57 protein-coding genes and 2 pseudogenes are annotated in these 55,948 nt (G+C 62.2%); 20 read left to right on the top strand and 39 right to left on the bottom strand.

What is annotated here, in order from left to right:
* The 3 genes from ATE71_RS15300 to ATE71_RS15310 form a co-directional block, all read right to left on the bottom strand.
* Positions 1–336 (bottom strand): hypothetical protein (locus tag ATE71_RS15300; RefSeq protein WP_414892989.1); only part of this gene is annotated, 336 nt, incomplete at its 3' end.
* Between the two features lie 10 nt (positions 337–346).
* Positions 347–676 carry a hypothetical protein gene (locus ATE71_RS15305; RefSeq protein WP_058804215.1) on the bottom strand — a complete coding sequence of 110 codons (330 nt, stop codon included), beginning with the start codon at positions 674–676 and terminating at the stop codon, positions 347–349.
* Position 677: 1 nt separating this feature from the next.
* Positions 678–869, bottom strand: coding sequence for a DUF6771 family protein (locus ATE71_RS15310; RefSeq protein WP_058804216.1), 192 nt, complete (start codon positions 867–869; stop codon positions 678–680).
* Between the two features lie 1,031 nt (positions 870–1,900).
* Here ATE71_RS15310 and ATE71_RS15315 point away from each other — a divergent pair.
* The 3 genes from ATE71_RS15315 to ATE71_RS15325 all read left to right on the top strand — a co-directional run bounded on the left by ATE71_RS15315 (position 1,901) and on the right by ATE71_RS15325 (position 4,937).
* Positions 1,901–2,368, top strand: coding sequence for a DUF736 domain-containing protein (locus tag ATE71_RS15315; RefSeq protein WP_058804217.1), 468 nt, complete (start codon positions 1,901–1,903; stop codon positions 2,366–2,368).
* A 77-nt stretch (positions 2,369–2,445) separates the two neighbouring features.
* Positions 2,446–3,498 carry a DUF2493 domain-containing protein gene (locus ATE71_RS15320; RefSeq protein ID WP_058804218.1) on the top strand — a complete coding sequence of 351 codons (1,053 nt, stop codon included), beginning with the start codon at positions 2,446–2,448 and terminating at the stop codon, positions 3,496–3,498.
* Between the two features lie 452 nt (positions 3,499–3,950).
* Complete coding sequence (locus ATE71_RS15325; protein WP_058804219.1) at positions 3,951–4,937, top strand: SLOG family protein; 987 nt, start codon at positions 3,951–3,953, stop codon at positions 4,935–4,937.
* 193 nt (positions 4,938–5,130) lie between these two features.
* Here ATE71_RS15325 and ATE71_RS15330 read toward each other — a convergent pair whose 3' ends face one another.
* The 3 genes from ATE71_RS15330 to ATE71_RS15340 form a co-directional block, all read right to left on the bottom strand.
* Complete coding sequence (locus ATE71_RS15330; RefSeq protein WP_058804246.1) at positions 5,131–5,376, bottom strand: hypothetical protein; 246 nt, start codon at positions 5,374–5,376, stop codon at positions 5,131–5,133.
* 253 nt (positions 5,377–5,629) lie between these two features.
* Complete coding sequence (locus ATE71_RS15335; RefSeq protein WP_232014687.1) at positions 5,630–6,580, bottom strand: nucleotidyl transferase AbiEii/AbiGii toxin family protein; 951 nt, start codon at positions 6,578–6,580, stop codon at positions 5,630–5,632.
* Positions 6,581–6,703: 123 nt separating this feature from the next.
* Positions 6,704–7,294 carry a hypothetical protein gene (locus tag ATE71_RS15340; RefSeq protein ID WP_058804221.1) on the bottom strand — a complete coding sequence of 197 codons (591 nt, stop codon included), beginning with the start codon at positions 7,292–7,294 and terminating at the stop codon, positions 6,704–6,706.
* Between the two features lie 202 nt (positions 7,295–7,496).
* Between ATE71_RS15340 and ATE71_RS15345 the strand changes: the two genes are divergently transcribed.
* The 4 genes from ATE71_RS15345 to ATE71_RS15360 all read left to right on the top strand — a co-directional run bounded on the left by ATE71_RS15345 (position 7,497) and on the right by ATE71_RS15360 (position 13,382).
* The gene (locus tag ATE71_RS15345; RefSeq protein ID WP_058804222.1) at positions 7,497–7,820 is read left to right on the top strand and encodes a ribbon-helix-helix protein, CopG family; all 324 of its coding nucleotides are present in this window, start codon (positions 7,497–7,499) and stop codon (positions 7,818–7,820) included.
* A complete protein-coding gene (locus tag ATE71_RS15350) occupies positions 7,817–9,880 on the top strand; it encodes a type IV secretion system DNA-binding domain-containing protein (RefSeq protein ID WP_058804223.1) in 2,064 nt (687 codons plus the stop codon). The genes ATE71_RS15345 and ATE71_RS15350 overlap by 4 nt, the downstream gene beginning before the upstream one ends.
* Positions 9,877–12,822, top strand: a complete 2,946-nt coding sequence (gene mobF / locus ATE71_RS15355) for a MobF family relaxase (RefSeq protein WP_058804224.1) — start codon at positions 9,877–9,879, stop codon at positions 12,820–12,822. The genes ATE71_RS15350 and mobF overlap by 4 nt, the downstream gene beginning before the upstream one ends.
* A 128-nt stretch (positions 12,823–12,950) precedes the next feature.
* Positions 12,951–13,382 carry a lytic transglycosylase domain-containing protein gene (locus ATE71_RS15360; protein ID WP_058804247.1) on the top strand — a complete coding sequence of 144 codons (432 nt, stop codon included), beginning with the start codon at positions 12,951–12,953 and terminating at the stop codon, positions 13,380–13,382.
* 69 nt (positions 13,383–13,451) lie between these two features.
* On the opposite strand, the gene ATE71_RS22560 is transcribed toward ATE71_RS15360, so the two are convergent.
* Both ATE71_RS22560 and ATE71_RS23185 read right to left on the bottom strand, forming a co-directional pair.
* Positions 13,452–13,952: a DNA -binding domain-containing protein gene (locus ATE71_RS22560; RefSeq protein ID WP_160328047.1), complete on the bottom strand. Its 501-nt coding sequence runs from the start codon at positions 13,950–13,952 to the stop codon at positions 13,452–13,454.
* Positions 13,953–14,096: 144 nt separating this feature from the next.
* Positions 14,097–14,282: pseudogene (locus ATE71_RS23185) on the bottom strand (transcriptional regulator domain-containing protein); the annotation flags it as partial.
* 396 nt (positions 14,283–14,678) lie between these two features.
* On the opposite strand from ATE71_RS23185, the gene ATE71_RS15365 reads away from it, so the two are divergent.
* The 6 genes from ATE71_RS15365 (at position 14,679) to ATE71_RS15390 (ending at position 22,840) form a co-directional block, all read left to right on the top strand.
* Positions 14,679–15,248, top strand: coding sequence for a sigma factor-like helix-turn-helix DNA-binding protein (locus tag ATE71_RS15365; RefSeq protein ID WP_160328048.1), 570 nt, complete (start codon positions 14,679–14,681; stop codon positions 15,246–15,248).
* Between the two features lie 29 nt (positions 15,249–15,277).
* Complete coding sequence (locus ATE71_RS15370; protein ID WP_058804226.1) at positions 15,278–16,210, top strand: HEPN domain-containing protein; 933 nt, start codon at positions 15,278–15,280, stop codon at positions 16,208–16,210.
* 190 nt (positions 16,211–16,400) lie between these two features.
* The gene (locus tag ATE71_RS15375) at positions 16,401–17,048 is read left to right on the top strand and encodes an RNA polymerase sigma factor (RefSeq protein WP_058804227.1); all 648 of its coding nucleotides are present in this window, start codon (positions 16,401–16,403) and stop codon (positions 17,046–17,048) included.
* Positions 17,041–18,051 carry a FecR family protein gene (locus tag ATE71_RS15380; protein WP_058804228.1) on the top strand — a complete coding sequence of 337 codons (1,011 nt, stop codon included), beginning with the start codon at positions 17,041–17,043 and terminating at the stop codon, positions 18,049–18,051. Before ATE71_RS15375 ends, ATE71_RS15380 begins: the two co-directional genes overlap by 8 nt.
* A 92-nt stretch (positions 18,052–18,143) precedes the next feature.
* Entirely contained in the window at positions 18,144–20,714 is a 2,571-nt protein-coding gene (locus ATE71_RS15385) for a TonB-dependent receptor (protein ID WP_082665244.1), read from the top strand.
* Positions 20,715–20,725: 11 nt separating this feature from the next.
* A complete protein-coding gene (locus ATE71_RS15390) occupies positions 20,726–22,840 on the top strand; it encodes an Atxe2 family lasso peptide isopeptidase (protein ID WP_160328049.1) in 2,115 nt (704 codons plus the stop codon).
* On the opposite strand, the gene ATE71_RS21815 is transcribed toward ATE71_RS15390, so the two are convergent.
* From ATE71_RS21815 to ATE71_RS15420, 7 genes are all read right to left on the bottom strand, one after another.
* Entirely contained in the window at positions 22,818–24,500 is a 1,683-nt protein-coding gene (locus tag ATE71_RS21815; RefSeq protein ID WP_160328050.1) for an asparagine synthase C-terminal domain-containing protein, read from the bottom strand. The two genes, ATE71_RS15390 and ATE71_RS21815, sit on opposite strands and share 23 nt — an antisense overlap.
* Positions 24,501–24,592: 92 nt before the next feature.
* A complete protein-coding gene (locus ATE71_RS21820) occupies positions 24,593–25,240 on the bottom strand; it encodes a lasso peptide biosynthesis B2 protein (protein ID WP_160328051.1) in 648 nt (215 codons plus the stop codon).
* A gap of 60 nt (positions 25,241–25,300) precedes the next feature.
* The gene (locus tag ATE71_RS22565) at positions 25,301–25,438 is read right to left on the bottom strand and encodes a hypothetical protein (protein WP_160328052.1); all 138 of its coding nucleotides are present in this window, start codon (positions 25,436–25,438) and stop codon (positions 25,301–25,303) included.
* 138 nt (positions 25,439–25,576) lie between these two features.
* Positions 25,577–26,173, bottom strand: coding sequence for a GntR family transcriptional regulator (locus ATE71_RS15405; RefSeq protein ID WP_160328053.1), 597 nt, complete (start codon positions 26,171–26,173; stop codon positions 25,577–25,579).
* A 157-nt stretch (positions 26,174–26,330) separates the two neighbouring features.
* Positions 26,331–26,825, bottom strand: a complete 495-nt coding sequence (locus ATE71_RS15410; RefSeq protein ID WP_136173716.1) for a hypothetical protein — start codon at positions 26,823–26,825, stop codon at positions 26,331–26,333.
* A gap of 18 nt (positions 26,826–26,843) precedes the next feature.
* A complete protein-coding gene (locus tag ATE71_RS15415; RefSeq protein WP_058804234.1) occupies positions 26,844–27,242 on the bottom strand; it encodes a hypothetical protein in 399 nt (132 codons plus the stop codon).
* Positions 27,181–27,618, bottom strand: a complete 438-nt coding sequence (locus ATE71_RS15420) for a helix-turn-helix domain-containing protein (protein ID WP_160328054.1) — start codon at positions 27,616–27,618, stop codon at positions 27,181–27,183. The genes ATE71_RS15415 and ATE71_RS15420 overlap by 62 nt, the downstream gene beginning before the upstream one ends.
* Before the next feature lie 321 nt (positions 27,619–27,939).
* On the opposite strand from ATE71_RS15420, the gene ATE71_RS22570 reads away from it, so the two are divergent.
* Positions 27,940–28,128 carry a hypothetical protein gene (locus ATE71_RS22570; protein ID WP_160328055.1) on the top strand — a complete coding sequence of 63 codons (189 nt, stop codon included), beginning with the start codon at positions 27,940–27,942 and terminating at the stop codon, positions 28,126–28,128.
* A 143-nt stretch (positions 28,129–28,271) separates the two neighbouring features.
* On the opposite strand, the pseudogene ATE71_RS21830 reads toward ATE71_RS22570, so the two are convergent.
* The 3 genes and pseudogenes from ATE71_RS21830 to ATE71_RS15440 all read right to left on the bottom strand — a co-directional run bounded on the left by ATE71_RS21830 (position 28,272) and on the right by ATE71_RS15440 (position 29,442).
* Positions 28,272–28,652: pseudogene (locus tag ATE71_RS21830) on the bottom strand (PRC-barrel domain-containing protein).
* A 118-nt stretch (positions 28,653–28,770) separates the two neighbouring features.
* Positions 28,771–29,199, bottom strand: a complete 429-nt coding sequence (locus ATE71_RS15435; protein WP_058804238.1) for a putative toxin-antitoxin system toxin component, PIN family — start codon at positions 29,197–29,199, stop codon at positions 28,771–28,773.
* A 3-nt stretch (positions 29,200–29,202) separates the two neighbouring features.
* Positions 29,203–29,442, bottom strand: a complete 240-nt coding sequence (locus tag ATE71_RS15440; protein ID WP_058804239.1) for a ribbon-helix-helix domain-containing protein — start codon at positions 29,440–29,442, stop codon at positions 29,203–29,205.
* Between the two features lie 225 nt (positions 29,443–29,667).
* Between ATE71_RS15440 and ATE71_RS21835 the strand changes: the two genes are divergently transcribed.
* The gene (locus tag ATE71_RS21835; protein ID WP_082665249.1) at positions 29,668–30,066 is read left to right on the top strand and encodes a MarR family winged helix-turn-helix transcriptional regulator; all 399 of its coding nucleotides are present in this window, start codon (positions 29,668–29,670) and stop codon (positions 30,064–30,066) included.
* Between the two features lie 173 nt (positions 30,067–30,239).
* The gene (locus ATE71_RS15445) at positions 30,240–30,761 is read left to right on the top strand and encodes a hypothetical protein (protein ID WP_232014686.1); all 522 of its coding nucleotides are present in this window, start codon (positions 30,240–30,242) and stop codon (positions 30,759–30,761) included.
* On the opposite strand, the gene ATE71_RS15450 is transcribed toward ATE71_RS15445, so the two are convergent.
* Both ATE71_RS15450 and ATE71_RS15455 read right to left on the bottom strand, forming a co-directional pair.
* Complete coding sequence (locus ATE71_RS15450) at positions 30,758–34,498, bottom strand: conjugal transfer protein TraG N-terminal domain-containing protein (protein WP_058804241.1); 3,741 nt, start codon at positions 34,496–34,498, stop codon at positions 30,758–30,760. The two genes, ATE71_RS15445 and ATE71_RS15450, sit on opposite strands and share 4 nt — an antisense overlap.
* A 5-nt stretch (positions 34,499–34,503) precedes the next feature.
* Positions 34,504–35,901, bottom strand: a complete 1,398-nt coding sequence (locus tag ATE71_RS15455) for a conjugal transfer protein TraH (protein WP_234178595.1) — start codon at positions 35,899–35,901, stop codon at positions 34,504–34,506.
* Positions 35,902–36,190: 289 nt separating this feature from the next.
* Here ATE71_RS15455 and ATE71_RS15460 point away from each other — a divergent pair, with 289 nt between their 5' ends.
* Entirely contained in the window at positions 36,191–36,385 is a 195-nt protein-coding gene (locus tag ATE71_RS15460) for a type II toxin-antitoxin system VapB family antitoxin (protein WP_058804243.1), read from the top strand.
* Positions 36,382–36,789 (top strand): PIN domain nuclease, encoded by a 408-nt coding sequence (locus ATE71_RS15465; RefSeq protein WP_058804244.1) that lies wholly within the window; start codon positions 36,382–36,384, stop codon positions 36,787–36,789. The genes ATE71_RS15460 and ATE71_RS15465 overlap by 4 nt, the downstream gene beginning before the upstream one ends.
* 300 nt (positions 36,790–37,089) lie before the next feature.
* Here ATE71_RS15465 and ATE71_RS15470 read toward each other — a convergent pair whose 3' ends face one another.
* From ATE71_RS15470 to ATE71_RS15480, 3 genes are all read right to left on the bottom strand, one after another.
* Positions 37,090–37,806 carry a nucleotidyl transferase AbiEii/AbiGii toxin family protein gene (locus ATE71_RS15470; RefSeq protein WP_052208291.1) on the bottom strand — a complete coding sequence of 239 codons (717 nt, stop codon included), beginning with the start codon at positions 37,804–37,806 and terminating at the stop codon, positions 37,090–37,092.
* Positions 37,807–37,810: 4 nt separating this feature from the next.
* Positions 37,811–38,086, bottom strand: coding sequence for a hypothetical protein (locus ATE71_RS15475; protein WP_223181289.1), 276 nt, complete (start codon positions 38,084–38,086; stop codon positions 37,811–37,813).
* 192 nt (positions 38,087–38,278) lie between these two features.
* The gene (locus tag ATE71_RS15480; protein WP_052208289.1) at positions 38,279–38,809 is read right to left on the bottom strand and encodes a hypothetical protein; all 531 of its coding nucleotides are present in this window, start codon (positions 38,807–38,809) and stop codon (positions 38,279–38,281) included.
* Positions 38,810–38,903: 94 nt separating this feature from the next.
* On the opposite strand from ATE71_RS15480, the gene ATE71_RS15485 reads away from it, so the two are divergent.
* Together ATE71_RS15485 and ATE71_RS15490 are read left to right on the top strand one after the other, a co-directional pair.
* Positions 38,904–39,155 carry an AbrB/MazE/SpoVT family DNA-binding domain-containing protein gene (locus ATE71_RS15485; protein ID WP_039575504.1) on the top strand — a complete coding sequence of 84 codons (252 nt, stop codon included), beginning with the start codon at positions 38,904–38,906 and terminating at the stop codon, positions 39,153–39,155.
* The gene (locus ATE71_RS15490; protein WP_054588716.1) at positions 39,152–39,562 is read left to right on the top strand and encodes a type II toxin-antitoxin system VapC family toxin; all 411 of its coding nucleotides are present in this window, start codon (positions 39,152–39,154) and stop codon (positions 39,560–39,562) included. The genes ATE71_RS15485 and ATE71_RS15490 overlap by 4 nt, the downstream gene beginning before the upstream one ends.
* 35 nt (positions 39,563–39,597) lie before the next feature.
* Here the strand turns inward: ATE71_RS15490 and ATE71_RS15495 are convergent, their stop codons facing one another.
* The 16 genes from ATE71_RS15495 to ATE71_RS15570 form a co-directional block, all read right to left on the bottom strand.
* Positions 39,598–40,476: a conjugal transfer protein TraF gene (locus ATE71_RS15495; protein WP_082665250.1), complete on the bottom strand. Its 879-nt coding sequence runs from the start codon at positions 40,474–40,476 to the stop codon at positions 39,598–39,600.
* On the bottom strand, positions 40,473–41,072 hold the full coding sequence (locus ATE71_RS15500) for a S26 family signal peptidase (protein ID WP_054588715.1): 600 nt from the start codon (positions 41,070–41,072) through the stop codon (positions 40,473–40,475). The genes ATE71_RS15495 and ATE71_RS15500 overlap by 4 nt, the downstream gene beginning before the upstream one ends.
* A complete protein-coding gene (locus tag ATE71_RS15505; RefSeq protein WP_054588714.1) occupies positions 41,044–41,937 on the bottom strand; it encodes a type-F conjugative transfer system pilin assembly protein TrbC in 894 nt (297 codons plus the stop codon). The genes ATE71_RS15500 and ATE71_RS15505 overlap by 29 nt, the downstream gene beginning before the upstream one ends.
* Positions 41,909–43,018, bottom strand: a complete 1,110-nt coding sequence (gene traN / locus ATE71_RS15510) for a conjugal transfer protein TraN (protein ID WP_039575491.1) — start codon at positions 43,016–43,018, stop codon at positions 41,909–41,911. Before traN ends, ATE71_RS15505 begins: the two co-directional genes overlap by 29 nt.
* Entirely contained in the window at positions 43,015–44,961 is a 1,947-nt protein-coding gene (locus ATE71_RS15515; RefSeq protein ID WP_321164285.1) for a hypothetical protein, read from the bottom strand. The genes traN and ATE71_RS15515 overlap by 4 nt, the downstream gene beginning before the upstream one ends.
* 327 nt (positions 44,962–45,288) lie before the next feature.
* The gene (locus ATE71_RS15520) at positions 45,289–46,242 is read right to left on the bottom strand and encodes a TraU family protein (RefSeq protein WP_039581037.1); all 954 of its coding nucleotides are present in this window, start codon (positions 46,240–46,242) and stop codon (positions 45,289–45,291) included.
* A 660-nt stretch (positions 46,243–46,902) separates the two neighbouring features.
* Positions 46,903–47,529 carry a hypothetical protein gene (locus ATE71_RS15525; RefSeq protein WP_054590308.1) on the bottom strand — a complete coding sequence of 209 codons (627 nt, stop codon included), beginning with the start codon at positions 47,527–47,529 and terminating at the stop codon, positions 46,903–46,905.
* Between the two features lie 285 nt (positions 47,530–47,814).
* Positions 47,815–48,147 carry a hypothetical protein gene (locus ATE71_RS15530; protein WP_054588712.1) on the bottom strand — a complete coding sequence of 111 codons (333 nt, stop codon included), beginning with the start codon at positions 48,145–48,147 and terminating at the stop codon, positions 47,815–47,817.
* The gene (locus ATE71_RS15535; RefSeq protein WP_054588711.1) at positions 48,144–50,672 is read right to left on the bottom strand and encodes a TraC family protein; all 2,529 of its coding nucleotides are present in this window, start codon (positions 50,670–50,672) and stop codon (positions 48,144–48,146) included. The genes ATE71_RS15530 and ATE71_RS15535 overlap by 4 nt, the downstream gene beginning before the upstream one ends.
* On the bottom strand, positions 50,669–51,277 hold the full coding sequence (locus tag ATE71_RS15540) for a TraV family lipoprotein (RefSeq protein ID WP_058804245.1): 609 nt from the start codon (positions 51,275–51,277) through the stop codon (positions 50,669–50,671). The genes ATE71_RS15535 and ATE71_RS15540 overlap by 4 nt, the downstream gene beginning before the upstream one ends.
* A gap of 29 nt (positions 51,278–51,306) precedes the next feature.
* Positions 51,307–52,599: a TraB/VirB10 family protein gene (locus tag ATE71_RS15545; protein ID WP_054588709.1), complete on the bottom strand. Its 1,293-nt coding sequence runs from the start codon at positions 52,597–52,599 to the stop codon at positions 51,307–51,309.
* The gene (locus ATE71_RS15550) at positions 52,596–53,360 is read right to left on the bottom strand and encodes a type-F conjugative transfer system secretin TraK (RefSeq protein ID WP_054588708.1); all 765 of its coding nucleotides are present in this window, start codon (positions 53,358–53,360) and stop codon (positions 52,596–52,598) included. Before ATE71_RS15550 ends, ATE71_RS15545 begins: the two co-directional genes overlap by 4 nt.
* On the bottom strand, positions 53,344–53,985 hold the full coding sequence (locus ATE71_RS15555; RefSeq protein ID WP_054588707.1) for a TraE/TraK family type IV conjugative transfer system protein: 642 nt from the start codon (positions 53,983–53,985) through the stop codon (positions 53,344–53,346). Before ATE71_RS15555 ends, ATE71_RS15550 begins: the two co-directional genes overlap by 17 nt.
* An 8-nt stretch (positions 53,986–53,993) precedes the next feature.
* The gene (locus tag ATE71_RS15560; RefSeq protein WP_054588706.1) at positions 53,994–54,260 is read right to left on the bottom strand and encodes a type IV conjugative transfer system protein TraL; all 267 of its coding nucleotides are present in this window, start codon (positions 54,258–54,260) and stop codon (positions 53,994–53,996) included.
* Between the two features lie 137 nt (positions 54,261–54,397).
* Positions 54,398–54,712, bottom strand: coding sequence for a hypothetical protein (locus tag ATE71_RS15565; RefSeq protein WP_054588705.1), 315 nt, complete (start codon positions 54,710–54,712; stop codon positions 54,398–54,400).
* A gap of 184 nt (positions 54,713–54,896) precedes the next feature.
* The gene (locus ATE71_RS15570) at positions 54,897–55,733 is read right to left on the bottom strand and encodes a DsbC family protein (protein ID WP_082665251.1); all 837 of its coding nucleotides are present in this window, start codon (positions 55,731–55,733) and stop codon (positions 54,897–54,899) included.
* Positions 55,734–55,948: the final 215 nt, after the last annotated feature.

Below are 55,948 nucleotides of genomic sequence, written 5' to 3' on the forward strand. Positions count from 1 at the left end.
GGCGGGGACGGTCAACGCCGCGAAGGCATCGAGATAGTCGCGCGTCCCTCGCTGCCAGACCCCGGCAATGCAGAAGAAGGGGATGTCGGTGACGAGGCTTGCCGCATAGAGCGTCTTGCCGTCGCGCTTGATGCCGAACTCGTTGGCGAGGATGAGGCAGGGGCTTTCGATCCGCGCGGTTTCGGACTTGAGCAGCGGGATCTGTCCGATCTCGGGGTCGCGCGACCGGAGGCCCCAATGCGCCTCGATCTGGCGTTCTTCCTGGCCATCCCAGATCATGATCCGGTGCCCGCCTTTGCCGACACCCTGCAGGACGTCGTCGAAATCTCTCTCCATCGTCTAGCTCCTAGCTCCGGTAGCGGCGGATCGCGCGCTTCCATTCGCGTTCGTCGACCCGCTCCTTGATGCAGATCGCGTCCTTGTCCCAATTGACCACTTCGAGGCGGAGCGGTTCGACGCGGCGGCCGGAACTCCAGGCGCATTGCCGGCACCAGAAATGGCGGCACGCCTTGCGAAGATTATCGTCCCAGCCTTTGCGGTGAAAGCGGTACCAAAGCAGTCCCGCATCGAACTTGGCGTGATGACCGCAGCGGCAAACGGGCTGCACCGCATAATGCCAGATGGCCGCCTCGAAAATGTGCGTGGCCCGCGGAATGCCCGATTTCGTATGCTGCACGTCACAGCGCCAGCACCAGCTGATCGGCGTCGGCGGCGGCCGTGGTCTCACCGTGGATGCGCGCGATCGTCAGCGCCAGTTCCTGCGCGGCCGCTTCGCGTATGATTTCCGTTGGCGCGGTGAGGCCGACGCGCGCCCATCCTGGGGCGTCCAGGAGTGCGCGTGCGACTCGGTCAGGGTCGATTCTCATCATGGATCAATGAGAACATAAAAAGAACAAATGAGCAAGCTGCGGTACGCGCGCGTGGGCCCGTCTTCGCGATGCCGCCGCCACGCAAGCGGCCCCGGCGCAAGCCGAACGGACGGGCTCGGCCGTCCGGGCGTCCGCCCATTTCGGCATTTTCCAAGAAGCCGCCCAATAGCAATCGGCCCGAAACGCCAAAGCGGGTATCTTTGGAGCCCAGGGATACCCTGTGTTAAGCTTGGCTGTGCGGGGCGCACGCTGGTCGATCGTGCTTTGCGCCGGGTCAGTGACGCCGAATTATAGAGAGGAAAGATTACTCCAGATTGGCAAACCTTGTACGGAAAAGACAAACTATCCCGGCTGCAGGAAAGTTTTGTTTTTGAGAATGGCGAGGTTTCCCTAACGGCGGCCGCGTCGGTGGAGGGGCCTCTGGTGCCGATAAAGGGACCGGTCTCATCATTCCGATAACAGTCGGCCGGGCACGCGACCCGCCCGGCCGTATCTGGGCGGCGCTCCGCGTCCAGACCCCGGTTTTCCGGGCGCGGGGTGCCGTCATTTTCAGGGGCTAAGGCCACCCGGGGCTGCGCTCGGAATATTCGCTTCGGCGAGTGCGCGCCTACAAACTACCTGACCGCCATATCCAACGGTCAGAAGCCACGCATTAACCCGACGTGGCAGCGCGGAGAGCCCGCGAGCCGCATTGGTCACGCGAGGCGGGTGACGGGGTGAGGGCGCCGCGCATCCATGCGGCGTGGTGCACGCAGAGCTGACGTCGCCACTGCTATCTCATGACATTGCTGCCCGTCAGTTCGGGAGGCCACCTCCCCTATATCGCTCCCCTTCTTTCCGCTGACCCAGCCAGTCCTCTCAGTGACGCAGTGATCGGCTTTCGGCCTCCGCACGCCACGGCGCGGGCGGCGAGGTGAGCGCGCGCATGCGGGCAGCGGCGTGGGCCGAGGGCGCGGCGCCACAGAGGAGAGAAGGATCGGGAAGAGTGTCGCCGGGAAATGGTTCGCGCGCGACATTCGAAAGTAAGTGTCATGAATATCGGTGAAATCAGGAATGTGAATGATCGTCTGACTGGCTCGATCGCGACCCGCACGATCGACCTCCCGCGCATCGGTCTGCGCAAGGTCGAGAGCATGAACCCGCGGGCACCCGTTTACGAGGTGCTGGCGCTCAACGTCGCCCGGCGCTGGGTGCAGGTCGGGGCGCTGTGGGAAGCGGCGTCGAAGAAGACCGGCGAGGTTTTCCTCGCGGGCAATATCGACGACCCGAGCCTCCCCGAACCGCTGCCGGTGGCTCTGTTTCCGTCCGAAGACGGCGGCTACACCATCGCGTGGCGCCGCGAGACCGTCCGTGCCGAGTTCGGCGGCGGTTTCGGCGCGAGCACGCGCAGCTATGACGAGCAGCCGCAGGACCGCGGCTTCGGCGAGAGCACGGCGGGCTCGAACGGCGCGCTGATGGGCGCCGGCGCCGACCTCGACGACGAGGTGCCCTTCGGCTGACGAAGGCGCCGCAACCGGGCCGGGAGGCGCAGCTGCGCTTCCCGGCTCTTTTCTTGCCCGATCCAAGGAGACCGAACATGGTCGCTCATTCTTCCGCGCAAAGTGTTGACAGCTTTGCAGACCTTCGTGCCCTCTACGCCGAACAGATCGCCACGCCCGAATTCCAGGCATCGTTCGGCGATCCCATCCCGCTTTCGATCATCGAACCCGGTGACGAGCCGGGCGAGCATGACATGCCCGAACCCTTCGCGGCGCAGGCCGAATGCGGCGGGATCATCGCGACGATCTTCGACCTTTTCAACGACACGAGGCTCGCGCCGCTTTCCGCCGAGATCGCGTGGGGGTTCGTGAACAGCTTCCACTTCGTCGCCGGGAAACTCGAGCGCCGCGAGGATGCTCTCGCGGCCGAGGTTGGCGAGATGGTCCGGCGCATGGACATGAGCGAGGTGTTCAACAGCGAGCTCGAGGAAAAGCAGCTCCTGTGCCAATCGACTGCCGAACAGCGCGCGGCGATCGAATGCATGCGTGACTATGCCGCCGAAATGTATCGCACCCAGTCGGGCTGGCCCTGGTCGCCCGCGCGCGGATCGCGTGCATCCTCGGCCTCGACTGCGAGCCAGATCGCGGCGCAGGACTTCCTGCGCGAACGGGCACTCGATGCGCGCGAGCGCTACCTGCCGCAGGGGCCGGTCGTAGTCTTCTCCGGCCCCGCGCAATGGCACGACTGGGAGATGCTTTGGCGGCGGCTCGACGAGATCCGCGCCCGCGTGCCCCATATGACGCTGGTGACGACCGGGCAGCGCAAGGGCGCCGACGCGATCGCTGCAGCGTGGGCGGGGCGATCCGAAACCCGCGTACCCGTCGTGGCCTTCGGCCTCTACGGGACCGGGCGTAAGACCGCCTTCACCCGCAACCGAAAGCTCGCCGAACTTCGTCCCGTCGAAGCGGTGGTTTGCGAGGGGTCGGGATTGCAGGCCAATCTCTACCAGACGCTGCGACAGGCCAATGTCCCGATCCACGCCTTCCGCAAGACGGACCAGGCGCCTGAGAAGGAGAGCGCCGTCCGCCGCCCCACCGCGCATGGCGCGATGAAAGCGGCGCGCGGCGATCCGATGTTCGCCGCCGCCTGACATCGGCCGGGCCATAGGCCCGACCGTCACTTTGATCTCCCTGAGCCGGTGCGCTGAAGCGCGCCGGCTTTTCTTTTTGCTGCAGGGGATTTGCCGCACGTCCTGACCGCCCAGGCTGCGCCGAACCAGCCACACCGCCGTGCTCGCATATCGCGCCGTACAAGAACGGGAGCCTTTGCGGATCGGGGGCATCGAGCCCCCGCTCCGCAAACCTCTTCCTCTCTCTCAAGTCTTCTTATCGTGGCACGGGACCGCATCGGCCTCAAGGACGGCGGGGCCCCACCATTTTCCCTGGCGGGTCGGGCGCGGGGCTTCTTCCTTCCATGTGCGGTGGCCGCCAGAGAAAATCGTGACCCCCACCGCCGCTTCGCGGTCGGGCTTCGCCCGATCCTTGACCCCGATGCTCGGCGCCCGTGCAGGGGGAATGACCTCTCAATCTAGAGGAGGTCAATATGACGACGTTCAAACGCAGCATAAGGGATTTTTCGGAAATCGCCGCACTTATTGCCGAGGAGACGGGAGAGGCGAACGACAGCTTCAGCGCCGCCTTCGACACCGATCTCGAACGCAGCAAGCTTGGGAAAAGCGAGGAGGAACTGACGTGCGATATGCCCGATGCGATGCAGGTGCAGCTTGCCGTCGAACTGATGATCACGACCGTGTTCGACGTGCTGCGCGACACGCGCATCGAAAGCGCGGCCGAACGGATCGCATGGGGGATCGTCCACAGCTTCCACCGCGTCGCAGGACAGTTCGCCGGACAGTCCGACCGGGCGGCGCAGGAGGTGCGCGAGTTGCTGCGCTCGGCCGACGGCAGCGAGATCCACGGCGTCGAACTTGAGGAACAGCAGCAACTCCTGGAATCGCTCGATGAAGCGAGCGATGCCATAGCCTGCATGCGCGATCATGCAGCGGACATCTTCCATGCCGAAACGGGGCGTCCGTGGTCGGCGCCGAAAGCGACGCTGGTATCGTCGAAGCGCACCGCGTCGGTTATCGCGGGGACCGATTATCTCGCGGCGCGCCGCCAGCGCCGCCTCGCGCAGCATTTTCCGGCGGGGCCGCTGGTGGTCTTCTCCGGGGGCGCTCGCTGGGCCGACCATCGCCCGATCTACAAGGCGCTTGAGGAGATGAAAGCGGCGCGCCCCGACATGGTGCTGCTGACCACCGCGCAGGACAGGGGCGCCGATGCCATCGCCGCGGCGTGGGCAGCAAGAACGAAGACGCCGCTGGTCGCGCTGGGGATCGACAAGGCGCGCTGGGGGAACCGGGCGGGGTTCGTCCGCAACGACCAGATCGCGCGGTTGCAGCCGGTGGGTGCCGTGGTCGCCGAGGGTACCGGGGTGCAGGCGCAGCTCGTGCGGGTGCTGCGGGCGGCGGGGGTAGACCCGGTGCTGCTCCCGCATCACGATATGCCGCGCGAACGGGTGCGAGCATAGAAAGGCGAGGGGATCGGTTCGGGCGCAAGCTCGGACCGATCCCCTTTTTTATGTCGAGCGTCCTGTCGCCACCCTCAGGGAACCGGACGCGGGAGCGCCCGGTCCCGTCGGGCGGCGATGCGGTGCGGCGCACCGGCCTCCTGCGCGCGGCTTCGCCGTGCTCGTCGCTGGGACCATCCCTTCGGGATGGGCGTCATTTGTTCGGGGCCATCCCCGAGAGGGCTTTTAGCGCCGCGACAGATGCAGTCCCTCCAGCACGGATCGCAAGATCGACGATCTCCCGAAATTCACGCTCGGTGAGCGTCTCGACAGGGAGCTCGGGCACGATCGCGGCATATTTGCCGCGCAGCGCGCGGCGGGCATTTTCGACATCGTCTGCGACCTTGCGCTGGCGCGCTTCGAGGTCGGCGAGGCGCTCGCGTTCACTCTTCTTGGGCATGTCCATCTTCCTTTCGATGGTCTGCCCGCCACGCACTTTCCTATCGAATGGATACGCCATGAATCAAGTCTCCCGAGAATATGCCCGGCGGGCCGCCGGGAAGGAAGAAATCCCCCTGGCGGGGGAGCCCGCGCGCCTTCCGGCACGAGGCTGCGCAGCGACATGGTCGCTGCGGTGGGCGGACGCACGCCGTTGGCGTTTGTAATGCACCCTACGCACGGGTGCTGCGGATCTGTTCCTCATTCTAATTCAGCTAGTTATGTGGATATCCTGGCTCGACCAAGATGGCGTCATCTGGCAGCCGCGGCTGCCGGTTGCGGCCGCGTTTGGCAGCCATTGGGTGCAAGCTTCTGATTTCATTTGGCATCTTTTGGCTGCCGCAGCTGCCACATGGAAAAACGCCGGTACCGACTCTATTTGGCCGGTACCGGCCTGCAAAGCCGCTCCAGCGCCCCGACGGCTTCCGGAAATGTGGGAATTTCTGTTCAGTGGCAAAGGCCATTCCGCCTACGAAGCGGGCATATTCATCCGCATAGAGCGTGTCTGATTGCAGGTGCTCCACCAGGGCCGCCATGCGTTGCGCAGGGAGCATGCCTTCCAGTGCGCCGCCACCGCGATGCGAATCGGCCATAATCGTCTCTTCAGCCAGGGCAGGGAACTGCGCGTTTGCGGAAGCGGTCGCTTCGAGCGCCGCGAGATCGTGAAGATGACGCACGATCGTCGGGTCATCACCGACCCTCTCGCGGTCGCGGGTGAGCACCCGCCAGCAGAAGGCGCTCAGCTTGTCGGCGGCTGTCTCGACCGGATCGACGCACGCAATCGCGGTGATCTCGGGTTCCAATCCACGATACTGATGGACGAAAGATGCCAGCGGCCGTTCGCCGGTCGCAAGCGGCGTGGGCTTGGCGGATATCTCGGCCTGGATATGGGGGCGGAGCGCGTCATGCCCATCGAGGATCGTTGGATAGTCCATGTCGATCTGGATGAACCCGTTGCCACTTCCGGCTTCGACCCCGGTTATGACGAATCCCGCTGCCGCCCAGGCATCGGCGAGTCCGTTCTTGAAGGCGCTCAACGCACTACGTTTTTGCCCCGGAGACTTTTCCAAGAATGCGTCCGAGAGGATGAGCTTGAAATCTAACTCCTCTGAAAATCTCTGAATCAGCCCGTGCGCTTTTAGGAGCGACGTTCCCCCTGAAAACACTGGCGTAAGGTCGGGCGTGGCCAGTTGAGAAGGACCTGAATGGCCTGGACGACATACCAGTCTTTCTCGACGAACGCTTCGTCGACGCGCAGCGCACCTGCGACGCGCCCGAGCGTTCTTGCGTCAGGCGCGTTCGAGAATGACATAGGCGCCATCATAGCCGATCCGGCGGCGGACACGGTTCTTGACGGCAATCGTTCGCCCGGTGGGGACTTGGTTCGTTCGGCCGCTGTTATAATCTCTTGTCTGGCCGGAATCGGAGACCGTTTTCCCCAGCCGCTTGAGGGCCTCGGTCGCGAGCCGCTTGATCCCGACGACGGGGGCGGGCTTGCCGGTCACCGGCGAGCGTTCGGCGCGCGCATAGAGCCCGTAGCCGATCTGGACGAGGCGGCCCTCCTCGGTGACCCTCCGCAGGGCGCGCCCAACGGCATCATAGCTGCCAAACGTCTCGAAATCCCGGCGCAGGAAGACATTGCGCTTTGAACGAGCCACGCGTCGCGCAACACGATCGGCGATCGAGTTCGAGGACATAGTCGAGCCGCGTGCCCGCCTGCGGTAACGGCCGCGACCGACACGCACGAGTTTACCATCGTCGACCAGCTTGCGCAGCACGCGGCCAATGGAATCATAATCGGCGTCGAGCGCAATCTGCGCGCGATCGACGACTTTCCCCTCGGGGACATAATCCAGAATCTGTTTCGACAGGCTCGGCATGGCTTCACCAAAATACGACGCTTACGGCATTCAGATAGTTTTGTTTGAACCGTTTTTCAAGCCGACCGTAGCTGGATCGAGATGATTGCGACAGGCCAGAACCTCGAAATATCCTTCATCGATTTGCCTGTCAGAGCCGGTTTCGCTATATAAGATGGGCTACGCGTCCTCACTTGCCGAAGCTCCAGACCAGGAGCTTGCCATGGCAAGACTGACTATTCGTCTTCCCGACGATCTATACGACCGGCTCGCGGCCGATGCGGATGCGGCAGGCGCCTCTACCGCGGCCTTCGTTCGTGACGCCCTCGAACAGCTGAACGGCGCCGACCCCTTTGGCTTCCATGCCCGCTTCGACGAACTTCATTCGACCGTCATCCAAGTGCTCGCGATCCTCGCGTCCGACGTCGGCGCGCGCGCGCCCAAATCGCTCGCAAAGGGGATGGAAGATACAAAGCGGCTACTCCTCGACCGGGGACTGATCACCGCTGGCGACCTTCCCGCTCTGGGGGGAGGCGCGTCGTCATGAGCATCTTCCGCAACGACACGCTCGGCAGCTGGACGCGCGGCGGCCAGGCCATCGTCCACAATGTCCGGATGACCACCCAGGTCTTCTTCCAGACCACCCTCGCCGGGCTCAGCATCTGGGTCATCGGCGCCATCTGGTACGCCTTCGAAAAATCGGATGCCTATCAGCGCTTCGTCCTTACCAAGCTCATTGAGGCAAACTTCAAGGCCGACGCCGCGCCGGGGACGAACGACCCGGTCCTGTTCCGCACCCCGGATGGCCGCGAATATTGGACGTCGGCCGACTGGCTGGTCGATTCTGTGATCGCGAAGCAGGCGCTCGAAAAGCTCGAGAGCGATCTCATCGGCGGGGCGATCCTGTCCGGGGTGTTCGCGCTCGCAGCACTTGTCTTCGCCTGGTTCTATTTTACCCGGACAGGGAAGGGGCTCGGTTCCAATGAATATCTGCGCGGGGCCCACTTCGGGACAGTCCGTCAGGTACGACGCGCGCTTCGCGGCGAAGCGAAGGGCAGCTTCGCGATCGGGGGCATCAACGTCCCGAACGCTTTTGAAACCGAGCATGTTCTGATCTGCGGCGCTCCCGGCACGGGCAAGACCAACATGATCGTCAAGATGCTCGAGGGCATCCGCGCCAAGGGCAAGCGGGCGATCGTTTACGACACCGCCGGCACCTTCGTCGAGAAATTCTACCGCGAGGGGAAGGACATCCTGCTCAACCCCCTCGACGAACGGTCGGCCATCTGGTCGCCCTGGGTCGATGTTCCGCACGATTATCATTATGACCAGATCGCGGAATCGACGATCCCCGACAAGCATGGCGATCCTTTCTGGCCTAAGGCCGCGCGCGGTACTCTGGTCGCCGTGCTGCGCAAGCTCGCAGCGCAGGGACGCACCTATATATCGATCCTCCTTCACACCATCGTCCGCTCCTCGCTGAAGGATTTGTCCGCCTTCGCCGCAGGGACCGATGCGGCGGCGTTTATCTCGATGGAGGGCGAACGCACGTCGGCGGGCGTCCAGGCTGAGCTCGCGTCGGTGATGCGCAGCTTCGCCTATCTCGATGATACCGACGACGGGCTTTCGATCCGCGACTGGGTGGCGACCGAGGGGGACGACAGCTGGCTGTTCGTCACCGTGAAGGCCGACCAGCTTCCCTCGCTCCGCCCCCTCATCACGGTCTGGCTCGATATCGCGATCAGCGCGATCATGAGCCTGAAACCCGATCAGCAGCGCCGCCTCTATTGCGTGATCGACGAGCTACCCTCGCTCCAGAAACTGCCATCGCTTTCGGACTTTCTCGCACGCGCCCGCAAATATGGCGGCTGCGGCATCCTCGGGTTCCAGTCTTATCCGCAGCTCGAGGCGACATACGGCATCCAGGATGCCGCGGCGATCACCGGCTATTGCTCGACCTGGGTCGCGCTCCGGGCGAACGATACCCCCACCGCCAAGCACGTCAGCGAGAATTTGGGACAGGTCGAGCAGGTCGAGGCGAACGAGGGGATGAGCTACGGCGTCAACGACATGCGCGACGGGGTCAATCTCTCGCGCATCCAGGTGACGCGACCTCTTGTGATGCACACCGAGGTCACGAACCTCCCGAACCTGTCGGGCTATCTGCGGTTCGGTCGCGACCTGCCCGTCGTTCGCTTTGCGGATCGATACAACGACCTGCCATCCATTGGAGAGGCATTTACCGAACGCCGTCGACTTCCGCATCGCATCGCGCCTCTGCCCGCGCCGCCGTCACCATCAGGTTCGGTAGAGGCTGCCCCGTCATCGGCGAAACCGGCGAAGAACGGTGCGCCAGCGCGCAAACGGTCCGGGAAGCGCGAAGCGAATGCGAATGCGCCCGAGCTGAAGCTCGATCTCCCGATGGGCGCGTCCGATCCCGCGCCTGAAGACACGAATGGGGAGGCGCCAACCGACCGGGACGCGCCCGCCGATGGTTCGCCCGATAATCCGGCCACGCCCCTCGAAATCATCGCCCCGCACTGGGATCGCACCCTACGGCAGCACGGTCGTCCGGGCGGTCGCCGCCGGCCCGCGAAGCCTGCATGATCCATCCGCGCCGCCTTGGAGGCAAACCCGGCAATATCGCCCGCTATTATACGATCGGCGATTATTACACCAAGGGTGGGGATGAGCCCTCGGAGTGGGGCGGGAAGCTTGCGGCCGACCTCGGTCTTTCGGGGCCGGTCGACCGCAAGGCGTTCGAGGCGCTGCTCGCCGGCAAGGTCGATGGGCAGCAACTCGGGCGTATCCGGAATGGCGAAGTTCAGCATCATCCGGGGTGGGACTTTGCCGTCAAAGCCCCGAAGTCGGTGTCGATCATGGCACTGGTGACGGGCGATGAAAGGATCATCGCCGCGCATGAGCGCGCGGTCGGGACGGCCATCGCCTGGATCGAGGAGCATGCCGAACTCCGTCGGCGCATGGACGGCAAGATTACCCACGAGACGACGGGCCAGCTTCTCTATGCGCGTTTTACCGAACATGCCTCGCGCGAGCTCGATCCGCACCTCCATACCCATGTCGTCATCCTCAACATGACCCGCCATGCCGGTGACGAGCAGATGGTGAGCCTCGAATCCCGCGCCATGTTCGCCGAGCAGATGGTCGCCGGCCAGATCTATCGCAACGACCTCGCCCATGACCTCAGGGGGATTGGTTACGAGATCGAGTTCGACCCGCGCCGGGGGTTGTTCGAGATTCGGGGTGTCCCCAAGGAGCTGATCGATGCGACGTCGCGCCGGGCCGAGCAGATCAATGCGCACGCGAAGGAACATGGTTTCCAGGGCCAGGCCGAGCGATCGATTTCTTTCTTCGCGACCCGGCCCCCCAAGCAGAAAGTCGATCTCGACACGCTCCATGCCCAATGGGCAGAGCGATCGAAGGCTCACATTCCCGCGCTCGAAGCTGTCCGCGACGCCGCCGATGCGCGAGAGGAGAAGCATCTGGACGCCGATACTGCAACCGTGCGCCGCGCTGCGCTGTTCGGGCTTCGCCAGTCGGAGACACGCGAAGCGGTCAATAACCTTGGTCGGCTCATCCGCACCGGGCTCGCGTCGCATGTGGGCGATGTTCGGTTCCGAGACATTCGCCCCCTCTTCGAGGAGCATGAAGCACGGCTCAAGCTGCTAAAGACGAGAGAGCCCACCGGTGACCAAGTCCTTACGCGCGGCAGAACCTCGCGCCGCGCCGCGCGGCTCGAGATCGCGCTATCGACGCATATCTCGCTAAGCCTTGGCGATGGGGTTCCGCTTGCGTCGCGGGAACGGATCGACACGTCGCTGCGCGGGAGCATTCTCAATGATGACCAGCGACAGGTGCTCGCCGAAATCGCGATATCCAGTGACCGCGTCATGGGTGTTCACGGCGTCGCCGGCTCGGGCAAATCGACTCTCATCAAGCAGTTGAAGGCCGCGGCCGATCCGGGCTGGACCTTCATCGGATTGGCGCCGACCTCATCGGCGACCGCGAAACTCGGCCAGGACGCGGGTATCGACTCTCGTACCGTCGCCGCGCTCCTAGGCGGCGGCGGGCATGATATTACCGACCGTCATGTCCTGGTCGTCGACGAGGCTGGCCAACTCGGTAGCCGACAAGCGCAGCGGATATTGCAGATCAGCCACGACACCGGTGCGCGCGTTCTTCTTCTCGGCGACAACAAGCAGACCGGGGCGATCGAGCAGGGCAAACCATTCTGGCTGATGCAGAAGCTGGGCCTGCCGACGGCTGAACTGACGGAGGCGGTCCGACAGCAAACCCAGTCGATGAAGGCCGCGGTGGCGAGCGCGCGCAGCGGGGATTATGCCGCGTCACTCCAATCGCTCGACAAGATCGTCAGCGGCGAGGGCGCGGACAAACTTGCGGCTAACCTCGTCGCGGAATGGACGCGGCTCAAACCCGAGAACCGCGACAAGACCAATATCTTGGTTCTCGACAACGCGACCAGGCTGATCGTCAACACGCAGATCCGCGAAGTTCTGAAGCGGGAAGGGGCCGTTGCCGCCGAAGACGCGCGCATCGATATTCTTTCGCCCTCCGGTATGACCGACCAGGAGAAGCATTTTGCCCGGTTTTATTCGGGTGGCCAGGTCGTGACCTTCGCCCGCGACAATGCCGGGCTCGGTATCGCCGCCGGCGCCGAATATCGTGTCGACGGTATCGCACGCGATGCTCGCGGACGCCAGCTCGTGCGGCTTGTCGACGAGAAGGGTGGGACGATCCTCTGGAATCCCCGTCTCGGCCGCGCGTCGCAAGTCAATGTGTTCGTCGAGGACAAACGCGACATCGCCGCGGGCGATCGCATTCAGTGGCGGCTTGCGACCAGGGAGCTCGGCCTCAAAAATGCGGAGCGCGGGACGATCGAGCGTCTAGACGGGACGATCGCGACTATTCGCTGGGACCGGAGCGTCGAGCCGCAGAAGATCGACCTCTCCGTTCATCGCACCTGGGATTATGGCTACGCCGAAACTGTCTATTCGGCGCAGTCGAAGACCTATGACCGCGTCTATGTCCTTGCCCCGGTCGGATCGGGCCTCGTCAATGGCCAGAATTACTACACCGCCATCACTCGTGCTCGTTACGGCGTGAAACTCTGGACCGAGGACCGTGATCGCCTCGTGCAGAAGCTCGAGAAGCATTCTGGCGAAAAGACGTCCTCGCTCGAAGGCTTGGGACGTCTCTGGCGCGACAGCCACCACATCCGCGGCGCCCGGCTCGCTGAAAGTCTCGACCGGGCGCGCGAGCTGATGCTGAGCACGCGTGCGGATCGCGCCGAGCGAAGGGCCGAGCGCGAGCGCGAATGGAACGAGGTTCTGCGTCCGCCATCGCTTGCGGAAATGCTCGCGGGCCGCGCGAGAGACGGCATGTCGAAGCTCGATGCCTATCTGAACGGCATTCTCGCTGGCTCGACGAAGAGCCAGCGCGCGCAAGCACCGACTGATCCCGAGCCCGCAGAGCAACCGCATTCCCGACAGCAAGGACATGATCGATGAACATATTCCCGTTTCCACGGACAGCCGAACTCGCCAGCGCGCCTATCGGGGTCCGCGCTTCGCAAGGTTTGCGGTTTGGGGTGACGGCGGCCATCTTCACCTTGGCATTCGGCATCTCACTGCCGGCAATGGCTCGCGCGCCAGTCGCGACGGGCGATGCTGAGATCGCTCGCTGCATCCGCAGCGCCGCCCATGGCAAGCCGTGGCTCGAACGCACGCTTTGGGGTCTGCGCGATCAGGAAGGCGGCTGGATCGGCGCCGCTGTCGTCAACAGCAATGGCACTCATGATCTGGGGCCGTTGCAAATCAACAGCTGGTGGGTGCCCAAAATTGCGACGCTCGTGGGGCGGCCCGAAACCCATGTTCGGCATTGGCTCCAGAACGATGCCTGTTTCAATGCGGAGGCGGCGCGCTGGATATTCCTGTCGGGGCTCGCGGCGGCCGGCGATTATTGGAAGGCGATCGGCGTCTATCATAGCCCGACGGGTTGGAGGCAACTGCGCTACGCGGCGAGCGTCTCGCAGCATCTACGCAGAAGATTCGGCAGCCAAATATGGTGAGCGCGCAAGATAGCGATGACATGTGTGCAGCCCGCAAATTGCCCCCAGGCACCGGCTATTTGCGACAAATTATTGGAACCATGGCCCTCCCAGCGGATCGGAAAGACGACTTCGGGCTGTCCGAACCAGCCGTTGCACCCTCAGGCGATGAGACGAATTTTCTCGGCGCCAGCGCTTGGGCGCGATTGCATCTGGGAACAATTCCCTCGCGATCTCTTGTTCGCTGGCGCCGGCAAGTATTGCATCGCCGATACGAAGTTCCATTATCCACCTTGCAGCCCGCTGTTCGCGGGGAATCATTGACCTTGGTAAGCGGCCATTTTCAAACAGGGCGAGCAACTGTCGTAGTGCTTCCAGTTTTGGTTTTGCCGATCGTACGCCACTCAATTGATATTCAAGTCTTGCCGGGCCGCCGAGTAGCGAACCGCCATGCACGTCCAGCCTGACGATCCAGTGCCCGTCACTGAATAGCCAATGTTCCGTCTGGCTCGCATCAATTTCAACCGAGACGAATGACGCGAAGTCCCGAATATCGAACAGGTCACTCGAAGCCGCTCGCCGGCCGGTCAAGTGACTCCTCACAACCTTCGGGTCCAGTTTTGTGCTCCAGATCGGTCGCGCCACGGGAGATGCGAGAGCCGGATCGACCCATGCGACGAGGCCAACACATTTGGGCGCGTCTGACGGCAGTGTATCACGCGCGCTCCAAAGGCTGCGATAGAATCCGTTCCGCCGTAGCCATTCCCACGCGAACGCGCGGCGATCGCACCGCAACAACGCATCATATTCGCGAGGATCGCACCAGTCAGATGCTGGGGGATCGTGACGGCGCGGGCATAAGGTGCTGGGTCGGCTGGCGAAAATGGCATCGCGGCGCTGGGTTTTTCCTCCCGACGCCATCTCAGCTCATTCACCGCGGACAAACTGATCGCGAGAGAAGTGCGACGGCAAATGCGCGGCAGCTAGCTGCCGCGCATAGATCGATGGCTGGCGCACGCATGCAGCGTCGAACCGAAGATTTGGATTGTGTGAATTCAAGATCGACCCCGATAGGCGGCGCGCTCGGCGCGTCTGCGCAGTTCATCGGTCATCGTGATTGCTGATCACTACCCCCGGACTTTCCAGTGAGAATTTCCGGGGGGCGAACTTACTTTGCCCGACACTATCGCAAGGTTCGATGGTGCGCGGCATCCTGCCCGCTCGTCGGCACTCAATGGCTGATCGATGCATCCCACGACTGCGCGATCGGTGTCGGACAGGAAGGGGAGTGGGAAGGATGGAAGCGAGGACAGCGGGTTGCGTACCCGCTGGAGTCCTCGGCTGCCATCAAGGATATATTCCATGGACACCGTTCATCTTTGCGCGCTCCTCCGGGAACTGCGCGACCAACTCGCCGACGAAAGCAGGTTCTTGGGCGTCGTCAGCCGTCGCAGACGTCGACGTGAACTTCTCGCACGCGTGCAGGCCGTGCTTGCGGTCGATGCCGACGACACCGCTCCGTCAGGTCTCATTGAGGCGACCAGGCAGGCCTGGGCGGCCGAAGACCGCGTGCTCATCGCCGATCGGGCACCTTGTCGCGTCGATCGCGCGGGCGTGTGGATCGGCGCCTGGATCCGCGCCGCAACCGGCCCCGGCAGCCGTGAAAGCATCGATCCCGAGCGCTTGGCGGCCGCCATCGCCGCGCTGCCGCCTCTTGCCCGAGACGTGTTCACATTGTCCTCCCGCGGCAGCCTCGACTATCCGGCGATCGCCGCGGCCCTTGGCATTTCGGAGGATTTGGTTCGTCGCGAACTTGCCGCGGCGCTTGTCGCGATCGATCAGACTCTGACGATCCAGCAGCGCGATAACCCGTCGCCCATTGCCTGATGGCCCCCAGTCATGCAGGAAGAATTGTCATGCGCACGGACATTACGCACCTTCCCGCCCGCGGCCAGCGCGAACTCGAGGCCATCGTGCAGGCGATTTTCGAAGAATTCGAAGATGCCCACAAGCTCGCGAACGGCGAACGCAAGGCTGGCCGGATCCTGAAAGTCATTCTCTATGGCTCGATGGCGCGCGGCGAGGGGATATACGAGCCGCACACCGAGAAGGGCTATGTCTCGGACTATGACATCCTCGTCATCGTCAATCAGGTCGAACTTACCGATCACGAATATTGGTATCATCTCGAGAACCGGCTGGCGCGCGATTATATGGTTCTTCACCGGCTGCGTCATCCGGTGAGCCTGATCGTCCACACGCTCCAAGAGGTGAATAATAATCTCGCCGATGGACGCTTCTTTTTCTTGGACGTCGTCAAGGATGCGGTTGCGCTGTATCAATCGGACGACAGCGAGCTCGCGACGCCACGACCCAAGCGCCCTGCGGATGCGCTCGCGCTGGCACGCGAATATTTTGACGAATGGTACCCGAGCGCCGGCGAGTTCTTTGCCATGTTCGAAGCTGCTCAAAATCAAGGGTTTCGAAAGAATGCCGCGTTTCAGCTGCATCAGGCTACTGAGCGTCTCTATCACACGTTGCTGCTGACCTGCACGCTGTACACGCCGCACAGCCATAATCTGGAAAATCTCCGCAACCAGGCGAGGAAGGTCGACCGGCGCCTCGTCCATGTCTGGCCCGACGACGACAGGCAGTCGCGCCGCCGCTTCAGCCTCTTGAAGGACGCCTATGTCAAAGCCCGCTATTCGAAACATTATCGGATCAGCGCGGAAGATCTCGCATGGCTGGGCGAGCGCGTGCAGGAGCTGAGCGCGATCGTCCGGGAAATCTGCACCGAGAAACTGGCTGAGCTCGAACGCGCTGCCGCGTCAGAGTCGGGCAATATCTGATCCTGTGCCGGACGGTTGCCACGCTCAGGACCGGTGCTGAGCGGGCGCGGCGTAAATTCTGCTGTTGCAACGACAAGCTACCCTCGTCATGATGCGCGAAGGGGATGGGTGAACCCGTCTCCTGATCTACAAACGCCCGACTATGCGGGTCGGCCGTCACATCGTTACGCAATTGGCCTGCACACGGGCAATGCTGCGTCATGCTTTGCTGATCGGCTTTCAATTCCATGCCACCAAATCTTCAGACCTCGTCTCGGCGCACGCGGCGTTCTGCAGCGGGTATTGCGGCATGAACCGATCCGATAATGATCGCGCCCCTGTGCCGGAAACCGGCGAAAATGATCGGTTGATCGACCGGTTGTTCCGGTCGGAGGCGCCGCGCCTCGCACGCCTCTTCCGCCGATCGATCCGGAACCAAGATGAGGTGCACGACCTTGTTCAGGACACATTTGTCAATTTCGTCGAGGCGCGCCCTAGGTCTAAGGTGCGCACCCCCGCTGCCTATCTCCGCACGATTGCCCGAAGTCTGTTGTGGGAGCGCACGCGGCGTCCCCGCGCCCATGATCGAGCAAACCATGTCCCGGTGGACGAGGCCCACGAGTTGTGGGTCGATCCGGAACAGGAATGGATGATGGAGGCGTCGGATTTCATGCGCCGCTACGAGGAGGCGCTTTCAGAACTTCCATCGCGAACGCGGGAAGTATTCCGGCTCCATCGGCAGGAAGAACTGACCTATCAGGAGATCGCCGAGAAGCTCGGTATCACCGTTGACGGTGTCAAATACCATATGAAGAAGGCACTGCTCTATCTCGATCACAGGGTGAACGCCAATGGCTGAAACACATCGCTATGAGCAAGATCAGCTCCGCCGCGAGGCCGGCGAATGGTTCGTTATCATGAACGATGAGAATGTGAGTGAGGAAGACGAGCGGGAATTTAAGCGATGGCTCGCGCGTGGTGCGCTGCATCGCGCGACCTATAATCGCATCGCTGGCCTTCATTCCGCCGGCAAGCGCGTCGATTGGGAAAACCTGCCGCCGCCCAAGCCGGTGCGCGGGACGGCCAAACGCGTCTGGATCACCGTAATCGGATGCATGGCGCTCATAGGCTTCGTCGCATGGCGCGCGAGCGGAGCACCAGCCTTCTGGCCGGAAGCGGATACGACACAAATGGCGCAGGGCCACGCGGACGCATCGCTCCAATATTCGACCGAAGCTGGCGAGGTGCGCGAGTTTTCACTTCCGGATGGGTCTCGCCTGACCTTGGACGGTGACACCACGATCCGAGCATGGTTTCGATCTGGCGAGCGCCGTCTACGACTAGGCCGCGGCCGAGCGCGCTTCGATGTCGCGCACGAAGAACGTCCGTTTGTCGTTGACGCGGGCGACAGCGAGATCGTTGCCGTGGGAACTGTCTTTGACGTAGCTTTTCGCGACAAGCGCACGGTGGAGATTCATCTCCTGCGGGGCGCCATTGACGTTCGCCGAGCGCAGTCGGCAGGGAAGGCTGAACCGATCCGGCTCGAGCCAGGTGACGAGCTCCGCTATGCGATCGAAGGTTCGGGCAACTCGGCAAGTGTTCAAAAACGAGGAACGGAAGCCGACTGGACGGAGGGCGTGTCCGAAGCGCAGGAAGCGCGCGTTGCAGATCTCATAGCCAGAGTGAACAATCGATCAGCGACTAAAATCTACCTTGAAGACCCCGCCATCGCGCCGCGCATCGTGTCTGGGCTAAACGGGATCGATGACCCGGAATTGCTCGCTGAGAATCTGTCGAATCTTTACGATCTGCAGATAACGCGGAGCGGGAACCGCATTATTTTAGGCGATCCGCAGAAATAACGCTTCCTTCGACTACCCTGCGCAGCGTGCGCAACGCTCATACCCTGTAGGCACGGGCAAGAACTCGCCTGGCTGTACTGAGGGGAGAGTCCATGCAATTTCGTTACAGCGTGGCGGGCTTCGTGCTCGCCGCGACCACCAGCTTTGTGCCGGTTGCTTCAGCGATCGCTGCTGAGTCCGCCATCACCGCCAGCTATGATCTTCCTGCCCAGGATCTGTCTTCCGCGCTGAATACAGTGCGCCGAATTTCCGGCACAAACATCGTCTTCGACAATGAAGACGTCCGACAGCGAAAGGCGCCGCGGTTGGCGGGAAACTTCACTCCTGAGGAAGCCGTCAGGCGTCTGATCGAGGGATCCGGTCTGGTCGTCCGAAATACGAAAAGTGCGATTATAATCGGCCGGGCCGGTACACCGCGTTCTCCGGACCAAGTCGAGACAGCCGAGCAGGAGATCACCGTTACGGGATCGCGCATCAAAGGCGCGCGACTTGCATCGCCCGAGATCAGAATTGATCGCGGCGATATTCAGCGAGCCGGGTTTGGTGATCTTGGCGAAGCCGTGAGATCGATCCCGCAAAATTTCGGCGGGGGCCAAAACCCGGGGGTCGGGAAGGGCGCTCGCTCTGGTGCAAATACTAACGATAATGTGACCGGAGGTTCCGCCGTCAACTTGCGCGGCCTCGGAGCCGATGCAACGCTCACCCTTCTGAACGGTCACAGATTGTCTTTTGGGGGTTCGGCGCAGGGCATCGATATTTCCGGTATCCCGACTGAAGCCATCGAGCGCGTCGAAATCATTCCTGACGGCTCATCGGCGCTTTATGGTTCCGATGCGGTGGCTGGCGTCGTGAACGTCATTTTGCGGCGTTCCTTTGACGGCGTTACCGCTAACGCGCGCGTCGGCACGGCAACCGATGGAGGCGGCACTTCGCAGCTTTATCAGATCGTGGCTGGCAAGCAGTGGCAGAGCGGTAACCTGCTCGTCGCATATGGTTTTCGCCGAAATGAGGAGGTGGATGCAGAGGATCGGGACTATACCAACTATCTCCCGGAACCTTATCCGCTGATCAAAGGGCAGCGCGTGCACTCCGCGCTCGTAAGCGGGTCACAAAGCCTGTTCGATGATGTGCGCTTCAGTCTCGACGCTACCTTCGTGGATCGGGCCATGGACGGGAGCTACAACACGAATAACATCCTTAGCGTCTCCCATACGACCGATCGCTCGCTTTCGATCAGCCCGTCTCTGACCATCCCCGTCGATGACAACTGGTCGCTTTCGGTCGCGAGCACCTATGCGAGAAGTCGGAATCGGCGCCAAACCGCGTCGTCATCGAACGGCACCGTATTCCTCCGCGAAGACTTTTGTTACTGCCATTCGCTCCACGCCGTTGAAGCCTATCTGGAAGGCTCAGCGCTGTCGTTGCCCGCAGGGGATGTGCGGGCGGTGCTGGGCGCCGGCTACCGGAAAAATCGCTATCGCGTTCACGGGAGATCGTCGGCGAACGGAGATCAATTCGTCACAACTGGAGGGGATCAGAGCGATACCTACGCATTCGGCGAAATCCAGATCCCGGTCATTTCAGGGCTGAACGAAACGGCATTCGCAAAGGCACTGACGATCTCGGTAGCCGGCCGCTACGACCGGTACAATTATAGCGGTAGCGTCACAACGCCGAAGATCGGCCTGATTTACAGCCCAAATAATGCCGTCGACCTGAAATTCTCCTGGGGGCGTTCGTTCAAAGCTCCCACCCTCGCGTCCATTTATCAGACGCAATATGCGTACCTCCTTCCGCTGACATATTTTGGGAGGAGCGACGCTGCACCAGATGAATCAGCCCTCTATCTTGATGGCGGTTCCACATCATTGCGGCCGGAGCGAGCCACAACCTGGACTGCGACGGTCGCCTTTCACCCCAAGTCGTTGCCGGGGCTTAACGCGGACCTGTCCTACTTCCGGGTGAAATATATCGACCGTGTTCGCACTCCAATCGGGTTTTACCCCGAAGCACTCAGTCCGAATTATGCGAACTATGTCACACTGAATCCCAGCGAAGTGGCGCTCCAGGCAGCCATCAATGGCGCGTCCGGCGGCTTCCTCAATTATACCGCCGGGGCCTACGACCCGGCGTCGGTCCTGTACCTCATCGACAACAGAAATATGAATGTCGCGGCGCAAAAAATCGAGGGCGTGGATGTCAATTTGTCCTATCGCCTGGATCTGCACGACGGCGCGCTGGTCACAGCGTTGAATGGCAGTTGGCTTCGCAGCCGCCAGAAGAACGGATCAGCTTTCCCCTATTTTGACCTTGCCGGAACGATCTGGAACCCACCCCATTTTCGATCGCGCGCCAGTGTCGGTTGGGAAGGGAATTCCGCCGAAGCATTCGTCTATTTCAACTATATTGGAGGCGTCGAAGATCGTCGTGCGGCGCTCCCGATTGACGGGCGATCAATGTTCACCGTCGATCTTTCGCTCAGCTATCGAACGTCCACTTCCGGCGGCTTTCCGAACGGTTTCCGTATCGGTCTCAGCGTCGAGAATCTGTTCGACAAGCGGCCCCCCTATTTGGCGCCGGCACCCTTCACGGAACCCTATGACTCGACCAATTATTCCCCAATGGGGCGCTTTGTCGCGTTGTCGCTATCGCAGTCTTTCTAATGGCCCTCGTCATGGAATGCATCGCGCGGCGATCGGCGAACCGCGCGTTCACGTTAATTTTCCTTACTACCGCAGCGCTGCCGGGTGCGGCTTTCTCACAAGCTGCGCCGCTGCCACCGACGGCGCCCGCTCTGCAAGTTGTGGCTACGAATGCGACCGGCGTCGACTTGCAATCAGCGAGGGACACAAGCCCGTCATGTCCGACGATAGTTCCTCCGGTCGCATCGCAATCGATAGCACGAAGTGTGGAGGCGGATGATATCATTCGCCTCCGCGATTTCGGAAAGATGGATGCGTCTGAGGCAGACCCGGGCGGCTTTGCTGTGTCGCCCGACGGAAGATATCTGGCAATCCAGCTTCGACAGGCGGACCCCGTCTCCAACAGCTACTGCCAAGCCCTGCTGATTTATGATCTCGGCAATGTTCGAACTGCGCCGCGCATTGTCGACATGGGCGGCGACTACGTGCGCCGGACGATTACGCTCTACGGTCTCGAGGGCTTCCCCACCGGCACTCCGGAACCTTTGACGCCGAAATGGTCAAAAGATGGCAAGTGGCTGGCCTTCCTGAAACGAGAAGAAGGAATCACGCGACTTTTCGTGACCGCGCTGTCCGAAGGTGGCACGAGAAGTATCTCTGACGGGCGTTTCGACGTCGCCGACTTCGCCTGGTCAGATGACGCATCGCAGTTGCGCTATCGACAACGGGAAAATCACGCCGCTGCCATAGAACGACTGCAAACCGAGGGGCGAAGCGGTTTCCAATTCGACGAGCGATTTTGGCCGCTTGCCGAGCTCACGCCATATCCACGCGAGACACCTGCGGAAGTCGAACGTTTTGTCATGATCGGAGAGGCCGATACGTTCGGTGGGTCCGGCAGTGCATCACAGCAGGATAGAATGGCGGAGGAGGCAGGCCGCGCTCCGACGCGCAAAGGCGCCGCTGTTGCGATCATCGACCATCGACAACTCGCGGCGAGGGTCGGCGACAAAAATATAGTTTGCCAATTTAAGGAATGCGCCCGCGTCGCAGCGGCATGGACGGTTCCGGGAGCCGACGAAATTGTCTTCATGCGCCGAGAAGGGTTCGCCGCAGCGCGAACCGGCATTTATCGATGGGCTCTGGGTGAGAACAAGCTGACGAATATCCTCACAACAGACGACGCGATCCGCGGATGTGATTTTCAACTCCTTTTGGTTTGCGCCCGAGAAGCTTCTCTTCAACCCCGCGACATCGTTGAAATCGATCTGAGGTCGGGAAAAATCCATCAACTTATCGAGCTCAACCCCGAATGGATCGCGCGCAGGCTCGGAACAGTGACCCGCCTGCGTTGGACCAACAAATATGGAATCGAAACGTTTGGCGATCTCGTGCTTCCACCGGACGCTCGGCACGATGAGCGTTTGCCACTTGTTGTCGTGCAGTACAGCAGTCGCGGCTTTCTCAGAGGCGGAACTGGCGACGAATATCCGATTCAGGCTATCGCGGCGAAAGGCTTTGCCGTCCTGAGTTTTGACCGTCCGCTCGACTACCGGACCGCGATGTCTCGCGCCGACCGATCGGTATCCCGACGGCACATCGCGAACGCGTGGACCGATCGTGCGAGCGTTCACGATTCTCTTATGCGCGGAATCAAGCTGGCGGCTGACACGCACCCGATCGATGCCGACCATATCGCGATCACGGGACTCAGCGATGGCGCGTCCACCGCGACATATGCGCTAATCCATGCCGATATATTCTCGCTGGCGCTCATTAGCTCATGCTGTGAAGACCCGAGCATTTTGGAGACCGGTGTTGGGGAAGCCTATGCGAGCATTTTGCGCACGAATGAATATCCACTGCCTTGGGAACAGCACAAATCGAGTTGGAAGCGCGTCAGTCTCGCGATGAACGCAAGCCGCGTGTGCGCGAAGATTATAATTCAGAGCGCGGATCGGGAAGCGCGCCTGGCCACTGCCTCCCTTCGGGCGCTGCGGCAATTCGGCCGTGATGTGACAATGTTCATTTTCCCCGATGAGTATCATGTGAAATGGCAGCCGGTTCATCGTCAGGCCGTTTTCAGACGAACGCTCATGGAACTCGACGACTGGCGGCGATTGCCTAAGGCGCGGTGTTCAAGGTGACTTGCGGCGATGCTCTGCACCAAGCCTCGACGTCGCACAGGCGGAGAATTCGTCCCATATCATTCACGCCAAATGTCAGGTCGTCCTTCAGCTGCTGTTCGATCATGCTGCGATCAAGAATACCCGCGCCGCTGAGTAGTCCGTCCATCAGCATTTCGCGAATGAGAACTCGTCGCTCGCGCAGCATCTGCAATTGAAACTGGCCGAGGCCTCCTTTTGAGATCCGCCATGCGACTTTGGCGGGAAGATCCCGCTCCATGGCTCGGCGGGCTATGTAACGACTTCGCCCCCGGCCGACCCAAAGCCAAGTCGGTATGCGTAGGCAAGTCTCGACAAGGGGCTGCGACAATAGGGGAAATATCCCCTTCATCAAATCGGAGCGCCGATAACCATTCATGTTATAGCAGCTGTTGTATAGTCCATGAACATGTTCAACCTTTCCGGGAAGCGGTCGGTTTTTTGGCGGAGGCCACGGCAGCCCAGGTGGCGATTCATTGGATGGAAGATCTTTGGAAAGAAATGCATCATTCGCGCGCCAGTTGGCGTGGTGCTTGCCTTTCCATCCCTTCCTGATCGCCTTCCAGCCGAGATCCCACGCGTTGCACTGATTTGCACGCGCCACCTCAAAGACGGTTCGTGCAAAATTTGGACTCGGACCTTTCGCTCGAAGGGTGTCCGCCGCGGGTCCGGAACTCTGCAGATGGCAGAATACGGCGTCGCCGCCCTGACCGTTGACAAATGTGTCGATCGACCGGTCCGTTGCCATTTCGAGGGAGATGCGATCGGTTTCTTGAACAAAGGACCGCGAGTGGGGTCGGGGCAAGTGCGGCCGCGCCGAATGAAGAAGATCTGGTCTTCGATGATCAGGCGCACCCTCGTCCAGGGAGATATGTAAGTGGCTGGCTACGCTTCTTGCAAAATTCCTCTCGTCCCCATCGTTTCCTTCGCTGAACATCGTGATCGCGTGAATTTCACGCCCAGCAGTGGCGGACCCCGCCGCGATTATCGACGAATCCAAGCCCCCTGAAAGATCGAGGGCGTAAAACCGTCCGCGCGGCATCTGCGCTCCGATGCAGCGAAGAATTTCCCGGCGAACAAGTTCCATGGCTTCATCTGGATCGGTGATCAGGACGTCGGGATTGGTGAACTTCCAAGGGTCCCAGTGAAAACTGGCCTCAAGCGCCGGTGGGGCTTCAAACTTGATCGATTCTCCACACCTGATCTCGGAAACTCCGGAGAGGCATGTGGATGACATGCTGAGATTATCCCAAATCAGATGTCTGGCGACTGATTCCCAGTTTATCGACGGCGGGCGCCTTGCCATTTCCAGCAATAGCCTTGTGTCCGAGGCAACAACGAGGACTCCGCCCTCGACTATGTAATAGGCATTGATGCTACAGAATGGGGATCGTTCGCAGGTGATCACGCCGTTGGACAAACTGGCCAGGACGATATAGGAACCCCAATATTCATTGTTCAAATGGCCGCCTCGATACGCCGCCGTGACACGCGCCCCTTCGTCGATGTTCTTTCCAAATGCGCGCGACGGGACATGCCGGCAGAAGACGTCGCCAACGACGACGCCAGTGCCATCGGTGAGGTGGTTGATTTCCAACCCGCTGTCGGAATAGACGACAAGGCGTTCGTCACGATGGGTCACGCTCAGCCCCGACTGATGAGCTATTTCATCCAAATGTAGGTCGAGGGCGCATGGGACCTGGGTCGGCGAGCTGACGGCTAAGAATCTGCCGATCATCGCACTGCTCTGATAGGTTCGAAGGGGCCGACCATTTCGATCGTATCGTTGAGGATGAGGTCATCATCCTGAAGCCAGCAATGGGCTTCGAATGGATGAAGCCGAACACCGAAAACCAGTGTGCTCTCATACCCGTTTTGGGCCAAAAGATGCTGAAGGCCGATTGAACGGAGCAGGCAGCGATCCCTCCTGATCGCAAACCGTTCTACATATTCGAATGCTGATATCAGACCGCTGCGGTTTGACGCCGGAGGGCCTTCTGTCTGGGCGATCATGTTCTTGCGTTGCACCCACCACAGCAATTCATCGAATCCGCGCAGTGCAATGGTGAATCGTGCGCTGGCGAGAGATCTGAATGCCGATGCAATTTGCCGGCCGGATGGCGAACGCATATCGAATTCCGCGGAATGTTCACGAGCTGGGCGAGTAATTGCGCAGCAGGAACTACGGGCTCCTTCCGCATTGGAGTTCAACCAGTGGCGATCCTCAATCAGGCGCCGAAGGCTCGGTTGCAGTGAATCAACGTCTCCTCTTCCGAGGGCAGACGCAGCCTCCTTTTCCAAGCGTGAATATCGATTTGCGAGGACATCCAGAAAGACGACCTGACCATCGATTTCGCAGCTCGAAACCCACGAAGGAAGCATGAGTGACGCCTTGGCGGAAAAAGCCGGCCGGGAATTTATCCATTCCCGGCCGGCCATTGATCAGTCGACGACGATGCCGAGCGGCTGGCGCGGCTGCACACCGTCCGGCGCGATGTTTTCGTTCGACCCGTGGGTCTCTTCGGTGACGGTGCCGAGGTCGATCAGTTCAGCGTCGCGATAGTTCGGTTCCTTGTCCATGATAGTCTCCTTTCCCGCCGCACAAATGCGACACCGAAAGAATCCCAGTTTCAGAGGATATATCCAAACATATATGTTCTGAATCTGAAGCTATATATGGAAGGGGCGAACCCCGGTATCGGCATTCTTGAGGCCGCCCTAGGTAAGTCCACTCATGATTTCAGGAAGATTACGGATACGGCGTCGATGATATGCGACTACCGATCGCCTGATTGACTGCCTGTTTCCGCGTTCAATCTTCCCGAGCAAAGCATCGAATTCGCGGCGCAAACCGCTCAATTTACGCTCTTCGGCGCGCCGGATCCGACGCATTCGATCGTTGAGATTCCGGACCAAATGCATGAAAAAGACGTTCTGGGTCACCTGGGAGATCGAGTCGAAGAGTAGTTCAATCGGCGGCGGCGCGCCGAGCTCGTCCTGTTGATTAAAGTCATGGGAAACAAGGAGACTGCTCCGGCACGAGGCGGCTGTGAGCATTACATATTGGCTCAGAATATAGAGGTGGCGAGCCGCATTCTCGTCGAGCGACGGTATTTCAAATCCGCCAGTTACCGGCATGTCGAGTAAAGCTTCGCCGACGAGCCGCAACATCGCCTCGCGGACCGGAGTCGCGCTCATTCCATATCGATCAGCTAGTTGTCCGATATTGATTCGCCCAGACGCGATACGACCTTCAATGAGATCGAGTTTAAGGCTGGTGTAGGCTCTTTGGCTAAGCCCGTGATCTGCGCTCATCTTCATACACTCCGAGTTCGAGCGCCAGTGCGCCAGTCGCGGACATGACCGATGCTTAGTGGAGTCTCGGACTGAGCATTGTGGTCAATCCCGGCGTGGAATGGTCGCCACAGAGCCCCTCCACGGTTCGCGCGTCGGCGACGATGCGACGAATCAGTCAGGAACGCGGGGCGGGTGTGATCGTCTTCGCGCGCGAAGATGCGGCGCGATGTCGCTGATGAGTCCAAGCATATTCCTGGAGCCCGTCACGTGTCCTGCGGTGATGTCGCCGTGTCCCAATGGCGAGGATTGCGACCATTGGATAGGCGATCTTACCTACGATCCACCAATAGGCGACGGGCAAGATCTCGGGATTGTATGCCGTGACGCCGTGTGCCGCGACCGCAACCAACTGAAAGGCTGCCAGCCAGATCGGCCAGAATCTGTCTGCCGCCCCGGCGATTGCCGAAAGCGCCAGCAGGAGCCCGAAATCGATAAGTAACATTTCCCATTCGACGTCGCGATAGGATGGATTGCTTAGTCCGGCCCAAAAAGTTCCCATCGTGGCGATGACCATGCAGATCGACGCAGTCCTTTCCGGGGCTCCGCCTCGCCACTGCGCATAGGCAGAGACGAGGAAGAGCAGGATCATGAATGCCACAATGACGATCACGAGCAGCGGCCCCCTTGGTCAGGCGGCCAATTCAAGGGGCGTCGCGCCGCGCGCGCTTGGGCGCTTGACGACATCCCCGAAAGCTTCAGGATCAATGCCCAGCTTTTGTGCCAGCACTTCAAGCTGTCGATGACCTTCGGCCATGTAACCGAGCGCTCCGGTAACCGAGAGCTGCGCGTTGGTCAGGGCCGACAATATCTGATGTCCGACCAGCGGCGAAAGATTTTGGTGCGTCTGCGCGTCGATTGCCGCAGTGGCGAGCCGCCCGCCTTCCGCGAAAATCTGCTGCAGCAGTTTTTCGTAGCCGAACAGCGATTCGGTCAGATGCTTGATGCGCTCTTCATCGTCGGACCTTCTATCCGAGAAGCCGGGAGAGGACGTCGAGTCCGACGGCGAGCATGCCGAAGCCGACTGCAAGCGCGATCGCAAGGAAGACGAGCCAGAAGTAACGGAGGTACGGGTCGAGGTCATTTGCAGATACTCCCATGGTTCGTAGAGGAAGCAACCTGACCCAGGAGGTGGGCGGTGGTTCCGCCTTCTCCGGTGGCTCATCGGCCTGGCCGGTGCCTACCCCCGTATTCTCCAACTGCATTTTGCGGGGGGTCATCGCGGCGTCTTCGAAGGCGTGGAAAAGTTCCGCTGCGTGCCGGCGATTGCGGGCGCGCAAAATGGCGACAGCCTCGCTGATGTAAGTGTCGACGGTGCCGACGCCCAGACCCAATTCGAGGGCGATTTCCTTGGAGGTCTTGAGCCGATAGACATGGCGGAGGCACTCGCGTTGGCGCGGGGCCAAGCGTTCGCAGAGAGCGATGCTCGGCTCTTTTACATCACTAGCAGACAAGTGCGCGCTGCTTGCCATCAATGGACGGCAAGTCCCTTACGCTATCTAAAACAGCACCTCTTTTTCTCGACCCGAGCATTGCTTTCCGACGGATTCTGCAAGCGGCTCCCCGTGCATTCCGTCAACAGAGCCGGTTCCCGACTCTCTCTGAATTTCAACTTAACACGGGAGTAGGCGGACCGGAATTTTCAGGCAACCCTTGGCAACGATTTGCTTTTCTTCACCGAGTATCTCGTATGGGTGCTCTGCGATAAGGTCCGGTTAGTGAAAATCATGGCTGCGGATACGGAGGATTTCATCTTGTTCGGGGGTCGTCCGAACGGCCGTGACGCCGATGTGCGCCCGCGCGGCGCCCATGTCGGATCGCGCGGATCGGGGCCGCCGCCATTCTTCGCCCCGTCACCGCGGCCCGGCGCGACCGTGAAATCCATCCGTGCGATCGACCGCAGCATTTCGTCGTGATCATTGATGCGGTCGCAGATGATATGCATCGCCGGCGGCAGGCGGTCGGCGGATTGCCGCTCGTGCTGCCGCGCAGGGACAGTCCGCGCCGATGAGGCAGCCCTCCGATGCGGTTACCTCGCATCCGAATCCTGCGCCGGAAACTAGAACGGATAATTGATCCCGCGACCATAGTCGTGATCAAAGGTCGGCTTGCTATCGGCGCCATAGCGCGGCGCCTGTTCGAGAACCTTCTTGTCGAGATCGACGACATAGCCGCCCTGTTCGGTGTCGTAAGTCAGGACGTCCCAGGGCAGCGGATAATAGTCGCTGCCAAGACCGAATAGACCGCCGAACTGGAGGACCGCATATTCGACGCGACCTTAGCGCTTGGTGACCATGAAATTGTAGATCGGTCCGAGCTTCTCGCGGTCGCGGTCGCGGTCGAGTCCCGCCTGGCGCTTCGCAATCGCCCAGCGCCTCTGCTTGCGCCGAGTTTCCTTAGGCTCCCCAGTCGACCACGCGAGCGATAGCGAACTCGGCATCGTCACGGGCTCTGCGTCGATGAAGTCAAAGCGGCCCTTTGCCGTGCTCTCACAGTTTCGGCCGATGAGATGGAGTCGTCTCGGCTGAAGGGACGCCGGCTCTGGCGCCGACGAGGCGCTAGATATCAGGCTCGGTTCCTGTGATCAGCCTCAGGCATTCCCGAACCGTGATAATCCGCGCCCCGCCGTGGCGCCCGAGACTCAACAAGTCGGCCTTATCGCCGGTGATCAAAAGTTCGGCCATCCCGGCCTCAATCGTCGCCAGAAGATAGTTGTCCCAGGGATCCGGGCTGACGGACACGTCGGGCAGATTCTTTATAACAATGGCGCTGCCCTTGAGTTCATTGACGAGTCTGCCGACAACGGCTGGATTCAAGCGAGCCCGCAGTTTGGGATAGCGCGTACCGCGCCGAATTTCCTCTAGCTGTTCAGCAGAGGTGATTAAGGTGATCTTGCCTTGGCACCACAAGGCAATCAGGTGAAAGGGAAGCGACCGCCCGTGCAAAAGGGCGCTGACAAGCACATTGGTGTCGATGACAACGCGCATTGATCAGTTCCGACGCGCATCCGCAATCGCTTCATCGATCAACTGGCTCATCTCTTCCGGCGAGACGTCATCGAAACCGGCGCGGGCCTCGGCGAGCGTAAGATCGAGCAGGCGCCATTTCACGGACTCTTCAATGAAGCGCGATAGGTCGCCCTTTTTCATTCCGCGCTGAGCTAGGTATGTGCGGACATCAATGTCGGTTTCGGGCGCGACATTGACGGTCCAGCGCGTCGCACCACCCATAATCAAAAACTCCTCATGGACGCCTATGCGGATAAGCGCTGACCATCTTTTTCGCCAAGATTCGATTCCGACATATGCGCTGGATCGACTTTACCACAGGGGGGCTCGATTTTAGCCTACCCGATTTTCGAGCCTCTGCACGGAACACAATAGATCGCAGCATCCACCTCGGCGCCGGACGTTCCGGCTCTCCACGTCAAACTGACGCGAGGCGCAAACGGACGCATGGCGACGCGGATCGAACAAGATGATCCACCGTTCGATGTCGAAGCTCGACGACTTGGCCTTTGCCGTGAACTACTTGTCGAACGGCAGATCATTGCGCGGTACCTCAAGAAGCAAGACTGGAGCCATGCGGGCTGGATCATGCTACTGGAACTCTATGTCGCGGATACGGTCGGTAAAGGGCTGCCGGTTTCAAGCCTAGGATATGCGAGTGGCGTTTCGGTTCCGACGGCGACGCGGCAGACAACTGAGATGGAATCGCGGAAACTTGTGGCTCGCGAGCGCGATCCTCACGACGGGCGCCGAACGAACATCGCCCTGACCGCTCGCGGTCGAGCGACCCTGCGGTGCATTCTAGACGACTATGCGAAGTCCCGGGCGAATGTGCCGCTCCGATAGAATCTGATTGGCCGCCGCGTTCTCGATCGTCCAGAACACAATCTATCATACCTAAGCGAGGGACGGGGAATCCGGCCTCAAGTCCAAGGGAGGAGGAGGGAAGCTGACGTTGGTGTGAAGTTGCAAATGGGAACAGGAGATGGCTGGATGCTCACCGGATCAGGGAAGGCAATATGTCCATTTCCGGAAACTCTTTCGATTCCTTCAATCGGCATCTTCTGATAGGCTGCCGACCGAGAAAACCCATGCAGGCGAGCCAACCTTCCAACGTATCAACAGCCGAGACCGCGCGGCCGCCCGTTGCGCGCAATTGGCTCTGGAAGCCTTGGTACGCGAAGCTCTGGTGGGCGGCGATCCCGGTCTACTGGACAGGCGCGGTGGCCTCGCTGAAGGTCCCGGCACTGGCGGAGTTCTACACCAGCGCTCTCGCAGGCTATCTCAACATGCTGTTCTTTCCGCCGACGGCACTACTGGTGCTTGGTTTCGGGTTCGTCAAAGCTTGGCTCGACAGGCCGCTATCTGGCGAGCCTCTCTCGGACGAGGAAATCGGCGAACTCGAGCAGATGAGGATGGAGGACGAGCACTGGGAGCGTCTTGGGCGACCTCATTGGTCGGTCGACATCTATGATCCGCGCTCCGGCGGACTATATATCGGCAACCCACTCAGCCTTCAGCACCCTGGACGTCGAGATTAGCGCTTCTTGTAGCTGCTATCTCCGTCGAATGGACCATTTGCTAGGTCGGTCGAAAATCGGCCACTGCTCAAGATCGAGGATTGTTCGAGCGACGTCATCGGTCCAGTAATATCGGCGGTTCCACGTGCGGAATCGGCTTGCCCAAGGTAGCGATTTCGCAGCCCCTCGGGGCCAAGCACCTGACGGTTCAGCTCGCTCGTAAATGTCATTTCAGGGTTTGCAGAGCGCGCAGCCGCCCGCTCTGCGGCGGATATCGCCTCGCGTACATCATAGTTTACGATATCGAGCGAGGCCCGAGCTGTCTCGTTACTCGTGCCCATGTCGCTGCTGCTATATCCCAAGCTCCCGCCGACGCTCCCTGACGTTGCTGTCTGTGATCGTTCCTTACCCTTGGCCGGACCACCACGCGACGCATAGTCACTGCTTTGGGCACTTGCGCCGACATTGCCGCCAACCGCAGTTCCCATTGAGATTTGGTCTTGCGCCGAGCGAGATATAGCCCGCTGCCATCCCGTCTGGGCCATGATCGCCGACACGTCGCGTTGAAGCGTATCCGCAACCTGCGGATTGAGCCGCCACTCGCCGTTGCGGTCCATTTCGAAGCCACCGCGCAGCCAGTTCGCCATCATCGCCTGACCCTCGGGTCCGCTGCTTAGCATGTTTTCGATGGTATCGGGTGCGGCTTGCTTGCCGGCCTCATATTTGGTGCTGGTGTCGCTGCGTGCGGACTGCGTGAACCCGGTGCTGCTCGACACGAGCAGGTCGTTGTCCGCGAAGCTGAACCGGGCGCGGCCTCCCTCGGCGATCGTGCCATATTGGCTGTCGTTGATGAGGCCTGCGGCGCGGAGCTGCCGCGCGACGTCGGGCGAGACATTGAGATTGAGATCGCCATTCTGCGCCATGGCGAGCTCGCGCTTGGTCATGTTGATGCCCTCGCTGCGCAGCAGCCCCTGCATGCGTGTCAACCGCTCATTGTCCACGATCCGCGTCAGCCGCTCGTTGCGCGCACGATCGGCAATTCCGGCCGCGCCACCCTCGGCCATGTCGACCTGGTTGCCCGCCGTGCGGCTCAGTGCCTGGATGAAGGCGTCGAGCCGGGCCGCCTCGCGCGTCGATACGCCGGCAGCCGCCGCACCTTCCGCAAACCCGAAATTATCGCTCTGCCGTCGCTGCTCGCCGATGCGCGCGGCGCCGCGCACGCCATCGTGGCCGACTTCGCGCTGGGCATCGAGCTTGCCCGAGCGCTCGGCAAAATCGTAACCAGCGGCCTCGCGCGTGCGGCCATAGACGCTCGTGCCTTCGCGTGCCGCCTCGGCGGTCGCGCCGTCGGCGGTGCCGAGCTGGACCGAGGCGTTATAGGTTTCCAGCGCACGCATGACCTGCGCCTCATTGCGGCCCGTCGCGCGGGAGAGGGAGGTAATCGCCGACGAGCGCGCCTCGCCCGAGAGGGTGTTGATGAAGCCGATGCGGCGCGAGGTTTCGTCGATGGAGAGGCCGAGCATCGACGCGGAATTGCGCTGCCCCTCGTTGTTCCCGGTGCGCCACGCCTGCTCGGTCGCGACGTTGCGGCGTTCGATCCCCGCGACATTGTCGCCCGCATAGTCGCGTCGGCCTTCCATAGCGCCGACGTTGACCTGCGCAGCCGTGAGATCGTTCCGCAGCATTGCCTCCTGGTCGTACGTGTTGGCGATCAACTTCGCGAAGGTCGGGTCGGCCGATGCCTGCGCGATCACGGTCGAGGCCTTCAGCGCAGCGTCTTTCTGATCATAGCCATTGCGCTCGAAATGCCGCTGCGCGCCCTGCATCATCATGTCGTAGGCGCGCGTATCGCCGAAGGCTTTCCACTGCACCATGTTCTGCGCGAAGCCGGCGAAGGCGCGTTCGCCCGCCTGGCCCGGCCCAAAATAGCTCGTGCCGAGACTACGTAGCGCGTCCTTCTCGGCGAAATTGTGGATCGCCGACGTCGTCGCATTGGCGCGCACCGCTGCGGCCGTCGCGGGATGAGTGAGGTCGCGGCCGACGAGGGCAGGGGCGAGCCCCCCGAGCTCGCGTGCGGCGTCCGTGACGCCGAGCCCGAAGCCGGTCGCTCCCGGCGCGCCAGGCGTGCGATCGCTGAGATAGCCACCTGCGGCGCCGAAGGCGCGATTGGTACCGAAGGTAGACCGCTCTCCGAAGTGCCCGAAGCTCGACGCCGCACTGCGCCGTGCGGTCGTGCCGGTCGCCGAGGCCTGCGCCTCGAGCGCCTGCGCGCGGCCTTCATGCGTCATGATCGGGGTGGCGGCCGCGGTGCCCTGGCCCTGCACGCCGAGCGCGCCGCTGGTGAAGGAGGTGAACACATTGCCCGAGAAGCGGAACACGGTGAAGACAAAGGCGCCGGCCAGCCCGGCGGCCGCGGTGCGAAAGCTTCCGAAGATTGCGAGCGCCTTCATCGCCGAACCTGGCGCCAGCATCCAGGCGTTCGCCGCGACATGGTTCGAGCGCATCTCGGCAAGCACGTCCATCGCGCGGCCGAGCGTGAGCTGGTAGATTCCGGCATCGATCACGCCCCACATGGCGACGAAGACGAAGAGGCCAAGCGCGAAGCTCGCGACGCGCAGGTTGATCGGGGTCAGGATGAAGAGCAGCGCGATCGGCATCATGAACAGCATGATGCCGAAGACAGTGGCGCGGATCGTCGGCATCCATTCGTTCGCCGTCGACATGGTGGCGAGACCGCTCGAGACGACGGCACGGTTCGCCATGACGCGCGCGGCGGTCGCAGGGCTATCTTCGAACAGCACGTCGCCGACGGCGTTGCCGAGGTTGATGTTCGTCATCAGCTGCTGGAGCGTCAGCGGCGTCGCGAGCATCTTGTCACCGAGCGCTCCGAGGTTCGACCGGCAGCGCTGGAGCTGAGCCGCGTTCGAGACGTCATAGCCGGTGCGCTCGCAGACCTGTTGACTGTAACCGTGGAACAGCGACGGATCGGAAAGCCGGTCCGAGATATGCGTCCAAGTCTCGGTGCAGCTCACCGTTGTTCCGCCCTTGTCGGTGGCAGTGAAGACGGTGCTGAAGGTCGCCGGCCCAGACATCGCGGCAAAAGCCGCGGGAAGATCGTTCGTGGTACGAAAGAGTTGATCGTCGTCGATGCCATAGGCGGGAGAGACGCGCGCGACGGGATAGCATTGCCGGACATAATCCTTGATCGTTGCATCGAGGAAGGTGTCGGTCATCGGCCCTCGCGGGCTAACAGCGTTCAGGAACAAGTCAAAGCTGTGACCACCCGCACCGAACTCGAGCTTGGCATTGGGGTCGATCGTATTATCGTCGATCGTCTCGGCGATCGCCCGCTCCATCATATTGGTGACGCCCGCGACGAGAACGATCAGGTTCGGGACGTCGCCAACGGGCTGATAGGCGTTGCGGACCCGGTCGTAGACATGGACGGTGCCCGTGGTCGCAACCATGCCGACGAAAAGCCCGATGCCGACGAGCGTCTGAAAGCCGAAAGCGACGATCCCCATGCCGTTGCCGCGCACGCTCGCGAGTAGCGCGCCGAGCGCGATCCCGGCGACCGCGACGATGAGCACCAGCGTTTCGTAGCGCGGATCGGCAAAGATCATCGAGACGAGCCGGAACGCGTCGACGGTCTCGTTGAACCCGTCATAGGTGTGGAAGCTGGTTTCGAGCGCTAGCGCAGCGGTCGGCACGGTGGCGGCGAGGGCGGCGATCAGCGCGGAAAGGAATCGGGAGCACATCGCGATCAGCGATTGCGGTTAGCGGCGGCACCGGCGGCGTCGCGCGCGTCGCGGTCGCGCTGGCGGACGAGCCCGGCATAGTTCGCCGAGAGGTTGGCCTGGTTCAGCGCCGCCATATAGGACTGGCGCATCTGCGCGCGCTGGCGCAGCACTTCCTCGCGAAGATCGCGCAGCTGCTCTATCCCCTTGGTGAGGATGCGCGTCTGGCAGATATTGGCATTGCCTGCGTCGGCGGCACCGGCGGCCGACGTGCCGCGCTCGGCATTCGACAGCGCGAAATCGATGCTGCGAGTGAGATCATTGAGCATCTGGTAGGCGAGGGTCAGGGCGACCAGTTCGTCGGTATCGCCGATCACGGCATCCTCGACGCCTTCGCGCACGCCCCATTCGAGCATCCGGTAGATGGGGAGCGTCTTCACATTGGCGACGAACTGGCGCTCTTCGGCAGTCAGCGCGGCGCGGGTGCGGATCTTGGTCGCGATCGTCTGCATCCGTTCACGCGCGAGGACGAGCGCGCCGCGGCCCGGCCCGTCAGTCGCGCAGTCAGCGCTGGTCGGCGGGACGTTGAGCGACCGGGCCTGGACACGTCCGGTCAGGAAATCCTCGACGCCTTCGGTGTCCTGACGCGGGCAGGCAGGGATGGCCGAAAAGAGCGGCACCTTGTCGGTCGCGTCCCAACGCATGTAAACATCGCCGACCCGCGCACGCATCACGCTGGTCCATTCGCTGGCGCCGACGCGCGCGGCGGCGTGCGCGAGCAGCGAGCCGGTGCGGAAGATGTCGGTGACCTCGCGCGGGCAGTTGGCGAGCGCTTCCTTCAGATCCTCGGTCGGATTATTATTGTTCGCCTCAATCTTCTCGCGGCTTTGCTGATAACTTTTCGCATAACCCTGCTTGATCGAGCGATAGCCGGTCATCTCCTCGATGATCCCCGACATATTGTCGTCTCCTCGAGCGATCTGAACCATGCGGTTCGCAAGGCGGCAGTCGTTGACCTGGATCGAGTTCAGGAAGTTGGTCGCCGCCTCCATCTTCGAGATGATGTTGCCCATCTTCTCGTCGAGGGTTTCGAGGAGATACTGGAAGGCGACGGCGGGCGCGGCCTGCAGGATGCTCTCGAGCTTCTGGACGAGATAGTCGGGATCGAGAAACGACATGCCGCCGAGGAACATGTCGATGCCACCGCAGCCCGCGCGCACCTTGGGCAGCGTCACGCTCATCAGATAGTCGTTGTGGACGTCGACGCGGCCCGAGAAGCCGCCCGCGGTCACATAACCGCGCGCCTGGTCCTCGAAACTGCCGGGCGACGTGTAGGTCACATTGTCGAACCAATGCTCGGCCCAGCTTTGGGCATAGGCTCCCGGCGCGCCGGCTCCGCAGGTTGACAGGATGAGGGCGATCATAATGGCGCGGCGGCCGCCAAGCGAGGACATCAGCGTTCTTTCTCAGGGGCGGGATGTGGCAGGCTGAACCCGCTCAGGGTCGCTTGTGTTGACCTCTCGCGACAAGGGCAGAGGCACGTACGCGCCTCTCAGAGGCAAGGTCCTTCCGCCAATATGTCCCACGCGAAATGGGCCACTGCCATGTCGATCATCGCCTCGTCCCATGTTTCAGGGTCGGCAAGATGCCGTGATGGATTGCAAACGCTTTCAAAGGTTCGTATGTGTATGATCTAAGAAAAGGATACACATCATGCGGACCAACATCGTCATCGACGATAATCTTATGAGCGAAGCTCTCCGGGCAACGGGCCTCAAGACAAAGCGTGAGGCCGTTGAGCTCGGCTTGCGGACGTTGCTTCGGCTTCGCAAACAGGACGAGATTCGGAAGTTTCGGGGTAAGCTCGCTTGGACGGGCGATCTTGATGCCATGAGAACCGACGGGTGATCCTCGTCGATTCCAGCGTCTGGATCGATTATTTCCGGGGCGATGCCACACCGCAGACGGAACGATTAGACGCATTGCTAGGCGCCGAGCCACTGCTGACCGGCGACATCATTCTGGCTGAAGTCCTGCAGGGTTTCACCAGCGACCGCGACTTCAACGTCGGGCTGAGATTGATGGGGTCTCTCGACCAGATCGATATCGGAGGTCGCGATATCGCGATCCAGGCGGCCCGAAACTTTCGGGCACTACGCGGCAAAGGGGCCACTATTCGCAAGACCATCGATACGCTTATCGCCACCCGTTGCATAGAAGACGGGTTAGCACTGCTCTACAGCGACCGCGATTTTGATCCTTTCGTGGAACATCTCGGACTCTCGTCGGCCATGTCGGACGCACGCCGATGATGTGATCCCTGCAAATCTGGATCGTAGCTCCAGATTTGCAGGGATAAGTCGTTGCTCGATTTCGCTTCTTCGCCCTGAACGGATATCCAACCGGAATAAGCTCGAAGTTATGGCTTTGCTCGGCGTTGCGGTGAGATGTCCGGCCCTTGAGCAACAATTCCCGTGAATTTCGAAAACGCCCGGACCCCGGCTTGCAGGGCGCATGCCGGTCAGTATCTTTACGGCGAGATATAAATTGCGCGCGATATTGGGCGCATGATTCGGTGCCAACGGCAATCGGAATGATCCGGTTCGTATCGTTCACCGGTCGGACTCATGCGGCCGGGTATCCGGATTCAGGATAGGCTGTTTCGCTGAAGCTCGTCCGATCAGGTCTCGACTGATTTCTCGGGAGTGGGCAACGAGATTGCGCGTCTTTTCGCGAAGCATGAGCTGGCCAATAATCCCTTCAACATAGGCGGGATTCGTTTTGTTGATGACTGCCAGAGCCGTTTCGCACCTCGCGCGGCCGCAATGCTCAATAGCCCCGACTACATAGTCGGGTCCAAAATGCTCGGCGACCGCTGCAAGGTCGAACATATCGCGCGGCTGGAAACTCCAACCGCGATAGAAGACCTTTTTAGCGATGATTTCCGCTGGCGTTTCAAGCGCGATGGCGTGACCTTGAACGTCGTGCGCTCGTGTTGGATCTGGAATGATGCTGTCGCAGCAGATGAAATCAATTTCGCCCAGATCGTGATAAGCAAGCTTCAGCATATCGGTGCCTGCCTGATAGCTGTCAGGAGCGTGATCGAGTTTGATGCCTTGCGTTTCCGGATTGAGAAATGGGAGGATTTGTGGATCGTCCAGAAACAGGTCGATGTCGTGACTTTCACGATGATCGATCTGCAGCATCAGTGCGGTTCCGCCGCCGAAGCTCCACTGAGGCGCGAAGCCGTTCGCCTTCCTGAAATGGTCAAGAATATCTACGGCGAGATTGAAAAGGACCGGCCATTCGCTCGGCCGCTTTGCAGACACGGCGTCAGGCCGCCAGCGGTAGCGTGTAGCCCGAAAGTTCGGAGATTTTATCGGCGACTTGGCTCGCTTGACTTGCGTCTACGCCCATCGCTGCCATGAACTGTTCCTGGACGTTCAGCGGCACTTCGGAGAAGAAAGCGAAAACCGGCGCGTTGCAGTCAATCGCGCTCTTCAAGTCGACGATCATGGCAGCAAGCTGATGTGCGGAAACGGCCGCCCCATAAGGGGCGTTCACCGTCGTCAGCACTTGAGTTACAGCGTTTGCCATCATTCCACTCATAACACGATCCTGTTTGGATCGTTGTTTTCATATAGTCGCGAGCGGTTATCAAAACAAGAATCTCGCTCAGGTCGCGTCCTACGCCCGACGCGAGGCAATAATGACAAGACCAGATTCAGCTTATGAAGCATGCATCATGGCTTTGATGTTTCAAGCAGATTCCGCGCCAGAGCTAAGAAAGTTCCGTCCGGCTTATCGCGACGGGCCCCCAACGATTCCAGTGAATTTCGAGAGTGCGCGGACGCCTACCGCTGGGCGAACGCCCGTCAGCATCTTCGCGGCGAGATAGAGGTTGCGCGCTAAATTGGGCGCATGATCGGTCCCGACGGCGATTGGAATGATCCGGTTCGTATCGTTCATCGGACGCACCCATGCGACCGGATGCCCGATCCAGGGCAAGCCGAGCCGGCCCGATCGCAGCATCGCTTCCTGCGCGGAAATGGCGCGGACCTGCCAGCCATATCGCCTTCCCAGACTTCCGAGCTTGGTCCAGAGATCGGCGCAGGGAACGCAGCCGGGCGCGGTGCTCATCTCGACGACGAAGGCCGAACTGCGTCCGCGCAGTTCCTCGGTAAAGTCCGGCGGGAAAGCGCGCGTCACCGGAACGCGCGAGAGCCAGTGGTTCATCGCCGCAGTTGTTCCGACCGGATGGATCGCGGCGCGCGCTGCATCCTCGCGGCTGACAGTCTGCGCCATGCCGGGCGAAATGACTAGGATGCTCATGCTCAGCGCGCTTGCACATCGCGCCAACATACTGAACTCGCCTTGCAGGTAAGGGGATTTGCTCTTACCTTGTGCTATTGAAAGGACTCGCCACATGAACGCTGTTACCATTACCGCGAAAGGGCAGGTCACGCTGCGGAAGGAATTGCTCAGGCATCTCGGCGTCCATCCAGGCGACAAGATCAGCTTTGACAAACTCCCCGGCGGTGAAATCAAGATTCGGGCCATCAGGCCTTCCGGAAAGATTGAGGATTTCTTCGGGTCACTCAAGCGGGAAGGCCAGCGGCCCATCTCGATCGAGGAGATGAATGAGGCCATTGAAAAGGGCTGGGCCGGACAGCTGTGAAAATTACTGCCGACACCAATATCCTCGTCCGATCCGCAACGCTGGACGATCCCGTTCAAAGCCCCTTGGCAAAAAAGCTCCTGAAGGAAGCAGAACTTGTTGCTGTGACGCTTCCGGCCTTGTGCGAGTTCTGCTGGGTGCTCAGAAAAGTGTATCGCTATGAGGCGGCAAGGGTCGCTGCATCGGTCAGATTGCTTATCGACGCCGGCAATGTCGCAGCGGACCGACAGGCTGTTGAAGCGGGGCTTGCAATACTGGAGCAAGGTGGAGACTTCGCTGATGGGGTCATCGCCCACGATGGCCAATGGCTGGGAGGCGAGACCTTCGTGAGCTTCGATCGAGGCGCTGTTGGCCTTCTGGCAAAGCATGGGCAATCTGCGATGAACCCCGATCAATCGAAAGCTTGATCCAACTGCGCTGCGCTGCTCGGCAATAGACGCTGTCATCGACGCGGCTCCAAGCCCGCACCGACGAGGTCGCCGCCCAACACACGGGGATCGGTCGCGGAAACCGGCCCATTGCCGAGTGCGTCGAAGAAACCATCTTCCTCGCCCGCGCCGGTCAGGAACTGTTCGGGCCGAATGTCGCCGAGCATCAGCCGCACGGCCTGGTATGTGGTCTGCGCGAGATTGGGATAGGATTCGACACCCGACGCGATCACCATCCTTGCCGAGCTGTCGCGGCGGATCACCATCGTCGTCGGTGTCACCTCGACGCCGAAGCGCTGTCCGAGCTCCGGTCGGCGCTCGAGATCCATCTGTGTGACCTGCCAGCCCGTCTCCTCGCGGAACCGTTCGAGGATCGGCCATTGCACCCGGCAATAGCCACAGGAATTCCGCGAGAACATGACGAGCGCGAACTGGCTTGCGTGGGCGCGGAGATACCGGCGGCGAACCGCTTCCTTCTCGGCACCCATCGCCGCGCGCGCGTCGCCGACGATCGGGTTGGCGGACTTGGCATTGAGTTCGGGGTTCTGAAGCAAGGCGATCTGAGTCACGCCTGCGAACGCACGTGCCTTGCGCCGCGCGAAGTCCTGCAGCCGCCAGAAGTCCGCGACCGCGTCGACGGTGAGCACGGTCGCTGCATAGTCGCGTTGCTGCTCGATCAGCTTGCGGATTTTGGGCGGCGTCCATGTCGCCAGTTCCGCCATCGGCGGTATCGCCGGCTTCATCAGCGCGTCGGGCTCGGCATCCGCATCTTCGACCGGCGGCGGTGCCTGATACCACCAATAGCCCTGCTTCGGTTCGCGGGTGGGTGAGGTCGGCTGCGCGGCGGCGGGGAAGGCCGTGATGAGCGCCGCGAGGAGGGCAGGGCGGATCACAGCAGCTTCTCCATGCGGGTGAGGCGCGCGATCGGCACCGGTCCGTAATAGCGGCTGTCGAACCCGCTCGGGTGCAGCGAGCCGACATAGATCAATCCCGGCGGGATCAGCCCGTGATCGGGCCGCCAATAGTCGAGCCGCTGGCCATTTCGCCCGTAGGGCTTGGTCACGCCGAGCAGGACGCCGTCGCAATAATACCACCCGTCCATGGCGTGGGGCTCCATCGTCGACGGTTTCTCGATCAGCGATATGCGCTCGCCGGGCATGCAAAGCGCGCGCTTGGTCACCTTGACCGGTTCGGGGCCGGCCAGCGGATGGGAGAGCATGAACAGGACGAAATCGCCCTTCTCGATCGGCCCCGGCGCCGCGCGCACCGCCCAGGCGTCGATCGACGGCGACATCACGAGAATGGCTTGCTGCATCGCCCAGCACGTCAGAAGCCCGAGTGGCACAACGATCGCCGTCGCCTTCCAGAGCCGGTCGGGGCGCGCGGGCTCGCCGAGCCCCGGACTGCCGAGCGCAACGGCTGCGCGCCGCGGCAGTCCCTTCAAACCGATCGCCAGATGCTTACCGGCCTTCCAGGCGAGACTGAGCATCGCGCACCTCCTCTTTTCCGCCGAGGCGGGCAATTTCTTCGAGCAAACCGGAAAGGGCGGCATCGCCGTAAGCGATATGGCTCCCGCGCGGACTTTCCTCCTCGCGCTCGCAATAGGGGAGCACCGGATCGCCCGGGATCATGGCGAGCGCGGGCACGCGGGTGACGCCGTGCTGGCGAAAGACCAGCGGGTCGACGATCACCTGCACGTCGCGCATCACGCATGCCGGTCCCTCGCAGCCGGGATCGAGGCGGAGAATCTCGGCGGTGAGCTTCGCCATCGGCGCGACCTTGGCCATCCCGCCCGGCATGCCGCGAAACGCGAGGACACCGCGTGCCTTCTCGAGCTGCGCTGCATAGGTGCGCAGCGTTGACGACGGCATCGACGAGGAGACGAACAGCACAGGCACCCAGCCTTTCGCCGCCGGCGCCGGACCGGCATCGGCGACGGCCTTGATCTCGGGCGCTTCGAGCCCGAGTGCCTGGCCGAGCCGCTTCGCCATCGCCTCGCGCTCTGCGGCGAAGCGGTCTTTGCCGGTCTCAAGCGCATCGCGGGCGCGGGCTTCCATCGCTGGCGACTTGGCACGGTCGCGCATCGCCTCGAAGGCGCGCCGGCGTTCGACCTCGCTCGGCTTCGGCAGGTCAGATGGGCCGTTTTGCTGTTGGGCTTTGCGGCGCGACACCGCGCCCTTCAGCCGGTCCATCGCCGCTTCGCCCTCGCGTTCTACCTTCTCGCGCGCCGACGGGTTGTCGTCGATGCCCGGCGATATTTGCGCTGCGGCAAGGCCGGCGATGCCGGCTACGTCGGCGAGCGCCACCGCGAGTACGGCGCGGCGCCTAGCGGCCGATGGCCTGCATATAGGCATCGATACGATCCTTCATGTCTGACTGGATGTCGGCCTGCGCGCGGGCCTGAACTTCCGAATAATATTCGGAGAGGTCCATTCGGCTGAAGTCGAGCGCTTGGAACTCTTCGGGCGTGAACCCGCGGCAGTTCGGCGTCTTCACCGGTCCCCAGCCATCCGCGAACGACTTCAGCTGCGGGCGGCCCTGTTCCTGGATGATGCGGCCGAGCTTGGTATTGAAGCAGCAATGGCTGCGCGACTTCTGGACGCAGATGCCGAGGATCTTCGACGAGCAATAGGAGCCGACCTCGACGCACATGCCCGAGCCGCGTAGCATGCCCGTCTCCATGTCCTGCTGGTCGCAGGAGGAGAGGAGGAACTCGATCATGACGTTGACCGCGAGGCTGATCGCGATCGAGGTCGGATCGATGCCGACAATGATCGCATTGGCGCCCGCGCTCGCCGCCTGGCTTGCCGTCGCGCCCGCCTGGAAGGCGGCATAGGCGGCTTGGGCTCCGGTGAACACGCCCTTGGCGATCGCGATCTTCGTCTGCGTCGACGCGATCGACGAGCCCATTCCGTCCTTGACGATCTTACCCTTGTCCTTGCAGCAGTTGGAAAAGGTTGTCTTGAGGCCCGCTGGGCGGCAGCGCAGCGCGCGGCCGCCGAATATCTCGATGTTCCCGAGACAATTGCCGTCGGTGTCGACTTCGCCGTCGGCGGGCGCGCCCGGATCGTCGACGACGGGTTCATCCTCGATCGGGTTTGCCGCGGTATCGATGCAGGCGTTCGGCGAGCAACTCGGCACGCCGCCGCTCGCCAGCGTCTCGCACGCATATTGCGAACCAAGCGGGCAGGACGACGCGCCGCCGGGCTCGGGCGCGCACGATGCCCGTTCGATCGGGCACTGCCAGCTACCACCTTGCATCCCGACGCAGCTAGCGGTCTCGCCCGCGTCGTCGGCGTCACCATTGCCATTGAGGTCGACCGCGCAAATCTGCTGCGCCTGCGCTGCCGACGCGTAAACGGCGAGCGCGAAGGCGACGATGCCGAACAGGATCAGCGCGAGGCGCGACGGCCAGAAGAGAAAGCGGCCCATCATCGCGCTGTCGCCGTGCAGGCGAGATCGGCGCCAGCGAGCCTGACCGTTTGCATCATGACCACCGCCTCGGGAAAGGTATCAAGGCAGCCGCAGGGCGTGACGATGGTCTCGCCGGGACCGGCGGGACAGACATTGCCCGGTGAGCAGGCGTGATAGAAGGTGTCGAAGCCGGTCGGGCTGGTCTGCTGCGCGCCGACGACGCCCGCAGGCGCCGCGTCGGTATTGGCTTTCGCAGAGCGCGTCTTGCAGACCGCCTCGCAAGCTGGAACCGAGCCGCGATCGGGAAGCGCGAAGGCGCGCGTAGACGCGGCGCTGCCGCCGTCGGCCGTCCGAACGCGGTCGGCGAGCAGCGTCTCGGTCGAACGATCGATGATATAGGCGCCGCGCGACAGGTCGGGTTCGGGCATCGCGCCGGTGTCGATCGCGCATTTATAGGTCCGCTGGCGCAGGAAAAAGTCGCGGGTAAGGGTAGCGGTGCAACTGCCCGTGCCGAACTGGCGCGACCGCGGGAGGGGGCGAAGGCCGGTGCCGACGCCGTTCAGAAACGTCTGGACGCCATCGACGCTCTCGCTGTCGAGGCGGCACTTTTGATTGGCGCCAATATCTTCGCACTGGTCGACGAGCCGGTCGCTCGGTTCGCATGCGTCCGAAACGCGAATCTCGACGTCGACCAGTCCCCATTCGGTCGTGAGAGGCGCACCGCCGCCGCCGCCGCGCACGCGTGCCGACACCGTCGTCGGCCCCGCCCGCAGGTCGGTGGTAAAATCATAGGAGGTGTAATTGCGCGCCGCGCCGCCATCGGTGCGGCAGTCGCCTGAAGGCAATCCTGTCGTCAGCCACGGACGCGGCCCCGCGGAGCCGACGACGCGGCCGTTGATGCGGCCCTGGACCCAGTCGTCGGCGCCCATCTCGACGATCCGCGCCGACAGGAGCTTCGCGGGGTCGCTGACTTCGAAGCGCGCGGTGAAGATCGGCGGCGCGCTACTGCAATTGCCATCTCCGATGATGCGAAAGCGTCGGCAGCCTTCGCCGCAGCCCTGAACCGAATAGATGACGCCCGTCGCGGAGACGATATCCTCATACGCGAGCGGCCGCAGTGTGACGTCGCGTTCGATCGTGCAGGCGCGGACCTGTTCGGCCTTGCCGATGCCGGCGGGCGATCCCTTGAGGCTCTGGAACAGCGAGCTTCCGGCTGCGGTCGCCGCGGCGTCGCCGAGGATCGAAGTCGGACGGCCGCGATAGGCTGTTTGCGGAAGGTCCGGCAAAGCCGTGCAGGCGGTTGATTGCGCTCCGACATACTGGATCAGCGGGCCGTTGATGCGCGCCTCGGCCACGCCGACGCGGGGATCGTGGCTCGTGAGTGCGCCGATCGCGCCGCCGCCGAGATCCTTGAGCACCGACGGCAGATTGTCCATCACGAGATTCGCGCCGCAGCTGTTGTTGACGCAGTAACAGCCCGCGAGTTCGGCCATTTCGGCGGCGGCGAGCCCCAGGTCGCCCGAGACATCGACGTTCCAACGATGATAGTTGCACGCGTTCCAGCTTCCGGGCTGGCAAGCGATGACGCCGTTGGCGCAGATGCCCGAGACGGGCACGGGCAAGGTGGACACGCGGTCGAAGCTGCCGTCGAGATCGGTGTCGCGGGCGATGCGGACGGTGTTGATGTCGCCCGTGCCGTCAGGCTGGATCAGGATTTCGAGGAGGCTCGATGTTTTCTGGCAGGCGAGACTCGGCGTAAAGCTCTGGCTGCGATCGACCGTCGCGATCGGCTGTCCGCTGAGGCCGGGGGTGAGGTAATTCTCCTGGATCGCCTTGCTGGTCGAGGACTTCGCGCGAGAAGCTTCCGCGGCTGCGCGCGCGCGGTCCTCGACTGACTGCGCCAGTGTGCTGGCGGAAGCCATTGCCGCCATCGGCAGCAACAGGAGAGAAACCGAGCGCTTCACGAACGATCACCGTCCACAGTGCGCGATCCATGCGCGAGCCGAAACAGGTCTCCCGCCCGGAAGTCATCGGATCCGGGCGAGAGGTGCCGATAGACGGCCTGGCCGTCGAACACCGTGAGCACCGCTTTTACCCGAGGACACGGCGGGATCAGGGCCGGTCTCGCTTGTGGCGATGGCAATTTACCCGTATCGTCTGCAGGTGGAGCGGCGCCCGAGAGGGGGCAGGGCGCCGCTCCCGCCTCGCGCGCCTGCCGGCAGCCACCGGGGCTGTGGCGGGCAGACCGGGCCGATTCCGGGCTGCGCACGAGACGATCGGGAAGTGCCGGGTCAGGGCGTCGAAATGCCGGCACAGCAGATCGCTTTCTCGAAGAGCATGAACTGGGCGTTGTCCTTGCCCGGCGCGTGTTTGCCGGAGGTCCAGAGCGCGCCGGGACGGCCGATGTTGACGCACTTGCCGCCCTTCACCGGCTCCATGAGCTGGAGTTTGTATCGGCTCTTGGTCCAGATCGGCTGCGGCTTGAACGAGCAGCCGTCCGCCGAATGGATGGTCAGCGCGCCGAGCCGGCCCATCATGAACGTGCCGCGCGCTGCCAGCCCCGCCCAGGCTTCGACGCGGTCGCCCATGTGAATGTCGCCGGCGACAGGATAGGTGCTTCCCCAACTGCCCATGCACCAGAAGAGCGGGTCGATGACCTTGCCCGCTGCCGCCGCGGCGCTGTCGGACATGCAGGCAAGGCCGGCCGCGGGATTGCCGAACAGGATGCCTTCGGGCTGGATGATCGCTCCCAGCGTCCCCGACTGCCAGGTCGGCATCACCTCGGTCATCAGCGCGACGTCGAAACCGTCATCCTCGAGGCACGGAAGATCGCTGAACATGTCGAGCATCTTCCAGACCGGCGCGACATAATAGTGCATCTGCGCGAACAACTTCGTCGTGTTCGTGCCGTCCGAAATCGACGACTGGCTGCCCTGGAGCTTGCCGCCGGTCGCCATGATGTCCGTGCCGAGCGCCATCATGCAGCCGGGTTCGGTCACCACGTCGATCATCCGGTTCGGAGTCCAGAAACTGACCTTGACACCGAACCAGAAGGTTGCACCTTTGCGGCACGCACACAGCGGTTTCGACGCCGATTGTGCGTCGAGCGCCTTGTCGAGCTTGTCGTAGCTGCCGGCGCGCACGCCGCCGATGGTGATGGGGAAGATGCAGTTCCAACGCACCTTGGTGATCGGGTTGAAGATCGTGTCGCTCGGACATTTGGATGCTTGCGCTGGAGCGGGGATGAAAGCGAGAACTGCGCCGAGCCCGACGGGTACCGCCCAGCGAAAGGACCGGCGCGTCTTCTTCGGCTCGACTTGGCGCCTGGCGCCGCTGCTCCCCGATGCGGAAGTCGCGCGCAAGTGTCGGCAAGCTGGCATGACTTCTCCGTTCCGCCAGGTAGGGCGCTGAAAAGGTTGGATGAGGCTTCGGCGCTCTGTATGGGCGATTGGCCTGCCCGAAGCGGAGATGGACCCGCCGACATGCTCGTCGCAACCAGATGGGAAAGGATATGCCGCGGATGGGCACATCGTTGCCGCTATCAGCGGTGCGGGGCCGGCTTCCGTGACGCTGAGGTTGGATTTGCCGATCAGATGTCTGCTCGCGGTCCCGTCGCGTCCTTGCGGACCAGACCATGGCGAAGGGAAGGCACCAAAGCTCGCTTCTTGCGAAGCGAGTTCCTCCAGGCATCAACGAAGTCGACGATCGGGCCAAATGGGACCCTGCGGAATCTTGCGAACTTCATCGAAGTAAAAAAAGACGCCCGTCCAGCCGAAGCCAGGCGGGCGTCAAGATGAAGAACTCTGTCTTCGTTTCCGATTAGAGCTCCCCTGGGTCGCGGCGTCCGAATAGGCGGATGACCGGATTTGCGATTGGATGAAGGCGCCAAAAAAGAGCTGGCGAAATTACGGCGTGCTCGCCGAGCGTAGGATTTGGCTCGCGGGAGCCGGGCCTTTTCGTTCAAGCGCGAACTCGCTGACCTCGAGCTTTTGTCCGACCTGCGCGACTATGACCGGCGCAACGCGAAGATCGAGCCGCTCCTTCACGCGCTCTTCGAGAATGAACAGCGGGCGCGCAACCTTCTCTCCGAGTGCGATCGGGTCGGTCACCTCCGGGCCGCCTCCGGCGAGCAATATCCAGTCGCTCGCCCGCGCGTGGCCAAGCGCCCAGTTCAGGTCGCGCGAATGAACCACGATCAGGCGCTGCGGCATCGACACATAGGTGAGGGGGTTGAAGGTGTAGCCTTTGGGATAGAGCAGTTTGCCGTCGTCCAACCGGACCTCAAAATCGAGCGTGTGGAACGGCACGACGCTTCGTTTCCTGTTCGCGCGCGCAACGCCGAGGGCGGCTGACTGCATTGCGCTCCACTTCTCACGCGGACCGAAACGACCCGCGATGCTTTTCGGCTGCTGCGCAACGCGCGCCTCGATTTCAGAAAGGGCATCGGGTTCAGCGATCGCCCAGGTGCGCCCGATCGCCGCGGTCTGTCCACGCGCCGTGGCGGCGATGACGAATGCCCCAAACACGAGCATCAACGAGGTGCCAAACTGCCAGGCGGCCACTCGAATGCTACCGCGATCATGTTCCACGACGATATCTCCTCCATCTTTCTCGCGGATCGGAGCTGCCAACACCGATGATCGCACCGACAAGTGAAACCAACGAGAGAAGGCTCAGCACGACGATGAGCGATCGCGGCGAGTTCGCGATTGGGCCGGGCGCGGCGAAGAGGATGAGGGCTTGCGCCTGGCCGAGCATCAGGCCACCGACGGCCAACCTGACCGCGATGGGCGAAGGAGCGTGGGAGAGGAGGCCGTTCATCGTGTCCGCCGATGACCGCGCCACCGGAGCATCAGACCGCTCGTCACGGACGAGAGCCAGATCAGGACCAGCCCGCTTGCGAAGCAAGCGATTCCGACCGTCACCGACGCCTGCGTAAACAGCGACGTCGGCTGGTCAACCAGCAGTCCGGCGATGAGAACGAGGCCAGCCATCATGACGGATTCGATCATGACGAGCCGGAACCGCCAACCCAGTGCCTGCCGCTCGGCCACTGCCGCAACGGCCGCGTCGAACAGCGCCCGATCGGCGGGCAACATGGCGTCGAGCTGCATCGCTAGCTCGTCGGGATGGAGCGAAGGCCGCTTCATGCCGCTGGCTCCGATGCTCGCGGCAAGTCGCGGCTATCGCCCAATATCTCGCGGGGATCGACGTCGGCGAGCTCGCACACAGCCTCGAGCGGCGATCGCCCGGCCCGGATCAGTGCTTCGAACGCCGCGACTTCGCCGGGCGCGCTGGTGTTGATCCAGTAGCTGAAGGGATCGACGACAAGCCGCGCGACCCCGAGCCCGAGCGGAGAGTCGATGAAGACCTCGCTATAGTTCGGCTTGTTGTTGCGGACCGATTTCAGGAGGTCGAGGACGAACCCGGAATAGTCAAGAATTTTGCTCTCGACAGCACGATCATAGGTGGAGCCTTGCAGGAGGAACCGCGTCGCCGCATTCTCGAGGATGACTTGGCCTGTGCCGCCGAACAGCGTGAGGTCGTTCATAGACTGGAGGACGATGCCGAAGCTGCCCTGATATTTGCGGGCACGGCGGTAGCCTTGTGCGAAGGCTTCAGCCAGCCGCGACAGATCCTGACCATCGCTTTTCGTCATGAACTGCGCTGCTTCGTCACAAAGCACGAAGCGGGGCCGGTCGCGCGCCGAGAGGTAGAGCTCCTGCGTCACCGCATTTACCACCACCATGACGATGACGTTGAACAGGTCAGGCATGGCTTTCAGCCGCTCGAGCTCGAGGACGACGAACTCGTCGGCGGAGATGTCGAAGGTCGACGGCCCGTTGAAGAAGTGCCCGTAAGCGCCATCCGAGCCGAAATCCCTGAGATTGAACGCGAGCTCGCGCGCGACCGGCTTCAGATGCTCGACACGGTCGAGATCGGCTGCGGCAAATTGCGGATAGGCACCGAGCCAGGCGCGGACCGAGTCGATGCCTTCATCGGCATAGCCCCCATCGATCGTCCACTGGACGGCCGACTTGATGAGATTCCATTCTGAGGTCGAAACGCCTTTGCGCGTCGCCGCGTTCCCCATCTCGGCAACGATCGCGACCGCCATCGCGATCGCCGAATGCTTGTCCTCGCCGTCTAGCGCGAGCCCGAGGTCGAACGGGTTCAGAACCAGCCGTTCCTCGCCGACGTCGATATAACGACCCGAGCAGAGGGTGCAGAGCTTGCGGTAGGATCCGCCAATGTCGATGATGCGGATGAGGGCGTTCTGGGCATAATATTGCCGGCAGAGATCGTTGAGGAGGAAACTCTTGCCCGCGCCGCTTTCGGCCGCGACCACAAAATTATAATTGTTGATGCGCGGATCGAAGAGGTCGAGTGTGACGAGCTGACCCTTGCGGCCCACATAGAGCAGGGCAGGGCGGCCGCCTCCGCGAAAGTCGGTCTGGATCGGCGCCATCAGCGCTGCCGCCTTCACCGGCATCCGGAAATCGCGCTCGAGCATCTTGATCGTTCGGCGCTCGGGATAAAGGCCGAACGGCAGGCTCGCGGTCAGCAAGATCGGATTGAGGTAGGATTCTTCCTGCACCATCCAGGGCAGCGGTTCACTTTCCCAGAGGCGCTTGGCGCGCGCGGCCATCTCGCGGGCGTGATGGGAATCGCGGCCGAACACCCAGACGGTCGGCATGACCGAGACGAAACGGCTGTTGCCGGCCTCGTCGAGCACCCAGCCGATTTCCTCGATCTGTTTGCCGACCTCGACCGCAAAGCTGCCCGCCGCTTTCTGCGCCGACAATATCTGGGCGCGCTTGTGAATTTCGAACTGCGAATGGTCGAAGAGGATGTTGAGGCAATAGAGGAAGGGGCCGCCAATCTGGTCGCTGTCCTCGGCGCTCCCGCGCATCCCGCCCATCAGCCGGTTCATGTGTTCCGCGGTAACCCGCCTCGCCGGCGCTTTCGGCGTCAGGCAGCGTGCGACCTGGCCCCCGAGGAACACTTCGGGTCCGTCGAAAGCGAGATCGGGGCCGGCATCGACGATCTGCTTGCGGATCGGCGGGGCGGGGTGCCCGGCTGCACCGCTGGCGAATACGCCAGGAGCGTCCTCGAAGACGCCGTTGAAGATACGGCGATAGAAGGAGATCATTTCGTGCGGCTCGACGCGGCGAATGCCGAGCTTGGCAAGCTGCTCTTCGATCTGGCGGCGCAGGTCGCTGTGCATGGGGGCGCGCGTTTTGACAGCGAGGAAGGTCCGGAAATCACGCACCGGAATGCCGTGGAGCGCGCCAAGCCCGTTCCGGCCTTCGTTTAGATAAGCGTGCGTCCGGCGCGCCGATGCCTGGATCAGCGGATCTGGCCGGGTCTTGAGGTCGAGATAGGCGTCGAGCGCTGGCGCAATCAGCGGGTCGGCGAAGCTGATAAGCTGGACGACGCTGTTCTCGGGAAACTGGACGTTGAACAGGCCGAGCAGCGCCTGGTGAACATGCGCGAACATATAGGCGGTAGGGGTCAACTCCCAAGCATAGCCCCAGCCATCATCGATGCAGAGAAAGGCTTCCTCTTCCTCGACCCAGGCGACGAGCGGGAGGAAATCCGAATAGCGGTCGCGCGCAACGGCGCGGTGCAGGTCGGAGAAGGTAAGACCACCGCCGGTTCCGGGCGCCTTCATGGCCGCGGCTCCGCGCGCGCGGGCACAACCGGCGGCGTCAGTTCGCTTCCGGGCACCTCGCGGATCTGCTCGAGCACCGGCACGCGCGCCGCGGCTGAGACCGGCGGCACGAGATAGCCGCCGACGACCCAGGAGGGGGGCTCAAGCACCGAATAGACGAAACGCGGCATATAGAGCCGGTCGGGCCGGTTCCGATCGGCATAGGGCAGGATCAGTGTTCGCACCGCCTGCGCCGGCCGCAGCATCGGCGCCTCGGGCGCCTCGATCAGCCCCTGAAGCTTCCGGTAGACGCTGTCGCGGTAATCACCATAGGCATCAGCATCGCTGCGTCCTCGGCGCGCGGTGCCGCGCTGGTTCGCCTTGAGCAATATCTTGTCGCGTGTCACCGCCGGGTCCGAACGCGAAGCCCGGCCCTCCGCCGCATCCTCATAGGCTTTCTCGGGATGGATGCACTGGCCGTGATCGTCGTTCTTGCAGCTGAACTTTTCGCTGTACGGCGACATCGCTGAGCCGAGCGTTGCGCACCCTGAGAGTGGCAAGACGCCGGCAAGCAAGAGTGCGGCTGAGCAGAGGCGCGCGCGGCGCCGGTTTGACATATCGGTCATCGATATTCCTCCGAGGATGGGCGGGGGCATCAGAACTTGCTCCCGGCGGTCGGCTTGATCTCGAGCGTGACGCCTTCCTGGATGACGACGACGACGTCCTTGGCGGCGCCCACTTCGACGATAGGTCCCGCCTGCCGCGCGAGATCGAGATAGAAGTCGGTGAGCTTGTCGGACGACTTCGAGAGGCCGCCTGCGATCCCCACCTTGGCGGCGTCGCCGACATCGAGCGTCCGCACCGAACCCAAGGCCGATGTCGACACGTCACCGACCGTGTTCTCGACCGTCTGGCTGATCCCGCTGATCGTGCCGGCGATGAAGGCGCGCGCGAGACTCGCGCCGGCGCGCGTTACCACCTTGCCCGACAGCCCCTTCTTGCCGTCGGTGTCGACGAAGAAACCCTTGATCGGCTGGTCGACCACCGAGCGTTCGTCGAAATCGACGCAGGACAGCGATACGAGCTGGACCTCGACCCGCTCCTTGGCGAGGCTGCCCGTCGCGTTGCCGATGACGAAGCAGCCCGAGAGATTGGCCTTGACGTCATTCGGCAGCACGGCGGGCGCCTGGACGCGCGCAATCAGCGGCTCGGGGTTCGAGGTAGCATCGCGGCTCGCGAGCGCGTCGATCCCGGTCAGCAGCCGCGCCTTCATGAAACCAGGTGGCAAATAGATCGTCCGGGTCTTTTTTTTAGCGCCAGACGGCGCGCCCTTGCCATCGGCCGCGGCAATCGTGCCGGGGGCGGTCACCGCGGCGCCGATCGCGCCGACGGCCTTTTCAACCGGGGGCGCAGGAGGAGCAGGGGGCGCCGCGGGTGGTGAAGGAGGTGGCGGGATCTCGCCCGTCGCGATTTCGGCATCGCCGGGCGCGGGTGGATAATCCGGTATCGCGCCCGGCAGAGCCGGGGGAAGCCCGGGGTCGCCGTCGGGAGGTGCGCCTGGCTTGCTGCCGGGCACGACCTTGCCCTCCTCGATCGCGGTGACGCGGTCGCCGAGCAAGGTCTGGCCATCGAGAATCTTCTGGAGGTCGCCCCGCAGCTTGGTCTCGAGGCTGTCGCCGCGCAGGCCGGCGCCCATGTCGAGCTTGGTCACCGCTGGCGCCTCGGGCGCCTTCTCATCTCCGCCTGTACTCGCCGCGTAGAGACCGGTACCGAGCATCGCGACGACGCCCGCGACACTCAACTGCTTGGCGCGCAGCTTCTGTTTCGAGCCCAGCGTCGCCCAGCGCTCCTTGAATGCGAGAAGAGCGGGGCCGCGAGTGGCCTCGGGCGGAAGCGGTTTGCCGACCTCGCCGAGATCGAGCGGCTCTTGTTCGGGCGTGTCGTTCATTCGCCGTCTCCCCGGCGGATAACGATCAGCCGCGCGCTTTCGCCCGCCTTGAGGCTCAGTCGGTCGAGCGTGACTGCGAAGATGTCGATGCCAAGCGCGCGGTCGAGGAACTGCTGTTCCTCGAGCACGACATCGCTGTCGCTACCGAGGCGATACTCGGAGACGGAAAGGCCGGAGCCTTCGATCGCGAGACGCCGGCGCTCGACGAGCTGCGCCGAGGGGAGGCCGGCAATCGTGATCGTTCCCGACCGCGGCGCGACCTCGGTGAAGCTTGCCGGCACGCGGTCCTGAAGCATCGCGAGCGTGATCGACACTGCCCTCTCTTCCTCGACTAGCGGCCCGAGCAGCTCCTCATTGGCCCGTGCGCGCTGCGGCCGTCCGGGAGCAAGCGTGACCGTTTGCGCGGGAATTTCCGTAGGCTCGGCATAGAGCGGATAGATGGCCCCGTTGCAGCTGATGAAGAACTCAGAGGGTGTCGTCACATAGCTGCGCGTCACCATACCCATATCGTCGACTTCCTTGACGAGAAACTTGATCCAGGCGTCGGAGCCCGCGCGCTCGACCGCGATCGCCTTCTCGGCCGAGAATTTTACATCCTCGATCTCGCCGCCGACGCAGACGATATGATTGACGTCGCGGTTTGAGAGGCGGATCGTGCTCATCTGGTCGGGAAGGACGGTGATGGCTTGCGCTGATGCGGGCGCGGGCAACAGCAGCGCGGCAACGGGCAGCGCCGCCGCGAGCCTAGCGAGGCTGGACATCGAATTTCTCCTCGGTGAGCGAAATGACCCAGAAGCGTCCGTTCTCGACGGCGTAGCGGACGCGAAGTTCGCCGCGGAACTTGCGGATGACACCGCCGATCACGCGGACCTTCTCGATCGGGACCAGGATGTCACGCTCGGTCCACTGGACCGGCTGATCGGGGCGGATGTAGGTCGCGATCGACAGCGTCGGATTGCCCGCGAGCTCGTCCAATATGCCGTTCAGGCTGTCGCGCATGCTGTCGTACGCCGATGGATGGACGATCGAGAGCAGTTCCTGGAACTGCCGGTCGGCCGAGTAGGCCGAATAGGTCCCGGCGAGCGCGACGATATTGCGCGTCATCGTGCGGATATAGGCGGCCGATGGCTTCGAGCCGGTCACATAGAGATCGCCGCCCGAACCGAACGGCACGACCACCGTGCGCTCTTTCTGGTCCGAGCTGTAAATGACCGTGCCAAGCACCGCGGTAATGCCGAACAGCCCGACGATCGCGAACTTGAGCAGCCGGTTCTCTTCGAAGAGGTTCGATGAGCCCTGAATGTACCGATGGATCCCGAAGCTGGCGGGTTTACCGAGCAGCGGGTCGACCGGCGCGCTTCGGGGTTTGCGATGACGCGAGAACATCTGCGGCCTCACTCGTAAAATCGGGTTTGGGTCGGACCCGGATAATGGCGAAAGCGAAGCATCCCCCAGCGCCATGCGAGATGGGCGAGGAAACCGCGCGGCTGCGCGCGCTTCCATGGCAGGAAAAGGAGAAGGGCCGCGATGAACGCCCAACCGACCAGTCCGCCGACGATGACGGCGACGAAGATGGTGGTGACCACCAACACGAACTCGTCCGATCCGAACCACAGGATCTGAACCGGCTTGTGCAGATATTGGGGCAAGCGTTCGTCCATCGACCCTTCTCCTCCTGCTACGGTCCTCACCAGCGAAGCAAATCGAAAGCGAAGACGAGGGTCCGGGAGCACTTCCTCCCGGTGACCGGAACGTGGGCGAGCGTGGAACCCGAATGCTTGCCCACGTTCCGATGCCGTCAGATCACCATGCCGAAGGTTTGAAGGATGCTGTCCGCCTTAATGAGGCAGACGGCAGCGACGATCGTCGGGATGCCGATCATGATATTGCTGAACAGTCGCGACACGCCGAACAGGAAGGCGGCGACGCCCCCGACGAAGCCGAGCGGGCCTTTGACACCCTGGTTCACGACAATGTCGTAGATGTCGTAGCCGAGATCCCCCGCCACGGGCGCGGTAAAGGCGTGGGCGCTTGCCGCGAGGAGCGACAGAAGCAGGACCGGTACGCCGACATCGGCGGCCGAAAGTACGGTTCTGGTAAGTTTTTTGACCATGAATGATTGCTTTCTTGGGCATTGGGCCGCCCTGAACTCTGCCTGCCGGCATCGATGGTGATCGTTGTCGGCCGACGGCGGTGCTGGACGGCCCGAAGGGGCGTCGCCGCCGGCATTCCGGTGCGTTGGGACCGAGAGCGATGATGCTCTCTGCGTCCGAGCAGCCGCCATGAAGAGATGGAATTCAGCGAGAGACACGGTTGGTCTTCGCCGAGGATAGAAAGGCCTCGATCTCGGCCTGCTGAAATCCGGAGATGAGCTTGCCGCCCGCGATCAAGGTCGGCGTCCCGCTGACACCAGCGGCGCTGACCACTTTGGCGTGAGCTTCGACCTTTCCGCGGCCTTCAGCGCAGGTTCGCAGCGCTGTCGGCGCGGCACCCGAATAGATGGCTTTAAAGGCTACCGCCTTATCGACTGAGCACAGGATGTGCTCGGACTTTGCCGCGGCTTCCGGATGAATGCCGCTCACGAAGAATATGAGACGCCGGACCGGTTTTCCCTCGGCGGCCTTCGCTGCCCAATATCGATTAAGCGCGCGACAATAGGGGCAGTCGGGATCGGTAAATTCGATCACCGTCGGCGCATCCTTGGGGCCGATTTCAAGCGCCTGTGAGGAGTCTATCGATTTCAGACGGTTGGAGATGCCGGCTTCCTGCGCGAGGGCTGTCAGATTGACGCCGTTCTTGTCGAAGATCGACGCGAACAAGAGATGCTCGCTCTCGGGCGCATAATAGACGATCCGGCCGCCAGCACTCGCTTGATAGATCGCGCCTTTCACCGGCGCCGGTTCGAAATCATCGAACTGGAGATTTGTGAAGGTTTGCTTGAGTTGCTGCTCCGCCTCCGCTGCGGCTTTTGCCAGCAACACCTTCTCCGTCTTCTCTTGTGCACAAACGACCGGCGAGGCGAGAAGTGCGGCCGCCGCCAGTAAGACGGCAGGTTTCTTGAAGGGGCCGTTCGCCGATAATGACGATAACCGGAATCGAGGCGCAGCACGATCGTTCGCGGAATCGCATGACATGAGTCCTCCCTGGCGCGACGGCGCCCGTTCGATGTGGGTTGCGTGAACGTCCGATGAGGCAGCCAGTGATAAGTCAGCCGGTCGGAACGGAGGGATAGATGGACGCGCTGTGAGCCAGCGGCAATCGTGAGGGCAGGCGCGTTCCCCAAGGCGGCACGATTGTGCCGCAGCCGAGCATCGTGATTCCAACTTTCATATTGGAATCAATGAATTGA

The organism is Sphingopyxis sp. H115 (genome assembly GCF_001468465.1).
GTDB lineage: Bacteria > Pseudomonadota > Alphaproteobacteria > Sphingomonadales > Sphingomonadaceae > Sphingopyxis.

Bases quoted from the DNA above. Each gene is read 5' to 3' on its own strand.
- ATE71_RS15500 (WP_054588715.1), bottom strand. From the start codon at position 41,072: ATGCTCAGTCTCGCCTGGAAGGCCGGTAAGCATCTGGCGATCGGTTTG.
- ATE71_RS15540 (WP_058804245.1), bottom strand. From the start codon at position 51,277: ATGACCGATATGTCAAACCGGCGCCGCGCGCGCCTCTGCTCAGCCGCA.
- ATE71_RS21835 (WP_082665249.1), top strand. From the start codon at position 29,668: ATGGCGACGCGGATCGAACAAGATGATCCACCGTTCGATGTCGAAGCT.
- ATE71_RS22570 (WP_160328055.1), top strand. From the start codon at position 27,940: ATGGCTGCGGATACGGAGGATTTCATCTTGTTCGGGGGTCGTCCGAAC.
- ATE71_RS15380 (WP_058804228.1), top strand. From the start codon at position 17,041: ATGGCTGAAACACATCGCTATGAGCAAGATCAGCTCCGCCGCGAGGCC.
- ATE71_RS15375 (WP_058804227.1), top strand. From the start codon at position 16,401: ATGCTGCGTCATGCTTTGCTGATCGGCTTTCAATTCCATGCCACCAAA.
- ATE71_RS15455 (WP_234178595.1), bottom strand. From the start codon at position 35,901: ATGATCGCCCTCATCCTGTCAACCTGCGGAGCCGGCGCGCCGGGAGCC.
- ATE71_RS15390 (WP_160328049.1), top strand. From the start codon at position 20,726: ATGGAATGCATCGCGCGGCGATCGGCGAACCGCGCGTTCACGTTAATT.
- ATE71_RS15330 (WP_058804246.1), bottom strand. From the start codon at position 5,376: ATGCCCAAGAAGAGTGAACGCGAGCGCCTCGCCGACCTCGAAGCGCGC.
- ATE71_RS15370 (WP_058804226.1), top strand. From the start codon at position 15,278: ATGCGCACGGACATTACGCACCTTCCCGCCCGCGGCCAGCGCGAACTC.
- ATE71_RS15460 (WP_058804243.1), top strand. From the start codon at position 36,191: ATGCGGACCAACATCGTCATCGACGATAATCTTATGAGCGAAGCTCTC.
- ATE71_RS15570 (WP_082665251.1), bottom strand. From the start codon at position 55,733: ATGTCATGCGATTCCGCGAACGATCGTGCTGCGCCTCGATTCCGGTTA.
- ATE71_RS15315 (WP_058804217.1), top strand. From the start codon at position 1,901: ATGAATATCGGTGAAATCAGGAATGTGAATGATCGTCTGACTGGCTCG.
- ATE71_RS15325 (WP_058804219.1), top strand. From the start codon at position 3,951: ATGACGACGTTCAAACGCAGCATAAGGGATTTTTCGGAAATCGCCGCA.
- ATE71_RS15475 (WP_223181289.1), bottom strand. From the start codon at position 38,086: ATGAGTGGAATGATGGCAAACGCTGTAACTCAAGTGCTGACGACGGTG.
- ATE71_RS15535 (WP_054588711.1), bottom strand. From the start codon at position 50,672: ATGAAGGCGCCCGGAACCGGCGGTGGTCTTACCTTCTCCGACCTGCAC.
- ATE71_RS15345 (WP_058804222.1), top strand. From the start codon at position 7,497: ATGGCAAGACTGACTATTCGTCTTCCCGACGATCTATACGACCGGCTC.
- ATE71_RS15530 (WP_054588712.1), bottom strand. From the start codon at position 48,147: ATGAAGCGGCCTTCGCTCCATCCCGACGAGCTAGCGATGCAGCTCGAC.
- ATE71_RS15565 (WP_054588705.1), bottom strand. From the start codon at position 54,712: ATGGTCAAAAAACTTACCAGAACCGTACTTTCGGCCGCCGATGTCGGC.
- ATE71_RS15440 (WP_058804239.1), bottom strand. From the start codon at position 29,442: ATGGGTGGTGCGACGCGCTGGACCGTCAATGTCGCGCCCGAAACCGAC.
- ATE71_RS15480 (WP_052208289.1), bottom strand. From the start codon at position 38,809: ATGAGCATCCTAGTCATTTCGCCCGGCATGGCGCAGACTGTCAGCCGC.
- ATE71_RS15340 (WP_058804221.1), bottom strand. From the start codon at position 7,294: ATGCCGAGCCTGTCGAAACAGATTCTGGATTATGTCCCCGAGGGGAAA.
- ATE71_RS15385 (WP_082665244.1), top strand. From the start codon at position 18,144: ATGCAATTTCGTTACAGCGTGGCGGGCTTCGTGCTCGCCGCGACCACC.
- ATE71_RS15450 (WP_058804241.1), bottom strand. From the start codon at position 34,498: ATGTGCTCCCGATTCCTTTCCGCGCTGATCGCCGCCCTCGCCGCCACC.
- ATE71_RS15310 (WP_058804216.1), bottom strand. From the start codon at position 869: ATGATGAGAATCGACCCTGACCGAGTCGCACGCGCACTCCTGGACGCC.
- ATE71_RS15525 (WP_054590308.1), bottom strand. From the start codon at position 47,529: ATGCTCGTGTTTGGGGCATTCGTCATCGCCGCCACGGCGCGTGGACAG.
- ATE71_RS15350 (WP_058804223.1), top strand. From the start codon at position 7,817: ATGAGCATCTTCCGCAACGACACGCTCGGCAGCTGGACGCGCGGCGGC.
- ATE71_RS15435 (WP_058804238.1), bottom strand. From the start codon at position 29,199: ATGCGCGTTGTCATCGACACCAATGTGCTTGTCAGCGCCCTTTTGCAC.
- ATE71_RS15560 (WP_054588706.1), bottom strand. From the start codon at position 54,260: ATGGACGAACGCTTGCCCCAATATCTGCACAAGCCGGTTCAGATCCTG.
- traN (WP_039575491.1), bottom strand. From the start codon at position 43,018: ATGATGGGCCGCTTTCTCTTCTGGCCGTCGCGCCTCGCGCTGATCCTG.
- ATE71_RS15555 (WP_054588707.1), bottom strand. From the start codon at position 53,985: ATGTTCTCGCGTCATCGCAAACCCCGAAGCGCGCCGGTCGACCCGCTG.
- ATE71_RS15545 (WP_054588709.1), bottom strand. From the start codon at position 52,599: ATGAACGACACGCCCGAACAAGAGCCGCTCGATCTCGGCGAGGTCGGC.
- ATE71_RS21820 (WP_160328051.1), bottom strand. From the start codon at position 25,240: ATGCTTCCTTCGTGGGTTTCGAGCTGCGAAATCGATGGTCAGGTCGTC.
- mobF (WP_058804224.1), top strand. From the start codon at position 9,877: ATGATCCATCCGCGCCGCCTTGGAGGCAAACCCGGCAATATCGCCCGC.
- ATE71_RS15405 (WP_160328053.1), bottom strand. From the start codon at position 26,173: ATGAGCGCAGATCACGGGCTTAGCCAAAGAGCCTACACCAGCCTTAAA.
- ATE71_RS15505 (WP_054588714.1), bottom strand. From the start codon at position 41,937: ATGCCTATATGCAGGCCATCGGCCGCTAGGCGCCGCGCCGTACTCGCG.
- ATE71_RS15360 (WP_058804247.1), top strand. From the start codon at position 12,951: ATGGCTCGCGCGCCAGTCGCGACGGGCGATGCTGAGATCGCTCGCTGC.
- ATE71_RS15485 (WP_039575504.1), top strand. From the start codon at position 38,904: ATGAACGCTGTTACCATTACCGCGAAAGGGCAGGTCACGCTGCGGAAG.
- ATE71_RS15445 (WP_232014686.1), top strand. From the start codon at position 30,240: ATGTCCATTTCCGGAAACTCTTTCGATTCCTTCAATCGGCATCTTCTG.
- ATE71_RS15550 (WP_054588708.1), bottom strand. From the start codon at position 53,360: ATGTCCAGCCTCGCTAGGCTCGCGGCGGCGCTGCCCGTTGCCGCGCTG.
- ATE71_RS15320 (WP_058804218.1), top strand. From the start codon at position 2,446: ATGGTCGCTCATTCTTCCGCGCAAAGTGTTGACAGCTTTGCAGACCTT.
- ATE71_RS22565 (WP_160328052.1), bottom strand. From the start codon at position 25,438: ATGGACAAGGAACCGAACTATCGCGACGCTGAACTGATCGACCTCGGC.